The 56,009-nt window shown below is 58.6% G+C and carries 56 protein-coding genes (1 of these 56 only partly in view); 35 read left to right on the top strand and 21 right to left on the bottom strand.

From position 1 onward, the window contains the following. The first annotated feature begins 77 nt into the window (after positions 1-77). Both LWH94_RS07260 and LWH94_RS07265 read left to right on the top strand, forming a co-directional pair. A complete protein-coding gene (locus LWH94_RS07260; protein WP_232901705.1) occupies positions 78-692 on the top strand; it encodes an outer membrane beta-barrel protein in 615 nt (204 codons plus the stop codon). Between the two features lie 39 nt (positions 693-731). Then, complete coding sequence (locus tag LWH94_RS07265) at positions 732-965, top strand: DUF3565 domain-containing protein (protein ID WP_232901706.1); 234 nt, start codon at positions 732-734, stop codon at positions 963-965. Here LWH94_RS07265 and LWH94_RS07270 read toward each other — a convergent pair. Beyond that, a complete protein-coding gene (locus LWH94_RS07270; RefSeq protein WP_232901707.1) occupies positions 962-1,843 on the bottom strand; it encodes a LysR family transcriptional regulator in 882 nt (293 codons plus the stop codon). The genes LWH94_RS07265 and LWH94_RS07270 overlap by 4 nt on opposite strands. A gap of 92 nt (positions 1,844-1,935) precedes the next feature. On the opposite strand from LWH94_RS07270, the gene LWH94_RS07275 reads away from it, so the two are divergent. Further along, positions 1,936-2,709, top strand: a complete 774-nt coding sequence (locus LWH94_RS07275) for a cation diffusion facilitator family transporter (RefSeq protein ID WP_232901708.1) — start codon at positions 1,936-1,938, stop codon at positions 2,707-2,709. Positions 2,710-2,716: 7 nt separating this feature from the next. On the opposite strand, the gene LWH94_RS07280 is transcribed toward LWH94_RS07275, so the two are convergent. Beyond that, positions 2,717-4,069 carry a CHAD domain-containing protein gene (locus LWH94_RS07280; RefSeq protein WP_232901709.1) on the bottom strand — a complete coding sequence of 451 codons (1,353 nt, stop codon included), beginning with the start codon at positions 4,067-4,069 and terminating at the stop codon, positions 2,717-2,719. A gap of 161 nt (positions 4,070-4,230) precedes the next feature. Here LWH94_RS07280 and LWH94_RS07285 point away from each other — a divergent pair, with 161 nt between their 5' ends. The 11 genes from LWH94_RS07285 to LWH94_RS07335 all read left to right on the top strand — a co-directional run bounded on the left by LWH94_RS07285 (position 4,231) and on the right by LWH94_RS07335 (position 14,522). After that, the gene (locus LWH94_RS07285; protein ID WP_232901710.1) at positions 4,231-5,298 is read left to right on the top strand and encodes a TRAP transporter substrate-binding protein; all 1,068 of its coding nucleotides are present in this window, start codon (positions 4,231-4,233) and stop codon (positions 5,296-5,298) included. A gap of 118 nt (positions 5,299-5,416) precedes the next feature. Continuing rightward, positions 5,417-6,538: a spermidine/putrescine ABC transporter ATP-binding protein PotA gene (potA, locus tag LWH94_RS07290; protein ID WP_232901711.1), complete on the top strand. Its 1,122-nt coding sequence runs from the start codon at positions 5,417-5,419 to the stop codon at positions 6,536-6,538. Continuing rightward, the gene (potB, locus tag LWH94_RS07295; protein WP_022990626.1) at positions 6,531-7,388 is read left to right on the top strand and encodes a spermidine/putrescine ABC transporter permease PotB; all 858 of its coding nucleotides are present in this window, start codon (positions 6,531-6,533) and stop codon (positions 7,386-7,388) included. The genes potA and potB overlap by 8 nt, the downstream gene beginning before the upstream one ends. Then, positions 7,385-8,155, top strand: coding sequence for a spermidine/putrescine ABC transporter permease PotC (gene potC / locus LWH94_RS07300; protein WP_022990627.1), 771 nt, complete (start codon positions 7,385-7,387; stop codon positions 8,153-8,155). Before potB ends, potC begins: the two co-directional genes overlap by 4 nt. Further along, on the top strand, positions 8,152-9,192 hold the full coding sequence (locus tag LWH94_RS07305) for an extracellular solute-binding protein (RefSeq protein ID WP_232901712.1): 1,041 nt from the start codon (positions 8,152-8,154) through the stop codon (positions 9,190-9,192). Before potC ends, LWH94_RS07305 begins: the two co-directional genes overlap by 4 nt. 149 nt (positions 9,193-9,341) lie before the next feature. After that, positions 9,342-10,415 (top strand): extracellular solute-binding protein, encoded by a 1,074-nt coding sequence (locus LWH94_RS07310; protein WP_232901713.1) that lies wholly within the window; start codon positions 9,342-9,344, stop codon positions 10,413-10,415. Positions 10,416-10,420: 5 nt separating this feature from the next. Continuing rightward, on the top strand, positions 10,421-11,515 hold the full coding sequence (locus LWH94_RS07315) for an ABC transporter ATP-binding protein (RefSeq protein WP_232901714.1): 1,095 nt from the start codon (positions 10,421-10,423) through the stop codon (positions 11,513-11,515). Further along, a complete protein-coding gene (locus LWH94_RS07320) occupies positions 11,512-12,372 on the top strand; it encodes an ABC transporter permease (RefSeq protein WP_232901715.1) in 861 nt (286 codons plus the stop codon). The genes LWH94_RS07315 and LWH94_RS07320 overlap by 4 nt, the downstream gene beginning before the upstream one ends. Before the next feature lie 4 nt (positions 12,373-12,376). Beyond that, on the top strand, positions 12,377-13,231 hold the full coding sequence (locus LWH94_RS07325) for an ABC transporter permease (protein ID WP_022989608.1): 855 nt from the start codon (positions 12,377-12,379) through the stop codon (positions 13,229-13,231). Positions 13,232-13,296: 65 nt separating this feature from the next. Continuing rightward, positions 13,297-13,728, top strand: coding sequence for a hypothetical protein (locus tag LWH94_RS07330; RefSeq protein ID WP_232901716.1), 432 nt, complete (start codon positions 13,297-13,299; stop codon positions 13,726-13,728). A 74-nt stretch (positions 13,729-13,802) separates the two neighbouring features. Next, positions 13,803-14,522 carry a GGDEF domain-containing protein gene (locus LWH94_RS07335; RefSeq protein WP_232901717.1) on the top strand — a complete coding sequence of 240 codons (720 nt, stop codon included), beginning with the start codon at positions 13,803-13,805 and terminating at the stop codon, positions 14,520-14,522. A 3-nt stretch (positions 14,523-14,525) separates the two neighbouring features. On the opposite strand, the gene LWH94_RS07340 is transcribed toward LWH94_RS07335, so the two are convergent. The 9 genes from LWH94_RS07340 to LWH94_RS07380 form a co-directional block, all read right to left on the bottom strand. Beyond that, positions 14,526-15,938 (bottom strand): alanine/glycine:cation symporter family protein, encoded by a 1,413-nt coding sequence (locus LWH94_RS07340; protein WP_058342352.1) that lies wholly within the window; start codon positions 15,936-15,938, stop codon positions 14,526-14,528. Positions 15,939-16,075: 137 nt separating this feature from the next. Next, positions 16,076-16,519, bottom strand: a complete 444-nt coding sequence (locus tag LWH94_RS07345; RefSeq protein WP_022989605.1) for a universal stress protein — start codon at positions 16,517-16,519, stop codon at positions 16,076-16,078. A 32-nt stretch (positions 16,520-16,551) separates the two neighbouring features. Continuing rightward, complete coding sequence (locus LWH94_RS07350) at positions 16,552-17,838, bottom strand: TRAP transporter large permease (protein ID WP_232901718.1); 1,287 nt, start codon at positions 17,836-17,838, stop codon at positions 16,552-16,554. A 36-nt stretch (positions 17,839-17,874) separates the two neighbouring features. Continuing rightward, the gene (locus LWH94_RS07355) at positions 17,875-18,471 is read right to left on the bottom strand and encodes a TRAP transporter small permease (RefSeq protein ID WP_232901719.1); all 597 of its coding nucleotides are present in this window, start codon (positions 18,469-18,471) and stop codon (positions 17,875-17,877) included. Between the two features lie 114 nt (positions 18,472-18,585). Next, positions 18,586-19,614: a TRAP transporter substrate-binding protein gene (locus tag LWH94_RS07360; protein ID WP_232901720.1), complete on the bottom strand. Its 1,029-nt coding sequence runs from the start codon at positions 19,612-19,614 to the stop codon at positions 18,586-18,588. Positions 19,615-19,753: 139 nt separating this feature from the next. Further along, a complete protein-coding gene (locus tag LWH94_RS07365; protein ID WP_232901721.1) occupies positions 19,754-20,293 on the bottom strand; it encodes a YqiA/YcfP family alpha/beta fold hydrolase in 540 nt (179 codons plus the stop codon). Between the two features lie 29 nt (positions 20,294-20,322). Next, complete coding sequence (locus LWH94_RS07370; protein WP_232901722.1) at positions 20,323-21,312, bottom strand: LLM class flavin-dependent oxidoreductase; 990 nt, start codon at positions 21,310-21,312, stop codon at positions 20,323-20,325. Positions 21,313-21,438: 126 nt separating this feature from the next. Continuing rightward, on the bottom strand, positions 21,439-23,268 hold the full coding sequence (gene nadN, locus LWH94_RS07375; RefSeq protein WP_232901723.1) for an NAD nucleotidase: 1,830 nt from the start codon (positions 23,266-23,268) through the stop codon (positions 21,439-21,441). 125 nt (positions 23,269-23,393) lie between these two features. Then, the gene (locus LWH94_RS07380; protein WP_232901724.1) at positions 23,394-25,874 is read right to left on the bottom strand and encodes an ExeM/NucH family extracellular endonuclease; all 2,481 of its coding nucleotides are present in this window, start codon (positions 25,872-25,874) and stop codon (positions 23,394-23,396) included. 180 nt (positions 25,875-26,054) lie between these two features. Here LWH94_RS07380 and LWH94_RS07385 point away from each other — a divergent pair, with 180 nt between their 5' ends. The 3 genes from LWH94_RS07385 to LWH94_RS07395 all read left to right on the top strand — a co-directional run bounded on the left by LWH94_RS07385 (position 26,055) and on the right by LWH94_RS07395 (position 28,602). Beyond that, positions 26,055-26,603: a glutathione peroxidase gene (locus LWH94_RS07385; RefSeq protein ID WP_232901725.1), complete on the top strand. Its 549-nt coding sequence runs from the start codon at positions 26,055-26,057 to the stop codon at positions 26,601-26,603. A 68-nt stretch (positions 26,604-26,671) separates the two neighbouring features. Beyond that, positions 26,672-27,820: a mechanosensitive ion channel family protein gene (locus LWH94_RS07390; protein WP_232901726.1), complete on the top strand. Its 1,149-nt coding sequence runs from the start codon at positions 26,672-26,674 to the stop codon at positions 27,818-27,820. 23 nt (positions 27,821-27,843) lie between these two features. Next, positions 27,844-28,602, top strand: a complete 759-nt coding sequence (locus LWH94_RS07395; protein WP_094624471.1) for a putative 4-mercaptohistidine N1-methyltransferase — start codon at positions 27,844-27,846, stop codon at positions 28,600-28,602. A 139-nt stretch (positions 28,603-28,741) separates the two neighbouring features. Here LWH94_RS07395 and LWH94_RS07400 read toward each other — a convergent pair whose 3' ends face one another. Next, complete coding sequence (locus tag LWH94_RS07400; protein WP_232901727.1) at positions 28,742-29,428, bottom strand: response regulator; 687 nt, start codon at positions 29,426-29,428, stop codon at positions 28,742-28,744. After that, positions 29,425-31,038 (bottom strand): ATP-binding protein, encoded by a 1,614-nt coding sequence (locus tag LWH94_RS07405; RefSeq protein WP_232901728.1) that lies wholly within the window; start codon positions 31,036-31,038, stop codon positions 29,425-29,427. The genes LWH94_RS07400 and LWH94_RS07405 overlap by 4 nt, the downstream gene beginning before the upstream one ends. A gap of 247 nt (positions 31,039-31,285) precedes the next feature. Here LWH94_RS07405 and LWH94_RS07410 point away from each other — a divergent pair, with 247 nt between their 5' ends. From LWH94_RS07410 to LWH94_RS07420, 3 genes are read left to right on the top strand one after another with little or no spacing between them, the layout of a single operon-like run. Further along, positions 31,286-32,263 (top strand): Bug family tripartite tricarboxylate transporter substrate binding protein, encoded by a 978-nt coding sequence (locus LWH94_RS07410; protein WP_232901729.1) that lies wholly within the window; start codon positions 31,286-31,288, stop codon positions 32,261-32,263. After that, the gene (locus tag LWH94_RS07415; protein WP_022989594.1) at positions 32,260-32,706 is read left to right on the top strand and encodes a tripartite tricarboxylate transporter TctB family protein; all 447 of its coding nucleotides are present in this window, start codon (positions 32,260-32,262) and stop codon (positions 32,704-32,706) included. Before LWH94_RS07410 ends, LWH94_RS07415 begins: the two co-directional genes overlap by 4 nt. Next, entirely contained in the window at positions 32,706-34,232 is a 1,527-nt protein-coding gene (locus LWH94_RS07420) for a tripartite tricarboxylate transporter permease (RefSeq protein WP_232901730.1), read from the top strand. The genes LWH94_RS07415 and LWH94_RS07420 overlap by 1 nt, the downstream gene beginning before the upstream one ends. 69 nt (positions 34,233-34,301) lie before the next feature. On the opposite strand, the gene LWH94_RS07425 is transcribed toward LWH94_RS07420, so the two are convergent. Further along, the gene (locus LWH94_RS07425; protein WP_232901731.1) at positions 34,302-35,081 is read right to left on the bottom strand and encodes a GntR family transcriptional regulator; all 780 of its coding nucleotides are present in this window, start codon (positions 35,079-35,081) and stop codon (positions 34,302-34,304) included. A gap of 216 nt (positions 35,082-35,297) precedes the next feature. On the opposite strand from LWH94_RS07425, the gene LWH94_RS07430 reads away from it, so the two are divergent. The 4 genes from LWH94_RS07430 to LWH94_RS07445 are packed head-to-tail and all read left to right on the top strand — an operon-like array spanning position 35,298 to position 39,983. Continuing rightward, positions 35,298-36,989, top strand: a complete 1,692-nt coding sequence (locus LWH94_RS07430) for an L-lactate permease (protein ID WP_232901732.1) — start codon at positions 35,298-35,300, stop codon at positions 36,987-36,989. 56 nt (positions 36,990-37,045) lie between these two features. After that, positions 37,046-37,873, top strand: a complete 828-nt coding sequence (locus LWH94_RS07435; RefSeq protein ID WP_232901733.1) for a (Fe-S)-binding protein — start codon at positions 37,046-37,048, stop codon at positions 37,871-37,873. Then, positions 37,870-39,315, top strand: a complete 1,446-nt coding sequence (locus LWH94_RS07440) for a LutB/LldF family L-lactate oxidation iron-sulfur protein (protein WP_232901734.1) — start codon at positions 37,870-37,872, stop codon at positions 39,313-39,315. Before LWH94_RS07435 ends, LWH94_RS07440 begins: the two co-directional genes overlap by 4 nt. Next, positions 39,312-39,983, top strand: a complete 672-nt coding sequence (locus LWH94_RS07445; protein WP_232901735.1) for a LutC/YkgG family protein — start codon at positions 39,312-39,314, stop codon at positions 39,981-39,983. The genes LWH94_RS07440 and LWH94_RS07445 overlap by 4 nt, the downstream gene beginning before the upstream one ends. An 8-nt stretch (positions 39,984-39,991) precedes the next feature. Here LWH94_RS07445 and nfsA read toward each other — a convergent pair whose 3' ends face one another. After that, positions 39,992-40,729, bottom strand: a complete 738-nt coding sequence (gene nfsA, locus LWH94_RS07450) for an oxygen-insensitive NADPH nitroreductase (protein WP_232901736.1) — start codon at positions 40,727-40,729, stop codon at positions 39,992-39,994. 155 nt (positions 40,730-40,884) lie between these two features. Next, positions 40,885-41,934 carry a cytochrome-c peroxidase gene (locus LWH94_RS07455; protein WP_232901737.1) on the bottom strand — a complete coding sequence of 350 codons (1,050 nt, stop codon included), beginning with the start codon at positions 41,932-41,934 and terminating at the stop codon, positions 40,885-40,887. A gap of 243 nt (positions 41,935-42,177) precedes the next feature. Here LWH94_RS07455 and LWH94_RS07460 point away from each other — a divergent pair, with 243 nt between their 5' ends. Continuing rightward, positions 42,178-42,723 carry a rhodanese-like domain-containing protein gene (locus LWH94_RS07460; RefSeq protein ID WP_232901738.1) on the top strand — a complete coding sequence of 182 codons (546 nt, stop codon included), beginning with the start codon at positions 42,178-42,180 and terminating at the stop codon, positions 42,721-42,723. Between the two features lie 47 nt (positions 42,724-42,770). Here LWH94_RS07460 and LWH94_RS07465 read toward each other — a convergent pair whose 3' ends face one another. Then, positions 42,771-43,235, bottom strand: a complete 465-nt coding sequence (locus tag LWH94_RS07465) for a hypothetical protein (protein ID WP_232901739.1) — start codon at positions 43,233-43,235, stop codon at positions 42,771-42,773. 195 nt (positions 43,236-43,430) lie between these two features. On the opposite strand from LWH94_RS07465, the gene LWH94_RS07470 reads away from it, so the two are divergent. From LWH94_RS07470 to LWH94_RS07480, 3 genes are all read left to right on the top strand, one after another. Further along, positions 43,431-45,035, top strand: a complete 1,605-nt coding sequence (locus tag LWH94_RS07470) for a tetrathionate reductase family octaheme c-type cytochrome (protein WP_232901740.1) — start codon at positions 43,431-43,433, stop codon at positions 45,033-45,035. Further along, entirely contained in the window at positions 45,032-45,634 is a 603-nt protein-coding gene (locus LWH94_RS07475) for a cytochrome b/b6 domain-containing protein (protein WP_232901741.1), read from the top strand. Before LWH94_RS07470 ends, LWH94_RS07475 begins: the two co-directional genes overlap by 4 nt. Before the next feature lie 139 nt (positions 45,635-45,773). Further along, entirely contained in the window at positions 45,774-46,400 is a 627-nt protein-coding gene (locus LWH94_RS07480) for a peroxiredoxin (RefSeq protein WP_232901742.1), read from the top strand. Between the two features lie 92 nt (positions 46,401-46,492). Here the strand turns inward: LWH94_RS07480 and LWH94_RS07485 are convergent, their stop codons facing one another. Continuing rightward, positions 46,493-47,596, bottom strand: coding sequence for a PilT/PilU family type 4a pilus ATPase (locus LWH94_RS07485; RefSeq protein WP_022989579.1), 1,104 nt, complete (start codon positions 47,594-47,596; stop codon positions 46,493-46,495). 309 nt (positions 47,597-47,905) lie between these two features. On the opposite strand from LWH94_RS07485, the gene LWH94_RS07490 reads away from it, so the two are divergent. The 6 genes from LWH94_RS07490 to LWH94_RS07515 all read left to right on the top strand — a co-directional run bounded on the left by LWH94_RS07490 (position 47,906) and on the right by LWH94_RS07515 (position 52,320). Then, entirely contained in the window at positions 47,906-49,051 is a 1,146-nt protein-coding gene (locus tag LWH94_RS07490; RefSeq protein ID WP_232901743.1) for an amine dehydrogenase large subunit, read from the top strand. 2 nt (positions 49,052-49,053) lie between these two features. After that, on the top strand, positions 49,054-49,590 hold the full coding sequence (locus tag LWH94_RS07495) for a MauE/DoxX family redox-associated membrane protein (protein WP_232901744.1): 537 nt from the start codon (positions 49,054-49,056) through the stop codon (positions 49,588-49,590). 18 nt (positions 49,591-49,608) lie between these two features. After that, positions 49,609-50,199: a methylamine dehydrogenase accessory protein MauD gene (mauD, locus tag LWH94_RS07500; protein WP_232901745.1), complete on the top strand. Its 591-nt coding sequence runs from the start codon at positions 49,609-49,611 to the stop codon at positions 50,197-50,199. A gap of 18 nt (positions 50,200-50,217) precedes the next feature. Beyond that, positions 50,218-50,754, top strand: a complete 537-nt coding sequence (locus LWH94_RS07505; RefSeq protein ID WP_232901746.1) for a methylamine dehydrogenase light chain — start codon at positions 50,218-50,220, stop codon at positions 50,752-50,754. A 61-nt stretch (positions 50,755-50,815) separates the two neighbouring features. Next, the gene (locus LWH94_RS07510) at positions 50,816-51,271 is read left to right on the top strand and encodes a c-type cytochrome (RefSeq protein WP_232901747.1); all 456 of its coding nucleotides are present in this window, start codon (positions 50,816-50,818) and stop codon (positions 51,269-51,271) included. A gap of 104 nt (positions 51,272-51,375) precedes the next feature. Continuing rightward, entirely contained in the window at positions 51,376-52,320 is a 945-nt protein-coding gene (locus LWH94_RS07515) for a ketopantoate reductase family protein (protein ID WP_232901748.1), read from the top strand. Positions 52,321-52,521: 201 nt separating this feature from the next. Here LWH94_RS07515 and LWH94_RS07520 read toward each other — a convergent pair whose 3' ends face one another. From LWH94_RS07520 to dctP, 3 genes are all read right to left on the bottom strand, one after another. Continuing rightward, positions 52,522-53,832, bottom strand: a complete 1,311-nt coding sequence (locus tag LWH94_RS07520) for a TRAP transporter large permease (RefSeq protein WP_232901749.1) — start codon at positions 53,830-53,832, stop codon at positions 52,522-52,524. Then, a complete protein-coding gene (locus tag LWH94_RS07525; protein WP_023008944.1) occupies positions 53,832-54,383 on the bottom strand; it encodes a TRAP transporter small permease subunit in 552 nt (183 codons plus the stop codon). Before LWH94_RS07525 ends, LWH94_RS07520 begins: the two co-directional genes overlap by 1 nt. Before the next feature lie 81 nt (positions 54,384-54,464). Beyond that, complete coding sequence (dctP, locus tag LWH94_RS07530; RefSeq protein WP_232901750.1) at positions 54,465-55,511, bottom strand: TRAP transporter substrate-binding protein DctP; 1,047 nt, start codon at positions 55,509-55,511, stop codon at positions 54,465-54,467. A gap of 167 nt (positions 55,512-55,678) precedes the next feature. Between dctP and LWH94_RS07535 the strand changes: the two genes are divergently transcribed. Continuing rightward, a protein-coding gene (locus tag LWH94_RS07535) for an enoyl-CoA hydratase/isomerase family protein (protein WP_232901751.1) crosses the window boundary here: on the top strand, positions 55,679-56,009 show its 5' end (the start). 410 nt of this gene lie beyond the right edge of the window; only the first 331 of its 741 coding nucleotides appear in the window; the start codon lies at positions 55,679-55,681; the stop codon falls past the right edge of the window.

Here is a 56,009-nt window from a genome sequence, read left to right on the forward strand (position 1 = left end):
TAAAGGCAGGTTTATGTCGGCTCCGCAGGTACCATCCTTATCATTCGTTGGTTAAACCTTTCTTTGGTAAGGATGAAATGATGAAAACAGGTAAGTTGATGGCTTCTCTGGTAGCCGTTGTTGCGTTGTCTGGTTCTGCCTCCATGGCGCTGGCACAGCAAGGCTATGCGGGTATCAGTCTGGGGCAGGTTGAGGTTAAGGATTTTTGTGACGGCTGGTCTGGTGTTGATTGTGATGACACTGCGTTGAGCGGTCGGCTTTACGCCGGCGGTTTCTTCGATAAGTATCTGGCATTTGAAGCAGGCTATCGCTATATCGATGAAACGTCCGCAGAAGGCGCAATTCCTGACTTAGTTTCCGCTGGTATTGATGCCTCCTATCATATGTTTGATAGTTCTTTGCTTGTCTTTACACCTGAGTTTGGGCCGGTTCGATTATTTGCCAAAGCTGGTTTGCAGTTCTGGCGTCAGGATGTGGACGCGAAGCTGACCGTTCTATCTGAGAGCTTTAACGGTTCGGAACATGAATCTGGCCTGGCTTTCCGCACTGGCGCCGGCGCGACCATCGACTTTACCGAGTCCTTCGGCCTCCGGCTGGAGTGGGACTACCTGCAGAATGTGGGTGATGATGTCCTTGATAACCTGGAGTCGGATATCCACATCTTCTCCGTCGGGCCTGAATTCCGTTTCTGAGGCCGGCATAGCGTTTGATAGCCGGTGTAAGGTTTTGACATGAAACAGCCCATCACTGGCTATCACAAAGACGATGAAAACCACTGGGTGGCGCAACTGGCCTGCGGGCATAATCAGCATGTGCGCCATGATCCGCCCTGGGTGAACCGGCCGTGGGTTGTCACGGTAGAGGGACGGCAGTCCATGTTGGGGTGCGAGCTGGACTGTGTGAAATGCGACAACGGCGCGCCGGCGGATGAGCGCCCGGAGCTGCCGCAAGGCCCTCAGGCCTAGGCCAGCGTTTCCAGATAGGCTTCAAGTTCGTTGGCCAGCCAGCCCACCACGGCGCCCCCTTGCGCCTGTTCCGATTCCAGTGAACTGAATACCTTCCACCAGCGGGCGCTGCGGTGGTGGATGGTTTTCAGTTGTTCCTTTCTTAACGCCTCTGCAATCAACGGTAACGGCAAGTCGGCCCAGCCGGCTCCGTCCATCACCGCGTCCCGGATCAGTTCGTACTGGGTGAAGGCCAGGTAATTGGCGGTTTCCGGGGATTCCGCCACCAGCAGCGAATCCTGCATGTAGGCCAGGGTGATTTCCGTATGGCTGATCAGGTCATCCTGGGTAACGCGTTTTAGCTGGCTGAGGGGATGGTCGGGCGCGGCCACGGTGAGCATGCGCACATCTGCCAGTTCCCGGAACCATTGATAACCTTCATTGAGCAGCTCCGGCATCAGGCCGTAGGCCACATCTACTGACTGGTTGCGCACCAGGGGTGGCAGCTCCCGGGGAGACGCCAGGTACACCGAGAGGCTGGTCTGGGGGAAGCGTTGTTTCAGCCGGCGCAGGATATCCCGCCAGATGTCCTCCGGAATGGAGTCGTCCCGGGCAATGCGCAGTACCGATTCCGCCCCGCTCAGGTGATGCTGGCAGCGGGCCAGTATCTGGCCGGCCACCTGGTCGAATCGCCGGCAGTCGGTCAGGATGGACTGGCCGATGGCCGTCAGGTGCAGTTGATTGCCGCTGCGTTCAAACAGCTCCACCCCCAGTTCATCCTCCAGGGACGCCAGCACGGTACTGACGGTGGTGCGGCTGCGGTTCAGCTCCCGGGCTGCCGCGGCCACGCTGCCATTGCGCACAACCGAGAGGAAGGTCTTGATCTGTGACGTTTTCATGGTTTGCTCTTTGCGACGGATTTTCCGTCGCTCAGCGACTCACACCTGTTGAATGATGCCGCTAATATGGCAGCAATTCTCAGGAGGTCAAAATGTTTACTTCTCTGGCGCGGGAAAACCTGGCGCTGACATTATCAGCAGTGGGCGCGGGCCTGTTTGCGCTCGCCGGTATTACCTGGGGTCTTTGGGTCGATTCCCTGGTTATTCTCTTCGATGGTGCCTATTCCCTGATCAGCCTCGGGTTGTCGCTCCTGTCACTCTATGCCGCCCGCCTGGTTCGCCGGCCGGCCAATGACGATTACCCATTCGGGATGGGGGCCGTGGAGCCGCTAGTGATCGCTGTGAAAGGTCTGGTGATTGCAGTGGTGTGTATCTTGTCGCTGGTATCGGCGGTGGTGTCGCTGCTTCAGGGTGGTCGTGCCGTGGCGGCGGACATGGCAATGATCTTTGGTGCGGTGAACGTGGTGGGGTGCCTGGCAGTTTGGGTTTACCTGCGCTGGTCGAGTTTCCGCAACGATTCCGGGCTGGTGAAAGCCGAGCAGCGCCAGTGGCTGATGGACAGTGCCCTGAGTGCAGCCGTCATGATTGGCTTTGCCGCGGCCTGGATGCTTGAGCGCAGCCAGTGGTCAGAACTGGCGGTGTATGCCGACCCGGTGATGATGCTGGTGATCTCGGTTTACTTTATGACCGTGCCGGTGAAGATGGTCCTGGAATCGGTTCGGGAACTGCTGCTGGCGGCACCCCGGAACGAAGCCCTGGACGACATCCACGAGACCCTGGAAGACCTGGGCCTGAACCCGGAGCAGGTCAAGGTGGCCAAGCTGGGCCCCAACCTGTTGCTTGAAGCCCGCATGGTGCGTATCTGATTCCAGCTCAGCCCAGACCGAGCCCGCCCATAGCCAGAATCTGGCGGCGGGTGTCGGCTTTTTCCTGCCCGATCAAGTCAATGATCCCGGCAACCGCCTCCGGCAGGGTTTCCGGGGCCTCTTTCCGGAACTGTTCCAGCAGTTCCAGCTGTATGTGCAGGTCCTGGAAACGGCCGTAAAGGTCTTGCCGCTTTCTGAGGGTTTTCAGGTCCTGCTTTCTCGCCCCCGGGTCCAGCTCCATTAAATAGCGTATACGTTTGAGTTGCTTGCGCAGCTTGTGGAAATCTTCATCCGGAGCGGTGTGCAGTAGTTCTGCCGTCCCCCGGTTGAAACTGCGCAGCCGTTTCAGAACGGCCTTGCGGATGTCTCCGCCACTGAGGCCAGATACCAGTTTACGGAACTTGCCGGAGTCTATTTCGCTTTCCCAGCTGTGCAGGCTGTTGCGGTAGCGGACGCTGCCGAGGCGTTTGGCCAGGCGTTTCTGGCGGCTGGCGGCCTTGCCTCCGGCCCAGGTTTCCAGTGCCGCACGTAACTCCGGGGTATCCGGACACAGCGCAGGCAAGTCCGCCAGGAATACGTGCAGGTCCCGCAGCCGGCCGGTTGCCCGGGCATGCCGCTTGAGTTGGGCAACGGCCGGGCGCAGTCGGGTGGTGCCGCTTACTTCAGCAATGGCTTCGGCCAGGGCCCGGCTGCGGCGCAGGGCAATGCGGTACTGGTGCAGGAATTCGTCATCCAGCCCGAGTATCACGCCCGGCTCCAGTTGTTTCAGGCGCTCAGCCTGAAGCTGCAGGGTAGCCGGAAGGTCGGTAATGGCGCCTGGCGCTGGTCGCTTTATCGGGTTCCGGTGTTTGCGTTCGAATTCCCGGTAACTGTAGTTTCTGGGTATGAGAAAGTGTTCCAGTGTGCCGGAGTTTTTATCGAGCTTGCGCCAGTGCTTACCGGGCAGGCGAATGTGCAGGAAGCTGGCGGTAGGCAGGGCCATCGGCGCGTGCTTCGCCAGCCAGTCGGCCAGCTCCTGTAACGCGGGGTTATGACCGATGACAACAACGCGTTCAGTGCTGTCGTCCAGCTTTTTCAGCCACTCCAGAAGACGTTTGAAGTCGAAAGTATAGAGGCCCGGGTCTATATGAAACCGGTCTTCGGGCAGGTCTGCGGGCAGAATGCCCCGGGCGGTTTGCCGGGCCCTGGTTGCATCACTGGCAAAGACGTCGCTCGACTGGAACACCTCCAGCCGCTGAAGGGCCTTGCCCAGAGGCTGCAGCTGCTGCTCGCCCCGGTTGTTCAGGGGGCGGTCCCGGTCGGCCAGGCTTTCATCGGCCCAGCTGGATTTTGCGTGGCGGATAAGAAACAGGTGCTTCATGGTGCTCGTCCTGATTGTGCACTCGGTCAGCGGTCAGTGTGGCACAGCTGCAAGTCGTTTACATGACGGCGCCGGATTGGCGTAGGGGGCTGCCGCAGGTATCATGTTTTACCGTTCCCTGAACAGTTCAGACCAATAACACAATAACGGAAGCCAACACCATGCACATCCGTAAAACACTCCTGGCGGCGGCAGCGGTTGCTGTGGCGGCCTTTAGTTCGTCGGCCCTGGCCGAGAAATATACCCTGCGCCTGGCCGAAACCTGGGGCCCGAATTCCCCCATTCTGGGCGAGACCACCAAGCACTTTGAAGACATGGTGGAGAAGATGTCTGCCGGCCGGATTGATGTTCGCATTGATTCTGCCAACAAGCACAAGGCGCCTTTCGGCATTTTCGACATGGTGCGTAACGGCCAGTACGACATGGGCCACACCGCCTCTTATTACTACAAGGGCTCCATCCCCAACGCCATGTACTTCACCACCGTGCCGTTCGGTATGCTGGCTCCCGAGCAGTATGCCTGGTTCTACTACGGTGGCGGCATGGAGCTGATGCAGAAAGTGTATGAGCCCTTCGGCCTGCTGTCGTTCCCGGGCGGCAACACCGGTAACCAGATGGGTGGCTGGTTCAACAAGGAAATCAATTCCCTGGAAGACCTCAAGGGCCTGAAAATGCGTACCCCGGGCTTTGCCGGCGAGGTGATGGAAGAGCTGGGTGTGTCGGTGACCAACCTGCCGCCGGGTGAGCTCTACACGGCACTGGATCGTGGCACCATTGATGCGCTGGAATGGGTAGCACCGGCCCTGGACTTCCCCATGGGCTTCCACCAGATTGCCAAGTACTACTACTCAGGCTGGCAGGAGCCGGGCGCGGAAGTGCAGTTCCTGGTTAACCAGAAAACCTGGAACAAACTGCCGGAAGACCTGCAGGAAATCCTGCGGGTAGCCATGCGTACCGCTGCCTATGACATGTATGCCAAGAGCACCAACGACAGCGCCGATGCCTGGAACCGCATGCAGAAAGACTATCCGGAGGTAACCCACAAGGTGTTCCCGCCGGAAGTGATTGAAGCCCTGCGCGAGACCACTCACCGGTTGCTCGAAGAGGAAGCCGAGAAGGATCCGCTGGCCCGGGAAATCATCACGTCTATCCGTGAATACCTGGCGGGCGTGCGCAAGTGGACTAACATTTCCGACAAGGCTTACCTGAACAGCGTGGCTGATCAGTAAGTATCCGTTTCAGCAGGCTGGAACAAAAAAGGCGTGAGGGTAATCCGAAACCCTCGCGCCTCTTTCTGTTCGGGGCTGTTTCTGGAAAAATACGCCGCTCAAACTTTGGGCAGGGCCGATGAAACAGACACTGCTATCTCTGAGCAATCTCACCAAGCAATTTGACGGCAAGAAAGTACTGGATTCGCTGGATCTCGAGATCTTCGATGGCGAGTTCATTACCTTGTTAGGGCCGTCCGGTTGCGGAAAAACCACCCTGCTGCGGATGATGGCGGGTTTCGAGCACCCGGATGAAGGGTCCATCACCCTTGGCGGGCAGGATCTGACCCATACGCCGCCGGAGCACCGTCCGCTGAATACGGTGTTCCAGAACTACGCGCTGTTCCCCCATATGTCGGTGTTCGACAACGTGGCCTATGGCCTGAAAATGGAGAAGCGGCCAAAAGAGGAAATCCAGCAGCGGGTAGAAGAAGCCCTGGCCATGGTGCAGCTGGAAGACTTTGCCCGGCGTAAACCGCATCAGCTTTCGGGCGGCCAGCAGCAGCGGGTTGCGATTGCCCGGGCGGTGGTAAAGCGGCCGAAAATGTTGCTGCTGGACGAACCCCTGTCTGCCCTGGACTTCAAGCTGCGTCGCACCATGCAGGTGGAGCTCAAGCGGCTGCAGCGGGAGCTGGGCATTACCTTTGTGTTCGTCACCCACGACCAGGAAGAAGCGCTGTCGATGTCTGACCGGGTGGTGGTGCTCAAAGACGGCCATATCCAGCAACTGGGCACCCCGCGCGAGGTCTATGAACGCCCTGCCAACCTGTTTACCGCCCGATTTGTGGGCGAAACCAACTTCTTCCCGGGCCGGGTGGATGCCGCCAACGGCGATGACACCATCACCGTGGACGTGTTCGGCCTGAAGCGCACCTTCCGCAAACCCGACTTCCCGGTTACAGAAGGGCAGGGCCTGCACGTGCTGCTGCGCCCCGAAGATATCCGGGTGCTGGCGCCGGAGGATGAAGACGGCGTGGCCGGCAAGGTGGTGGAGCGTAACTACAAGGGCAGCACCCTGGATTCGGTCATCCACCTGAGCGATGGCACCGAAGTGCTGGCATCGGAATTCTTCGATGAAGACGACCCCACCTTTGATTACCGGCTGGGCGAGCCGGTGAAGGTCAGCTGGGTAGACGGCTGGGAATGGCTGTTGCCGGAAGAACACACCGATATTACTGAAGAAGAGCCGATTGATGGGTAGCGTCAGGCAGCAGCCGTTCCGTGCGGCGGTGCTGGTGCTGGTGTGGGGCTGGTTGCTGTTCCTGGTGTTCACCCCCAACCTGCTGGTGGTGGGTGCCAGTGTGATGACCCGGGACCCGGGCTCGTTCATATCGCTGCCCCTGAACCTGGATGCCTACCGGCAGTTGCTGAATCCCCTGTACCTGGACGTGTTCCTGCATTCCCTGTACATGGCCGCCATGACCACGCTGATCTGCCTGTTGATTGGTTATCCCTTTGCCTGGGCGTTGTCGAAGGTGCCCAAACAGCGCCAGGTGTTGCTGATCTTCCTGCTGATTGTGCCCTTCTGGACCAATTCGCTGGTGCGTACCTACGCCCTGAAATTGCTGCTGGCCACCAACGGCTTGCTCAACAACGCCCTGATGTCCCTGGGCCTGATTGAAGAGCCCCTGAAGATGCTCTACACCGAGGGTGCGGTAATTGTCGGGCTGGTGTACCTGCTGCTGCCGTTCATGATCCTGCCGCTGTACGCGGTGTTTGATGACCTGCGGGAAGACTATTTGCGGGCCTCCCACGATCTGGGGGCCGGCCGGTTGTCCACCTTCATCCATGTGATTGTGCCACTGACCCTGCCCGGCGTGCTGGCGGGTGTGATGCTGGTATTGTTGCCGGCCATGGGGCTGTTCTTTGTGCCGGACATCCTGGGGGGCTCCCGCAACCTATTGGTAGGTAACGTGATCAAGAACCAGTTCCTGGACGCCCGCAACTGGCCCTTCGGTGCGGCCGCCAGCATTGTGCTGACCCTGGCGATGGCGTTCCTGATGTTCGCCCACCGGCTGAGTAAACGGCGGATCGGGGAGGACGGCGTATGAACCGCTGGTTGCCCCGCACCTACCTGACCCTGGTGTACCTGCTGCTGTACGTGCCCATTGTGGTGCTGGTGGTGTTCTCCTTCAACGAATCCCGCACCGGTTACGAATGGGGCGGCTTGAGCCTGCGCTGGTATGAAGCCCTGTTCAACAACCGGGCCATGGTGCAGGCCATGTGGAATTCCCTGTGGCTGGCGCTGTCTGCGGCTACCGTGTCTACCCTGATTGGTGCGCTCACCGCCCTGGCCCTGCACCGTTACCGGTTCCGGGGCAAGAAGGTGCTTAACGGCATGTTGTTTATCGTGATGATGTCGCCGGAGATTGTGCTGGCCATCTCCCTGCTGGCCCTGTTCCTGCTGGTGGGGCTGCAGCTGGGTTACGTGTCCCTGCTGCTGGCCCACGTAACCTTCTGCCTGCCGTTTGTGGTGATTACCGTGATGGCGCGCCTGAGCGGCTTTGACGAGCGCCTGCCGGAAGCAGCGCGGGACCTGGGTGCCTCCGATTTCACCATGACCCGCACCGTACTGATCCCGGTGATCATGCCGGCATTACTGGCAGGCTGGCTGCTGGGGTTTACACTGTCACTGGATGATGTGGTGGTCAGCACCTTCGTTAGTGGCCCGAGTTATGAAATTCTGCCTTTGCGCATCTATTCCATGGTGCGGGTAGGCCTGAAACCCGAGGTAAATGCCCTGGGCACACTGTTGCTGGTGTTTTCACTGGTCATGTTGATCTTGTCTCAATGGATACTGTTAAGGAGCAAACGATGAAGAAACTGGCACTGGCCGGCGCGCTGGCACTGGGCCTGGCGGGCTGCAGTGGTTCCGAGGAGCCGCAGGTACTGAACCTGTACAACTGGTCTGAGTACATGCCCCAGGAAGTTCTGGACCGCTTCACCGAGGAAACCGGTATCCAGGTGGTGTACACCACCTACGACAGCAACGAAGCCATGTACGCCCGGCTGAAGTTGCTGGACGAGAGCGCCGCCTATGACCTGGCCGTGCCGTCTACCTACTACGTGAGCAAGATGCGCCAGGAAGGCCTGCTGATGCCTGTCGACCACAGCAAGATCGAAGGCTTCGACAACCTGGACCCGGAACTGGTGAACCTGGATGTCGATCCGGACAACCAGTACAGCGTGCCGTTCCTGTGGGGCACCACCGGCCTTGGCGTGGACACGGCTGATGTGGACGGCGAAGTGACCGCCTGGGCAGACCTGTGGGATGAGCGCTTTGAAGGCCGGGTGATGCTGACTAACGACATGCGTGAAGTCTTCCACGTAGGCCTGCGGGTTCTGGGTTACTCCGGTAACAGCACGGATCCCAAGGAAATCGAGGAAGCCTACGAGAAGCTGACCGAGCTGATGCCGTCTGTACGGGCCTTCAACTCGGATGCCCCGCGCATGCCGTACCTGGAAGGTGAAACCGACGTGGGCATGATCTGGAACGGTGAAGCCGTGATGGGTCGTGACACCCTGGAGTCCCTGGAATACGTGTATCCGGAAGAAGGCATCATCGCCTGGCTGGACAGCTTCGTGATTCCGAAGAACGCCAAGAACCCGGAAGCGGCCCACAAGTTCATCAGCTTTGTGCTGAAGCCGGAAATCTCTGCCCTGATCAGTGAAGAGATCGGCTACGCCACCCCGAACCTGGATGCCCGGGAACTGCTGGATGACTCTGTGGCGAATGACCGCGCCAGCTACCCGAACGCCACTGACATGATCAATGCCGAGTTCCAGACCGACATTGGTGACGAGGCGCTTCAGGTGTACGCCAAGTACTGGGAAATGCTGAAGTCCGGTCAGTAACCGGTAAGGCATTCCGAACCCGGAAAACGGAGGCCCTGGCCTCCGTTTTTGTATCCGGGTTTCACAAAACTGAAATACATGGTCTATAACTTCCTGATAACAAAACGTTAGCGAAACCGCATAACACTGTTTCAGGGGAATGAACGACCATGGCACTGCGCAAGACACGGATATCAGCACTGGCCACCCTGCTGGCCGCCACGACCGCCTCCGGTAACCTTCTGGCTGAAGAACTTCGACTGATCACCTGGGGTGGCTACGCCCCGGATGAGGTGGTGGCCCAGTTCGAAGAAGAGACCGGCATTGATGTGCAAATTACCCTGTCCAACAACGAAGACATGATCTCCAAGCTGCGGGCCACCGGCGGTGCCGGCTTCGACCTGGCCCAGCCGAGCCAGGACCGCATCGTGGGCGTGCAGCGCCAGTTCAACATCTACAAGCCTATCGACTACAGCCGGGTTAATACCGATCAGCTGCAGCCGTCGATGGTCAAAGCCACCCGGGAATCGACAGCCCTGAACGGCCAGTCCTTCGGGGTGCCGTCTGTCTGGGGTACCAGTGGATTGATCGTACACAGCTCGGTGGCAGACACCGTTACTGACTACACCGACCTGTGTGACCCGGCCGTGGCCGGCAAGGTCAGTTACCGACTCAAGCGCCCGACGCTCATGGGCTTTGCCTTCGCCATGGGCATGGACCCGTTTGCTGCCTATAACGATCGCGACGAGTACCAGTCCATCATGGCGAAAGTGGAAGACAAGCTGATCGACTGTAAGGCTAACGTGAAAACCTACTGGACCGGCGGCGACCAGTTGCTGTCGTTGCTGCGTACCGGTGAAGTGACCGCCGCCATGGCCTGGGATGCCGGTGGCTGGAAGCTGAACGCAGAAAACCCCGAGATCCGCTTTGTGGCCCCGGAATCCGGTGCCCTGGGCTGGATTGACACCTTTGCCATTCCCCGCCGCAGCGAGAACGAAGAGGCCGCCTACAAGTGGATCAACTTCGTGATGCAGCCGGAGATTGCGGCGAAAATTACCAATGCGTCCGGAAACTTCACCGCCTCCAAAGGCGCCGACGAGTTTGTGAAGGCCGAGCTGCGGGATGCCTACCGGCTGAGCTTCAACGACGAAGCCATCGACAATATCAAGTGGTATCCGCCGGTACCGCCGGGGCTGGAAGCCATGGAAGGGCAGGTGCTGGATCGCGTCCAGGCAGCCAACTGATCCTTATGGCAACCGAGTCTGACCTGTCCTGTAACGGGCTGATCCGCCGCTTTGGCAAAACCGCAGCGGTGGATCACATCTCGCTGGATGTGCCGGCCGGCACCTTCTTCTCCATTCTGGGGCCTTCCGGCTGCGGCAAGACCACCCTGCTGCGGTTGCTGGCGGGCTTCGACAAGCCGGATGAGGGCGATATCTTCATCCGCGGCCAGCGCATGAATGACGTGCCGCCTAACAAGCGCCCGGTGAACATGGTGTTCCAGCACCTGGCGCTGTTCCCCACCATGACCGTCGGCGATAACATCGGCTATGGCCTGAAACGCCGAAAGGTGCCCGTGGCCGAGCGCCGCAAGCGCATTGCCTGGGTGCTGGAGCAGGTGGGCCTGCCCGGGCTGGAGCACCGTAATCCGCAGGAACTCTCCGGCGGCCAGCGGCAGCGGGTGGCCCTGGCCCGTTGCCTGGTGCTGGAGCCCACCCTGCTGTTGCTGGATGAGCCGCTTGGTGCGCTGGACCTGAAGTTGCGGGAACAGATGAAGGTGGAGCTGAAACACCTGCAGAAGCAGTTCGGCACCACCTTTGTGTACATCACCCACGACCAGTCCGAGGCCATGGTGATGTCGGACCAGGTGGCGGTAATGAAAAGCGGCCGCTTTGAACAGGTGGCGCCGCCAGAGGAGCTGTACCGGGAACCCGCCACACCCTTCGTGGCGGGGTTTGTGGGGGATAACAACCGGCTCTCCGGAGAGGTCGTCACCCTGGCGGACAACATGGCCGATATCCGGCTGGATAACGGCGACGTGGTTCGGGGCCGGCTTGCCGCCAACGGGCTGTCTAACGGTGACCGGGCCGAGCTTTATGTGCGCCCGGAATCCCTGATGTTCACCGGTGAGGACCTGAAAGACGGCTTCTGTGCCATGCAGGCGAAGGTACTGACCACCCTGTTTGACGGTGCCAACAGCCGGGTTGAGGCAGAAAACGGCGGCCAGCCGGTGTTTGCCCGCCTGCCGCAGGATGGCACCGCACCGCGGCTGACCACCGGCGAGCCGATCCGCCTGGCCTGGGACCCGAAACTGGCGCGGGTATACGGAGCGGGCCAGTCGTGAATACCTCCGCCGGCCGTTTGTCTCTCTGGTTGCTGTTAACGCCGTTTCTGCTCTGGATTGTACTGCTGGTACTGGTGCCGCACCTGCAGATGTTGCGGGTGTCGTTCCAGGTGCGGGAAAGCTGGGATACCCTGGCCTGGGGGCTGGAGCAGTATCAGAATTTCTTCAGCGAGTCCTATTACTGGCGAACCTTCGTGCGTACCGGGGTGATGTCGCTGTTCACCACCTTCCTGACCCTGCTGATTGCCTTCCCCATTGCCTGGTACATTGCCCGCCTGGCCCGGGGCCGGAGCAAGGGCATCCTGTTCCTGGCTTGCCTGATCCCGTTCTGGGCCAGTGAGTTAGTACGTACTTACGGCTGGATGATCCTGCTGCGGGAAAGCGGCCTGTTCAGCTCCTGGCTGCAGGCGCTGGGCTGGGTCGACGGCCCGGTGGAGATGCTCTACAACGATGTGGCGGTGATTATCGGCCTGGTCTACAACGGCCTGCTGTTTATGGTGGTGCCGCTGGTCACCACACTGGATGGCATGGACGAGAACCTGGTGGAGGCCGGCTACGACCTCGGCGGTGGCCACGCCACTGTGCTGCGGGAAGTGGTCATTCCCTGGGCCATGCCGGGCATTGTTTCCGGCTGTATTGTGGTGTTCATGCTCACCCTCGGCAGTTATCTGACACCGATACTGATGGGTGGCAAGGATAGCGCCTGGTTTACCGAGCAGATCTTCACCCAGTTTATTACCCGTTTTAACTGGGAGCAGGGTGCCGCACTGGGGGTCTTGCTGCTGGTGTTGTCATCACTGATGGTGTGGCTTGGCCTGAAACTGACCGGCCAGTCGCTGCGCAAGGTGATGGGGTGATGCCATGATCCGTTCCGTGCCCCGGTCCCGGTTGTTTGACGCCCTCTACCTGGGCTACCTGGTGGCGTTCTTTGTATACCTGGCCCTGCCGCTGCTGGTAACGGCCGTATTTGCCTTCAACGACTCACCCTTTCCATCATTACCCTGGCAGGGCTTTACCCTGGACTGGTACCTGGCCGATGGCAGTGAGGGGCGTACCGGGCTGTTTCACGATGACAGTTTGCTCGGCGCTCTCTGGGTCAGCACCAAGATCGCCTTCTGGGTCACCCTGGCCAGTGTGGCGCTGGGTTGCGTGAATGCTGTGCTGTTCGAGCGCTTGCAGTTCCGGGGTAAGGAATTCCTGTATCTGTTAATGCTGTTGCCGCTAGTGATTCCCGGGGTCATTCTGGGCGTGTCCATCCTGGTGTTCTACAGCGGCACCGCCAATGAAGTGTCGCGGCTGTGGGGTATCGAACTGGATGTGTTCCGGCCCGGTATGCCCCTGGTGGTGATGGGCCAGGTGACCTTTATCACCACACTGGCTACCCTGGTGATCGGCGCCCGGTTGCGCAAGTTTGACCGGCAACTGGAGGAAGCCGCCCTGAACCTGGGGGCAACGCCGCTGGTGGCCTGGTTTACCGTTACCTTGCCCTGGTTGCTGCCGTCCATTCTGGGCGCGGCCGCCATGGCGTTCCTGATGTCCTTCGAAAACTTCAACACTACCGTGATGCTCACGGGCAGCGATACGCCGCTCACCGTGGCGCTGTTCAATCGCCTGCGGGAAGGTTCGACACCGGTTCTCAATGCGGTGGCGCTGTTCCTGATGGTGGTGTCGGCCCTGCTGGCCCTGTTTACCCTGCGACAAAAAGGCTCAGGCTAAGCGGGTTCTGTCGCGGTTGGTTACGGTCTATACTGCCTGAACAATTCATATAAGCAGGTTTAATCTTGCGTGCGGCCAATCGATTCTCGCTTCTAGCTTTCCTGGTCAGCTTTGTGCTGCTGTGTCTGCCGTTAATCGGTCAGGCTGCCATGCAGCCGGTGGATGAAGGCTGGCAATACCGCTGGGGGGATTCACCCCTGATGCCCGATGGCACTCCGCAATGGATTGTGCAAGACGAACCGGGGCAGTGGCACGACATTGGTTTTCCCTCCAATCCTCCCGACCGGGCCGGCCGCGAGCACGCGTGGTTCCGGGTAACCCTGCCGGAAGGCGAGTGGTTTTCCCCCATGCTCTACATATACAGCGTGGATATCATTGTGCAGGCCTGGTTTCAGGGCGAGCTGCTCTACCAGTATGGCACCTTTGATGAACAGGGCCGGGGCCGGTTTGAAGGCTGGCCCTGGAGAGCCGGAAAAGCCAGAAACTGGCGGATCTGATCTCCGGAATCCAGGACTGCGAGGCACTGGAGCAAGCCTTTGGGCTGCTGGTCCGGGCCCTGCCAGGGCTTTACATGCCGATGGCCGGCAGTTTCTACCGCCGCAGGCCGGATGGCGGCTATGTGCGTGAAGCACTACGGGGGCCGGCGGCCGAAACCGCCTTTCCGGCACGTCTCGACAGGGGGCTGCCTTCATTGAAGGAGACCACGCTGCCATTGCGCAGCCAGGCGTTACCCGACCCGTTATGCTTTTTGCTCAGGGTAGAACCCGGGCTGACCGGCGGCAGCCCGGAGGGCGTGCTGTTACTGGCCCATCCCAGATTGCCTGAAAGCCTCAAGGGTTATGGCACGGTGCGGGTTGTGGCCTGGGTTTACCAGTCGGTGGAGAAACTCGGGATTACCCTGTCCGGCCTGGCGCTCAGGGAAGAATTGCAGCGTTTCTCCTACGAGGACGGACTGACGGGCCTTAAAAATCGCCGGCATTTTGATGAACTGTTCCGCCATGAACAGGAAGTTTCCCGGCGCAGCGGGCGAAGCCTGAGTTTGCTGATGCTGGATATTGACCATTTCAAACGCTTTAACGATACCTACGGCCACGAAGCCGGAGACGAAGCCCTGAAAATGCTCAGCCGGGTGCTGGCACGGCATTTCCGGGGTAGCGATACCGTGTGCCGGTATGGCGGTGAGGAGTTTGCTGTGCTGCTGCCGGGAGCTACGTCTGCCGAGGCTACCGAACGGGCCCTGTACCGGGCTAAACATGCCGGCCGCAACCGGGTGGCTGCGGCCGAAGCATGAAGGTCAGTGCCAGATATTGCTGTCGATTTTCTCGTGCAGCTCCGGGTAATCCTGTGACTTGAAGTGGGGCACCAGGCCTTGCTTGCGCTGGGCCAGGTAGTCCTTGGTCAGTTTCACCACGGTACCGGACAGCAGCACGATGGCAATCAGGTTGATGGTCGCCATCAGTCCCATAGAGGCATCGGCCGCGTTGAACACGGTTACCACAGCCTCGTAACCACCCCAGACCACCATGCCCAGTGCCGCCAGGCGCAGAATAGTCAGGCCCAGTGTATTGCCGCCCTTCAGGTACACCAGCGCGTTCTCGGCATAGGTGTAGTTGGCCACAATGGAGGTAAAGGCAAAGAACAGGATGGCGATGGCAATGAAGTAACCGCCGAAATCCCCCAGATGAACTTCCATGGCCTGCTGGGTAAGCTGGGTGCCGGTTACGCCGGAACCTGGCTCCAGAACGCCGGCCAGCAGGATCATTACGGCAGTGGCGGTACACACGATAATGGTGTCGATAAACACGCCGAAGGCCTGTACCAGCCCCTGTGAAGACGGGTGGTGCGGAGCAGGTGTGGCCGTGGCGGCGATATTCGGGGCAGAACCCATGCCTGCCTCGTTGGAGAACAAGCCGCGCTTGATGCCGTTGAGCATGGCCGCGGTGATGGAACCGGCCGCGCCACCGGCGGCTTCTTCAAGGCCGAATGCGCTCTTGACGATCATCGCCAGGATGCCCGGCACTTCGGTGATGTTCATGGCCATCACAATCAGCGCCAACAGCACGTAGGCACCGGCCATGAACGGCACCACAAATTCCGCGAAGCGTACAATCTTGCGCAGGCCGCCGAAAATCACGATGCCGGCAAAGAACGCGATCGCAATACCCACGCCCAGTTTCGGTGTACCGAAGGCACCTTCCATGGCATCTGCAATGGAGTTGGCCTGTACTGCGTTGAATACCAGGCCGAAGGAAATGATCAGGCACACCGCAAAGATGGCGGCGGCCCAGGGCGCTTTCAGGCCCTTGGCAATGTAGACCGCCGGGCCGCCCCGGTACTGGCCTTTGCCGTCACGCACCTTGTACAGCTGCGCCAGGGTGCTTTCGGCATAGCCGGTGGCCATGCCTACCAGCGCCACCATCCACATCCAGAAAATGGCACCGGCGCCACCCAGGTAAAGGGCGACCGCCACGCCGGCCAGGTTACCGGTACCCACCCGCGACGCGAGGCTGGTACACAGGGCCTGGAACGGCGAAATACCGTGTACATCGCTCTCGCGGGAACCGCGGATGGCACGGACCATTTCGCCAAAGTTGATGAACTGCAGAAAGCCAAGGCGAATGGTAAAGAAAACACCCACGGCCAGCAGGCCGTATACGAGGACGTAGCCCCAGAGAATCGAATTAAGAAAATCGACAATTGCAGTCATGGAGTGACGCCTTGTGATTTGTGGATGAAAGTTAACGAAGTCGCGGGGAAGTCTAGCACGGTGAAATTACAGGCAGACTGCGGAAATCCGTGATTGCCGGGCTGCTGGGGATGTGCAGCCCGGCCTGAGTGGTGGCCTCAGACCACCAGTACCGGGCACTTGGCCTGGGAGGCCACCCGGTGGGACACACTGCCGAGGAACATGCCGTCTTTGTCGCTGTTGGTGCCCTTGGTGCCAACCACGATCAGGTCTGCTTCCTTTTCCTGGGCAAACTTCACAATCACCTTGGACGGCCTGCCCGCTTTCACGAAACCGCGCACCTTGGTAGCCCCATGCTCTTTGGCAAACTCCTTGGCATGGTTCACCACCTCCTTGGCGTAGTCCGACAGCACCTTGTCCGGGATGTCCATGTCATCCGGACGGCCAATCGAGAGCGAGGCCTCGAACAGGCTGTGGTGTTTGTAAACACAGATGATGAAAATTTCCGCATCCGGTATCAGTCGCTGCAGCTCGATGGCCTTGTCCAGGGCCTTCAATGAGGTTTTGGAACCGTCTACGGCAGCCAGAATTCGTTTGAACATACCAGTCTCCTGTCAGTGGCCGGTTGCCCGGTTCAGTCTCGGTAAGCCAGGTCCCGCAGGAACAGCGCAATATCCGGGAAGGCAATGATCAGGCCGGCAGCAGCCACCAGCATGAAAATGAAAGGCGGCGTGCCTTTGATCACTTCCAGGTAGGGCCGCTTGAAAATCGCAATGGCGGTGAAAATATCGCAACCAAACGGTGGTGTGGCAGAGCCGATGGCCACCTGCAGGGTAATCAGTACCCCCACCAGCACCGGGTCCAGCCCGGTGGCCTGGATAGCCGGGGCGAAGATTGGCGTGAGTACCAGGATCACCACAATCGGGTCTACAAACATGCAGGCAATGAAGAAGGCCACACAGATGGCAATCAACACACCGACCGGGCCGGCATCATTCACACCTACTGCTTCAAGAATGCTTTGCGGAATCTGGGCGAAGGAGATAATCCAGGAGAAGCCGTTACCCACGGCCACCAGGATAAACACCACGGCGGTGATCAGGCCGGTGGACTTGGCAATCCGGTAGACATCGGTGAGCTTGAGCGACCGGAAAATCACAAACTCCAGCAGGAAGGCGTAGAGCACGCACACAGCAGCCGCCTCTGTCGGGCTGAAGATACCGCCATAAATACCGCCGACGATGATCACCGGGAACATCAGCGGCCATAACGCGTCGCGGACCGACAGGGCTCGTTCTTTCCAGGAGGCTTTGGGCTCGGTGGGCACGTTGTTCTTGTAGGCGTAGAACAGGCAGTACAGCGAGAACATGAACAGGATCAGCAGGCCCGGGCCTATGCCGGCAATAAACAGCTCGGCAATGGAAGTCTCGGAGATAACCCCGTAGATGATCATGCCGATACTGGGCGGGATCAGGAAGGCGATATCACTGGCGTTGATGATCAGCGCCAGGGTGAAGGGATCGGAATAACCGGCTTTCAGCATCTTGGGGCGCAGGGGCGAGCCTACCGCCACGACCGTTGCCTGGGTTGAGCCGGAAACTGCACCGAACAGGGTGCAGGAGGTGGCAGTACTGATCGCCAGGCCACCTTTTACGTGGCCGATGAACGACATGACCATGTTGATCAGCCGGTCGGCCGACTGGCCCCGGGTCATGATATCGGCGGCCAGGATAAACATGGGCACCGCAATCAACGACGCCGGCCGGATGCCACCCATCATCTGCTGGACGAATGTGCCCATCTGGCCGAAGCCGTCAAACATCATTACAAAGCCGAACACCGCAGCGGTGATCAGCGGGATCATCATCGGGAAGCCCAGAAGCAGCAGCCCGATCATGATAATCATCATCATAGTTGCCATGGTGTGAATATCCTTAGTGGTTCGGGTTCATGCGCTTCAGACTTCGGTTTCTGTATCGGCGTAACCATCCACCACACCCGTCGACAGATAAACGTCTTTGCTGGTGAGGTTTTTGATGGCGGTCAGGAAATACTGGATGCCGGTGATGGCAAAACCGACCGGTGCCCAGACGTAGATCCACCAGATGGGCAGGCCCAGCGCCGGCAGGATGCGACCACGGCCGTACAGGGTTTCGATGTAGCCGTAGGAGTGATAGCACAGGAAGAACATCACCACGGAGGTGAACAGGGCAATAAAAATCATCAGAACCTTGCGGCCCTTGGCGGGAAAGGCATCGTAAACGGCAGACATCCGGATGTGGCGGCCGTGGCGGGCAGCGTAGCCGATGCCGGCAAAGGTAATCAGGATAATCAGGATCCGGTTGATCTCGCCGGAGAAAAACAGGCCTTCTCCGAACACAAACCGGGCAATCACGTTAACGCAGGTGTTGACCGCCATGAGGATAACGCCGCCGGCCAGCATGACGGCTTCAATCCTGGCAATCCATTCATCAATAGTGCCCAGAAACCCGGGCAAACCGGATGCATAGGCACCGGTATCGTCTTCCACAGCCTCCTGAGGACGCTCAGACATGGATGGGGTACTCCGAAACAGGTCGCTCCCGGCCGGCAAAGTCCCCGGCGGGGCGGGGTTGAACCAGGGCCGGACAACAAGGGGTGGCCGTGGCCACCCCCTGAATCCTGCCGGTTAGTCTTCCTGGACTGCCTTGAGGTCGGCCTTGAACTGGTTCAGCAGTTCCTGACCACTCTCACCGGTCATCTCGATGAACTTGTCTTCCACCTGCGGTGCCCGGGCACGGAAGGCTTCGATCTGTTCTTCGTTCAGACGGGTAACGGTAACCTCGTCGCTGGCAGCCTTGATCTTCTCAAGGGCTTCGTCGGCCAGGCCGTCGATGTGTACGATGATTTCCTCAAACGCGAAGTCTGCGGCATCCTGCACCAGCTTCTTGTCTTCGTCAGACAGGCCGTTGTAGAAATCCTGGTTCGCCATCATGGCGGTGGTGAACCAGCCGTGGCCGGTGAAGACCAGGTTCGGAGATACTTCGTACAGTCCGCCGGACTCGATCCAGAAGATCGGGTTTTCCTGGCCCTGGATCATATTGGTCTGCAGGGCACCGTACACTTCACCCCAGGGCAGCGGGGTGGGCGTCGCGCCGAAGGCGGAATAGGTTTCAGACAGAAGCGGGTTGGTCATAACCCGGATCTTCTTGTTCTTGAATTCCTCGGGGGAGGTGACCGGCTCGTCTACAGTCACCACGAATTCACCTTCCGGGTACATCTTCAGCAGTTCCAGGCCCTGCTCGGAGTACAGCTGGGGGAAGTCTTCGTTGATGGCCTCGGACTCACGGAAAAACTCAATCACCGTGTCCATGTCGGTGGGCATCAGGTACGGAATGAAGAAAATCTGGGCTTCGGGAATCAGTGAGCCGGTAAAACCGGGGGACTGGTTCACGAAGTTGAGGATGCCAGCCTGGGTCTGTTCCATGATGTCGTCAGACTCGCCCAGCTCACCGAAACGGAACACCTGCAGGGTGTGGTCGGAGTTCTCTTCGATGTATTCCTTGAATTTGTAGGCGTAAACGTCTTGAACATCGCCCTCGTATTCTTCGTGGGCGTAGCGCCAGTTGGCTGCATTTACCGCATTGGCTGCGGTCAGACCGGCAAACGCCAGTGCTGAAATACCCGCCAGTTTCCTGAATTTGCTTGTGCTGTTCATCGCGTTGTCTCCGCTCTTTTTTTCAGTTAATTCCTTGTTACCTTTTTTTAGACTGGCAAAACAAAGCGGTTTTCGCAAGGAAATGACCGAAATCAGGAAACACTGGCGGCAGGTTTCGCGGTATCGCAAGTCTATGAATTCAGACTTTATTCGGATTTTTGAGACAGGTTTCGAGGAATCGGTGGAACTCCCGGGCCACCCTGTCGACACTGTTCTCCAGCCGGTGCCCGTCTGGCATTACCAGGGTTTCGAGGCGCTGCTCACGGGCCAACTCCAGAACCGGCATCACAGGTACGACATCATCATCCCAGCCATGAATGATGCGGGTATAACGGGCGCCAATCACCGGGCTTGATTGCGGATATTTCGGCAATGCCAGTGCCGGCGCCAGCAGAAAACAGCCCAGTACCGGGGTGGTGGCGCTGGTTTGTGCGCACACCCAGCCACCCATGCTGGAGCCGGCCAGGATGGTCCGCTCTGGCACGGCGCCGGCACTTTCAATGGCGGCTCGCATCTGCTTTAGCCGGACTGCCGGGTCTTTGCTGCTGCGGTGATCGATGGCCTCGGCCCGCACGCCATCAAACTCTTCAGCCACCGCTTTCAGGGCCTGGATCTTGGTGCTGCCCGGGCCGCTTTCCAGGCCATGGGACAGAAACACGAAAAACGGTTGTTCGGGCATGTCAGGCTCCCTGCATTCGGTCAGTCGGTTCAGGTTCGGGTTTGGGCCAGGATGTCGAGGGCGTGGCGGCGCTGGGCCGGCTCGTAGATATCAACGGTGAACATCAGCTCCTCCACCTGGATATCCGACAGCAGTTCGTCAAGCTGTTGTTTCAGGTCATCGGCGTTACCGATGACCTGCAAGCCCAGAAAATCCTTAACCCCGGCTTCTTCAGCGGCGTTCCACAGGCCATCCATGGACTCCACCGGCGGCTTCATCCACAGCGGCTGGCCACGGAACAGCGACAGAATCCGCTGGTAGCTGGTGGTGCTCAGGAATTTGGCTTCTTCCATGGAGTCCGCCGGTACGGCCGGAACGGCCAGCATGGCGTAGGGCTGCTGCAGCTGCTCGGAAGGCTGGAAATTATCCCGGTACACCCTGAGCGCTTCGCGATACAGGCGCGGTGCGAAGTGGCCGGCAAAGGCATAGGGCAGCCCGCGCATGGCGGCCAGCTGGGCACTGTACAGGCTGGAGCCCAGCAGCCAGATCGGCACGTTGGTGCCGGCGCCGGGAATGGCTTTGACCGGCTGGCCCGGCTGCAGCGGCCCGAGCAGGGTTTGCAGGCGAGCGACGTCTTCAGGGAACTGCTCCGCGCCCAGACCCTCCCGGCGCAGTGCCCGGGCGGTAATCTGGTCGGTGCCCGGCGCCCGGCCAAGGCCCAGGTCAATGCGGCCCGGGTACAGGCATTCCAGGGTGCCGAACTGTTCGGCAATCACCAGGGGCGGGTGGTTGGGCAGCATCACGCCACCGGAACCGACGCGGATGCTCTCGGTCTTGCCGGCAATGTGGCCCACCAGTACCGAGGTGGCAGAACTGGTGATACCTTCCATGTTGTGATGCTCGGCCAGCCAGAAACGCTTGAAACCAAGCTTCTCGGCATGCTGGGCATAGGCCACGCTGTTGGCCAGGGTGGTGGAGACGGAATCGCCTTCGCGGACGGAGGCCAGTTCGAGCAGGGAAAAATCGGGTTTAATGGACATGGGGCTCCCGGATTCTGAAGAAAGTGCGGTGTGCGAAGTCACAACATGGCGCTTCGGGCCGGTTTCTTCAAGGGCGGGATGACTGGAGGCAGGAGAATCCGGACGGGCCGGACTCTCCTGCAGGCATTACTGGACAGGCCCCAGATAGGATTGAGTGGAGTACTCGTCCAGGGCGGGCTTGCTGAGAGTGCCTTTCTCTTTGACGTAGTCGACAAAGGACTGGGCATAGTCCAGGAAGGTGTCGACGGAACGGCCGTCGTCGGTGACAGTGCCAAAGGTGATGTAGCCGTCCTGGCCGCCACCGGTGAAGCTGTTGGTGACCACATTCAAGGTATCGCTGTCGGAGAGGTTTCTCCAGCTTGTTTCATTGCGGGGTTTTACCTCAATGTTGAAGAGCCGGTCACTTTGCTCGCGCGTCATGTCGACATCCCAGCGCAGTCCCGCGGCATAGGGGTAGGCGCCTGAGGAACCGCCTTCAACATGGGCAAAATCCACGGCTTCGTTCAGCACCTGCCGGATCTCCTCTCCGGTCATGGTCAGGTCCACCAGAGTGTTGGCAAACGGCAGCAGGGTATAGGCATCGCCAATGGTGATGTCACCGGCCGGAATATCGGTACGGACGCCGCCGGCGTTCTGGATAGACACATCGGCATTTTTGCTCAGAAAGAGGAACGCCTGAGCGACAAGGTTGGCAATATCGCCGCCATTCTGACTCGTGGTTTCGGCGCAGCTTGGAAGTTCGCTACGACCTTGCCCGGGAATGCGCTCCAGGCAAAGGTCTTCACTGGCCGTACCAACCACTTCATTCCGGAAAGTATCCAGCTGGCTTGTGTAATAATCCAGACGCTCGGCGGCCGTTGCGTCCTCTTCCACAACGCTCAGCTGGGGGTCCTCCTCGATGACGGCCAGGATTGCGGCAAGCTCACCGGCCTCGGGCGTGTACTCGGTGCCCGATTCATCTTCCCTGACGATCTCGTCACCCAGCAGCAGATGGGGCGTGCCGGAGCAGGATTCGATCACACCGTTGGCGTCCCAGCTCACGGCCAGTTCACCAACAACCTGGGCGTACTGCCAGGCCTGGGCCACACAAACCTGGTCGCCATCGGCGTTTGTTACCTGGGTTGGATAGAGGCCAGACGCACTCAGGCCGTAGGCATCAAAATCGCCCAGCAGGGTGTGGGAGTCACCGCCGATGATCACATCGACGCCGGACAGTTTCTCGGCCAGTGCCAGGTCGTTGTCATACTGGTAGTGAGTCAGCAGAATGATCTTGTTGATACCAGCCGCTTCCAGCTCATCAATCATTTTCTGGGCGGTTTCGGCTTCATCCAGGAAAACGGTGGTGCTTAGCGGGCTGGAACTGTTTTGTGTTTTGGTGGCAATGTCGATGCCGATAATACCGACCCGCTGGCCGTCAATGTCTTTGATGGTGTAGGGCTGGAGGTAGTCATCCTGGGCTACCGGAGCCAGCGGTGTGCCGATCTGTGGCTGAACGTTGGCCGCCAGCACCGGCGTGTTGCAGCTGCCCGCCGCCAGGTCGTCGAGGAACTGAACCAGCCCCTCGTCACCCCGATCAAACTCGTGGTTGCCCAGAGCAAAGGCATCGAAGCAGGCCAGGTTCATCAACTCGGCATCGGCTTCACCCTCAAAGGAGGTGAAGTACAGGGTGCCGGTAATGGCGTCACCGGCATGGAGCTTGAGCACGTTATCCAGTTCGGCGGCGCGTTCATTGATCTTGGCGATCACGCGAGGGAAGCCGCCGGCGCTGAACTCGGTTTCCTGACCGGCAATGGTCAGCGATTGGGAGCCGGCTTCCAGCTGGGAGTGAGTGTCATTGATGTGCAGGATGTTGACGGTAAGCCCTTCGGTTTCTGTTGCGGGTGTATCGTCGTTATCGCTGTTGCAACCGGTCAGGGCAATCAGTGAGATTGCCAGCCAGAGTCCGTGTCGTGTCATTTTCCTGTCTCCTGTTGATGAATCCGCACCATTGTTGAAAGCGCAGGTTTCAGTCTTGTGATGGTTTGATTGCGAAAAGAAGGCGGCGCCCGTACAGGACGGACGCTGCCTCAGAACGAGCTTGTTTAGTGGCCGGTCAGCACGCGAATCAGGGTGCTCAGGTCCTGGTGGTCAACGCGACCATTGCCATCGATGTCATAGGCTGGGGGCGTGGCTCTGCCGAAGATCAAGGCCAGAACCAGTCGGGGCAGGTCCCGGCCAGTGACACGGCCATCGCCATTCAGATCTGCCCGGTCTGCCGGGGTTCGGGTGTCCAGCTTGAGGGCAACGATGACGGGATCGTGGTCGGAGGCCCGGTAGGCATCAGGTGCATAGAAGCTGGCCTGTTGTTCCGGCGTCTTGAACTCGGTGTTGTAGTCCAGGGCCCTGGGCTCGTCGGCGTTGATCGGCCAGACGGTGGCATCAACCACTTTGCTGGTGAGGGTCGGGTTGGCCAGGGCATGATCTAGGTACCCTGCCTGGCCATAGAACACATAAGAGTACGCCTGTTCGCCAACATGGGTGGTCAGCAGGTCGGTGAAACCGGCGGTGGCAAGCGCCTGAATCGGATCTTCCTGGGCATAGGCATTCAGGTCACCGATGATCAGCGTATCCTGTTCGCCAGTGCCGGTGGCATCACCAGCCAGCCAGGTGGCTAACGCCTGGGCCGCCTGTGTGCGAACCGGGTTCCAGCAGCTCTGGCCATCGTTCTGGTCTGCGTTGCTGCCCTCGGCGCTGCCGCAGCCTTTGGATTTGAAGTGGTTGACGGCAATGGTGACGCCATCGTCGGAACCCTTAAGGCGGAAAGTCTGGGCCAGGGGCTGGCGGTTCAGGTCGTCAAACGGGGCTGCGCTCAGGGTGGCGGCATTGCCAACGGTCTCCACACGGTCAGAGCGGTAAAGCAGGCCAACGGCAATGTCGTCATTACCCAGTTGCGCCAGGTCAGGATCGACCCACTGCCATTCGGAACCCAGGGCCCCGGCCAGTTCGGCAATGGCACTGTTCTGGCCATAGCCGTCGTTTTCGATTTCCATCAGGCCGATGACATCGGCATCAAGCGTGGTCAGGGCACTGACCAGCTTCACGGTCTGGCGGGCCAGTTCTTCCGAATTGTCTGCTCCCCTGGCTGTCGGGAATCCGCCGCCCATGCCGTCACCATTGAAGAAGTTCAGCACGTTGAACGAGGCCACCACCAGGTTGCCGCGATCTTCAAGCCTGGGCTCGGTTGTGCGTGCATTGGCCTGGCTGAAGGACGGGCTGGCGGTGGGCTGCAGGCGCCATTCCGAGAAGCGGTAGTCGAGAATGCCGACAAGGTCCTGGACGGTATCGCCAGCGCGCACAGTCTGGCTGGCGCTCAGTTGCGGTGTCGGATAGGGCACGACGGGTGGGTTCTGGCGGTTACTGGCGTCGTCCAGAATAATCCGGTCCAGCGCATTCAGCTCAGCTACCACGGCAGCATCCGCTCCAGGCTCCGCCACATTGGTGGGGATAAAGTGGCGGCCACTGCCCAGAGTCAGGCTGCCGTAACGGCCGAGATCGTAATTGTCGTTCACCACAAGCGGTGAGCCGAATTGTACCCGCATGGATTCAAAGGCTTCCGGAGCGGTTGCATCGGCCCAGGGCAGGGAGATCTGAGCGGCCGGTGGTAGCTCCGCGGTGCCGCAGCTTTCGGTACCGCTCAAATTGGTCAATTCGGTCAGGCCATTGTATTCGGTGACTTCACCGGCAAGCCGCAGGCGCTGGCCGGGCTCGGCGTTCAGAGTTGGCGCATAGACAAACAGGCCTTCGGAGGTGGCAGGGTTGTCGTCGCGGTCTGAGGATTCTTCCTCCACAAACACGCCGCCAAGGCCATCGTCAGTGTTGAAGGCGGCCGTAACCACGGCTTCGACCACAACGTGCTGGCCGGCAACCGGGCTGGTGTCACTCTCGCCCTGAATGTCCGAAATACGAGTGGCGGGAGCGCCACAGGTCAGGTCCGGCGTGGTCGGTGGCTGGCCTGAGTTATCGTCATCCTTGCCGGCGGTGCCCAGATCGTCGAAGCTGTTCCGGGGAAAGCCATCAAAGACCGTGGCCGGGTCGTAGGCGTCATACGCATCGGTATCGGCCACGGTGCCGGCACGGCGGCGCAGGGTGCGATCCTGGGTTAGGGCGTCGCCGGAGCCCCAGTAGCTGCCTGGGTCTGTGCCGACCTGGCCGATACTGTCGGCAACCGTGCCGCCGTTCAGGAGTAGAACCGCGTCGTCGCCGTTGAACAGGCCTGCGCCGGTGGTCTGATCCGCCACGGCGAGAATCGCCGGATCCGCGGCGCTGTGGGCGAAGACGAAGTTACTGCCCGGAGCAATCGAACCTTCCAGGTTGAAGGTTTGACCGGGCGTGGTGCTGCCGTTGAACAATATCTGCAGTTCCCAAGCGGCGAGATCCACCGCAGCGTCGCCGGTATTTAGAAGTTCAATGGCCTTGTTGTTGCTGGAGCCTTCCACATACTCGCTGATCACCAGCGACGCCTGTGCTGTTGATGCCAGAAGGCCGCTAATCGCGGCTGCCAGCAGCGTTTGTTTCATGGTCATGGCACGGTCCTTGTTACGGTGATGTTGTGTGTTTTATCACCATAATTTGATCGTGTTGTGTGACGATGACATGTGAGTTTTGTGAAGGATGCTTTGCCGGTTTGTGTCATTACTGGGTATGGGGCTTGAACAGTTTGGTGTCCCGATGCGTATAGAAAGCATGCGTAAACAGGAGGGCAGATGATGCGTTGGAGAGTCGTGAAGTGTGTGAGCCTACTTTTGCTGCTGGGTTTGACGGTGCCGGCGGTTGCCGGGGAATGCCCGGACTTTCTGGACCATGAACAACGCAAGCTGCACTCGCGGGATTCGGTAAACCTGTGCGAGGTGGCTGCCGGTAAACCGATGCTGGTGGTGAATACCGCCAGCCGTTGTGGTTACACCGGTCAGTTTGAGGGCCTGGAGGCGTTGCACCAGCAATACAAGGATCGCGGCCTGGCGGTGGTCGGGTTCGCCAGTGATGATTTTCGCCAGGAGGCGGACACTGAGGAAGAAGCGGCCAAGGTTTGCTTCGTAAACTTCGGCGTGACTTTTACCATGATTGCACCCACCCCGGTGACCGGTGAGCAGGCTAACCCGGTATTCCGGGAGATTAACCGCCAGGCAGAACAGCCGCGCTGGAACTTCACCAAGTATGTGCTGGACCGGAATGGAAAGGTGGTTGAGCGTTTCCCGAGCCAGGTCAGGCCGGATGATCCCGGATTGATCGAGGCCATCGAGGCGGTTCTGTGATACCAATCCGGAATAACCGTCTACCATAACAGGCATGGGGCATTGAAACGTGTCACAAGGAATTGTCTATGGCAGAGAGTATTTTTGGTGCTGTCCGTGATCAGATGAAACAGAACCTGTCCGATACCCTGAACGCCTTTGGCGACGGGCAGGCGGACTGGGCGGAATTCTCGGTGTATGCCCTCAGCCAGTTGCTGATTTCGGCGCTTTACCTGGGCTTTTTGCTGGCGGTGTATGCGCTGGTGATCAGCCTGGCGCGCGTTGTGGTGGGCAAGCAGCGGGCCGCGCAGCCGCTCTTCGGGCATGCCCGTACCGGTTTGCGCTATCTGTTCGGGTTGGGTGCAGTGCTGGTGATCATGGCCCAGTTCGGGGCGGCGCCGGAATTGCTGAAATCCATGGCCCGGGCCGGGCTGATGGCCTTGGGGTTCTTTGTGGGCTGGCTGGTTGCCGGCCGGCTGATCCGGGAAGCCATGAGCCGCTACCGGCTGGATCCGTCCATCCGGCAGCTGGTGGAAAACCTGTTCTCTGTGCTTACCGCTACCTTTGCGGCGGTCACCGTGCTGGCACAGTTTGGCTTTGACGTGGTGTCGATTGTGGCCGGGCTCGGTATTGTCGGTATTGCGGTGGGCTTTGCGGCTCAATCGACCCTGTCCAACTTCATTGCCGGCATTACCCTGTTGATCGAACGGCCATTCCGGATTGGCGACTGGGTGACCATCAACGGCCAGGACGGAAAGGTGGTCAAGATAGCCCTACGCACCACATGGCTGCGCACCCGGGACAACATTTTCACCATGATTCCCAACGACAGCGTGGCGTCTTCCGATATCGTCAATTACAGTGCCGAGGGCGCGACCCGGCTGAATATTCCGGTGGGCATCGCCTACAAGGAGTCTGCCAAGGCGGCCCGGGAGGTGATCATGCCGGTGCTGCTGGCGCATCCGGAAGTGCTGCAAAGCGCCGGTATGGAACCCCGGGTGGTACTGAAAAACCTGGGCGATTCCTCGGTAGACCTGGAAGTGAAAATCTGGATTACGCCGGATAACCTGGATGTTCAGCCCAGAATCATGGCCGATGTGCTGGAGCAGATTAAGGAAGCACTGGATGACGCCGGCATCGAGATTCCTTTCCCGCACCTGCAGCTGTTTATTGATGAAGCCAAGGGCCTGAAACCCCTGGTGGAACCGCTTTACCCGAAACTGGCCGGCAAGTCCTGACCTGCCGGTACGAGGAGAACACAATGACGGAGCCGACCGGCTACTACGAAGACAACACCACCCTGGCCCAGTACCTGGAGTTCCACTTTGGCGAAAGCTGGCATGGCGAGGCGAACTTTCCGAAAGAGCTGGCGGATGCCGCCATGGAAGCTCTGGACGGCCGGCAAACCTGCCGGGCCCTGGATATTGGTTGCGCAGTAGGCCGGACCACGCTTGAACTGGCGCGGCATTTTGACCATGTAGACGGCGTGGATTTTTCCCAGACCTTTATCAACAAGTGCCGGGAAGTCATACGCGACGGCGCTGCCCGCTACGCCAGGCCCGAAGAAGGGGAGCTGGTGAGCTATCAGGAGCGCTCGCTGGAAGCCCTCGGGCTGTCAGACGCGGCGCGCAGGGTGGCGTTTCACCAGGGTGACGCCTGTGAGTTGGGTGACGATTACCGGGATTACGACCTGGTGCTGGCGGGCAACCTGATTGACCGGTTATACAAGCCGTCCCTGTTCCTTGAAACCATCCACGAACGCATCAACGACCTGGGTCTGCTGGTGATTGCCTCGCCCTACACCTGGCTGGAGGAGTACACACCGAAGCAGGAATGGGTGGGCGGTTTCCTGAAAGATGGCGAACCCTACAGCACCCTCGATGGCCTGAAAGATAGGCTGTCGCCCCGTTTCCGGCTGCTGACAGAGCCCCGCAGCCTGCCGTTTGTGATCCGGGAGACCCGTAACAAGTTCCAGCACAGCTTCTCGGAGCTGACCGTCTGGGAAAAGTTGCCGGCTTAACCGATATTGTCACGAAAGGGTCACATGGGGCGGTTATTCTGACCACTCATCAGGACAATGCATTGTGTTGGTGCATCGTGTGATTACTTCAGCCGGGGTTCTTCCCCGGTTTTTTTATGCCTGAAAAAGACCGGGCAGGTCAGGCCTTCGGCAGGTACTGGCGTTCGGGCCGGCCAACGGAACCGTAGGCTACCTCGGCGCTGAGTTCGCCAGTGCCGACCAGGTATTCCAGGTAACGCCTTGCGGTGGTTCGGGACGCGCCCATCTCGGCGCCCATGTCTTCCGCATTCCAGCGGCTGCGTTGTGGCAGAAGGTCACGAACCTTGTCCAGGGTCAGGCCGTCTATGCCTTTGGGTAGTCGTTGGCGGCCGGTGTTTGCAGGCGCGGGGGTGGCTCTGGGCAGCAGGGCATCGACTTCGCTCTGGCCCAGTTGCTCAAGGGCAGACAGCTTGTCGAGGTGGCTCCGGTAGCGTTCGATGGCCTCGTGCAGGCGTTCGAACACCAGGGGTTTGAGGATGTAATCGAACACGCCACCGCGTAAAGCGTCGCGCAGGGTGTCTACTTCCTTGGCGGCGGTGATCAGGATAACGTCGCTGCGGCTGTTGGCCGCCCGGAGTTCCCGCAGCAGGTCCAGCCCGTTGCCATCGGGAAAGTAGACATCGAGCAGAATCAGGTCCGGCTCCAGGATGTCAGCCTGATCCCGGGCATCGGCCAGGGTGTGGGCGATGCCGCAGAGTTCCACCATCTCCATCCGCTCGATAAAACGGCGCTGGATCTCTGCAATCTTGCGGTCGTCTTCAACGATCAGAAGCCTGACAGGCATCACAGGCTTTCTCCTTCTTCCTGATACTTTGGCAAATACAGTGTAAACCGGCTACCGCCGGCGGGCAGGTTTTCAATGGTGACCGAGCCACCCCAGCGATTCAGGAACTGTTGTACCAGGTACAGCCCGATGCCATGGTCTTCGCCCTTACCGCTGACGCCGCGCTCGAAAATGGTTTGCTGGACGGCATCGGGTACGCCGGGACCCTGGTCCTCGATCTCGAAGATCAGCTCATCGCCAAGGTCTGTCATCGACAGGCGTACCCGGCCATTCTCGCCGGTATGTTGGCGGGTTGCTTCAAGGGCATTGTCGATCAGGTTGCCGAGCACGCTGACCAGCTGTTCCCGGGGCAGGTTGGCTGGAATATCTTCCATGGCGCTGTCCGGATCTATGTCCAGGTTCAGCCCCATTTCCCTCGCCCGGTTGTACTTGCCCAGCAGGCAGCCGGCAATGACTGGGTCGGGTACGGCTTCCAGCAGCAGTTTCAGCAAGGACTGGTGGTCGCTGACTTCGCTTCCGATCAACGTGAGGGCTTCGTCGGTCGCACCGATCTGGATCAGGCCGGCAATGGTGTGCAGCTTGTTGGAGTATTCGTGGGTCTGGCTGCGCAGCGTGTCGGCGTACTGCTGGATGCGGGTAAGCTGCTGGCTGACATGGTGCAGCTCGTCACTGGGCCGGAAGCTGGTTACCACGCCGATCACTTCGTTGTTCTGGCGCACCGGCAGGCGGTTCACCACCATTTTCCGGCCCCGTAGCCAGACTTCCCGGTCAAAGTCTGGCTTCCGGGTTTCCAGCACAGACAGCAGGGTACTTTCCGGCAGAATTTCAAGGATGGGGCGGCCGGCGAGTTCGGTTTCTCCAGGTAAGTCCAGGTTGGCACAGGCGGCCCGGTTAGCCATGGTGATTACGCCGTCCCGATTGACGGCAATGATGCCTTCACGCACGGATTGGAGGGTGGCTTCCTGCTCTCGGAACCGGCGGGCAATTTCTTCCGGCTCAAGTCCGAAAATGGCCTTCTTGAACCGGTTGGAGATAACGATCGCGGAGATCACCGTCGCCAGGATCATCAGCCCGATCACCCCATAAAACACCAGGTTGTAGCGCTGGATGGTGGCGTCGACCTGCTCAAGGCTGTAACCCACCGAGACAATGCCGATAATGCGGCCGGTTTCCGGATCGATCACCGGGGCCTTGGCCCGCATGGATTCGCCCAGGCTACCCCTGGCGCGGGCCACGTAGGATTCGCCGTCTTCCAGGGCGCGCCGGCCATAGTCTCCGTCGTCATCGGCCATCGAGCGGCCGAGTCGTGTGGGGTCCGGGTGGGCCAGGCGTAACGCCTGCCTGTCTCCGATCACAACAAACAGTGCCTGGTTGGTGGCGGTCAGGCGCGAGGTGGTTCGGTTCAGGGCAGGAATGTCCCGGCGGTTGATGCCGGCGATGACCGAGGGGGCAGCGGCAACGGTTCTCGCTACCATCAGCGCACGTTGCTCGGTCTCCTCATACAGGGACTGGCTAAGGTAATAGCCGGCGATGCCGCCCACCAGCAGGGTCTGGATGATGCCAGCCAGCCCCAGAGTGAGGATCATCCTGGTTTTCAGTCGGGTTTTGCGCATGCTGGGTCTGAATCGGGTTCTTTTCGTTATGGTATCCAGAGTAATGCATCAGGGCCGGATACACCCGTGCCCTTTATGAACAAAATGTTTTTTTTACTTTTTAAAGGCTTTACGCACACAAACTTCAAGACTGCCCTGCTCAACTTTTAACCTGCCTCAAGCTGCTCCCGGTTGCCACCTGTTCCGATACCTGTCTGCACAAGTGCCTCGGGAGCCTGCACAAAAACAAACTCACGAGGCAACAACCATGTTGATCAAACGAACTCTGTCTTTTGTAGCCGCTGCGGCTGTCTCTTTCTCGGCCATGGCCTGGCAACCCTCCGGCAAAGTCGAATGCCTGGCGCCTGCCGACCCGGGCGGTGGCTGGGATTTCACCTGTCGCAGTGTAGGTAATGTGATGCAGGAACTCGACCTGGTCAGTGGCAGTGTGCAGACCGTGAACATGGCCGGTGCCGGCGGAGGTGTTGCCTATGCCCACACGGTCAGCAAGCGGGCGGAAGACAGCAAGCTGCTGGTGGCCGCATCCACCGCAACAACAACCCGCCTGGCACAGAAACAGTTCCCGGGTATGACCGCTGACATGGTGACCTGGATCGGCGCCCTGGGTGCCGATTACGGCATCATTGCTGTGGGTAAGGATTCCCGCTACCAGAACCTGAACGAGCTGCTGGCGGCGGTTAAGGAGAATCCGAAGTCGGTGAAGTTTGCCGGCGGCAGTGCCCGGGGTGGCTGGGATCACCTGAAGGTTTTGATTGCCGCCAAGGCCGCTGGTGCGCAGAAGCTGCCTTCTGTGCCCTATCTGTCATACAACAATGGCGGTGAAGCCATGAGCCAGGTTGTGGGCGGGCAGGTTGATGCCTTCACCGGTGATCTGTCCGAAGCCACCGGGTTTATGAAGTCCGGCGACTTGCGGGTGCTGGCAGTCCTGGCCGAAGAACGTCTGCCCGGCGAGTTTGCTGATCTCCCGACCGCAAAAGAGCAGGGCATTGATGCAGTGGGTCCGAACTGGCGTGGTTTTTATATGCCCAAAGGCGCCGAGGAAGGTGCCAGGGAATACTGGGTAGAGGCGCTGAACACCCTGTATGCCAGTGATCAGTGGAAGAAGGTGATGAAGAGCAACGGCCTGATTCCTTTCCACCCGCCGGCGGGTGAGTTTGAAGCCTTTGTCCAGGGCCAGGTAAAGGATATCGAAACCCTCTCACGTGAAATCGGGTTGCTGAAATGACGGGCCTTGGTGATCGTATTCTCGGCCTGGGCCTGCTGGTACTTGCCGTTGCCTATGGCTGGGTTGCCCAGCAGTGGCCCGAGCCTTTCGGTGGCGCGGAAACGGTAGGCCCCGAAACTTTTCCGACCATTCTCTCGGTGGTGCTGGTCGTTGGCAGCCTGTACCTGATGGTAAAGCCGGACCCGGATGCCCAATGGCCGGTTGGCAAGTCGGCACTGGAACTGGTGGTGTCGCTGGTGGTGTTGGTGGCCTACGCATTGTTACTGGAACCCCTGGGCTTTGTCATCGCGACTACCATGGCGGTGGGCACACTGAGCTGGCGGATGGGGGCAAATCCGAAGCCGGCGTTTATGACCGGTCTGTTGAGCGCCATCGTGGTGTTTGTTCTGTTTAACTACGGCCTGTCTCTGAGCTTGCCGGCCGGCTTGCTGGAGGTGCAGTGATGGAAACGATTGGTTATCTGATGGAGGGGTTTGCGGTTGCGCTGACCCTCAATAACCTGATGTATGCGCTGTTCGGCGCTTTTGTCGGCACCCTGATTGGTTGCTTGCCCGGACTGGGACCGGCAAACGGTGTTGCAATCCTGATTCCCCTGGCGTTTACCCTGGGGCTGCCGCCGGAAACCGCGATGATCCTGCTCACCTCGGTGTACGCCGGGGCGATGTATGGCGGGCGGATTTCCTCCATCCTGCTGAACATTCCGGGTGATGAGCCTGCCATGATGACTTGCCTGGACGGCTATCCCATGGCCCGGAACGGGCGTGCTGCAGACGCATTGGCTATCTCGGCGGTGGCGTCTTTTGCCGGTGGCCTGATCGGTACCATTGGTTTGATCATGCTGGCACCGGTGCTGGCCCGTTTTGCGCTGAGTTTCGGCCCGGCTGAATACTTCGCCCTGTTCCTGCTGGCGTTTGCCACCCTGGGCGGCATTACCGGCAAGAACCCGATGAAAACGGTGATCGCTGCTGCGCTCGGTATCATGATCTCTACCGTCGGTATCGATATCTCGACCGGCACCCAGCGTTACACCTTCGGTGTGCTGGAGCTGTATGAAGGTATTGATTTTATCCTGGCGATTGTCGGCTTGTTTGCGATTTCGGAGTTGTTGTTCTTCGTAGAGCATCGCATGGGCAGTGGGCGCGACAAGATGTCTGTGGGTAAGCTGAGCCTGAGCTTCAAGGAAATCGTCAGTACCATTCCTACCCAGATCCGGGGTGGTGTACTGGGCTTTATCTCCGGTGTTCTGCCTGGTGCCGGTGCGTCTCTGGGGAGCTTTATCAGCTATACCCTGGAAAAGCAGGTGATCGGCAAGAAGGGCAAGTTTGGCGAGGGCGATATCCGGGGTGTGGTTGCTCCGGAGGCGGGTAACAACGGGGCGTCTTCCGGCGCGCTGGTGCCCATGCTGACCCTGGGTGTGCCGGGCAGTGGCACCACTGCGGTGCTGCTGGCCATGCTGATCTCCCTCAACATTACCCCGGGGCCGTTGATGTTCACCCAGAATGCCGACATTGTCTGGGGCGTGATTGCGGCACTGCTGATTGGCAACCTGCTGTTGCTGGTGCTGAACATTCCGCTGGTGGGCTTCTTTGTGAAGCTGCTGTCGGTACCGCCCATGTACCTGTTGCCGATCGTGACCATGGTGGCTTTTGTCGGTATCTACTCGATCAGCCACAGTGCGTTTGACCTGTACTTCATGGTGGCCTTCGGTGTGGCCGGTTACTTCCTGCGCAAGCTGGAAATACCGCTGGTGCCGATCATCCTGGGCCTGTTGCTGGGGCCAGAGATGGAGAAGAACCTGGCCCACGCCATGGTGTTGTCAGACGGTGAGTGGAGCATTCTGTGGGGCAGCCCGCTGGCGATGGGGCTCTGGGTATTTGCCGGCCTTGGCCTGGCGTTGCCGTACCTGGTGGGCCCGATTCTGCGCCGCCGTATGCGTGCGGCGATCAAGGAAACGCCCGTCAGCGACTGAGTGGTTCCGCTTTCCTCCGATGTTGTCAGTCTTTGCACCGGGCTTGCCCCGGTGCTTTTTTCTTTCTGCTCACCCGGATTGTCGGGTGCTGCTCCGGCGCACGGCCCTCTCCCGCCGGCGTTCACTTTCTGAATGCGCCGAAATCGCTTGCTGCACAAAGCCGATGTGTTCCCCCGCAATGGCCCTGGCGTCTTCCGCCCGACCTTCCATAATCGCGGAGAACAGCGCCTGGTGTTGCTCAATCAGGCCCTGACGGGTGGCCGCGTCTTTTGAGTACATGCCACCGATATTGGTCACGATGTCTTTTTTCAGGAGATTAAACAGGTTGCGCATGGTGTGCAGCAGCACTACGTTGTGGCTGGCTTCGGCGATAGCCATATGGAAGCCGGCATCTGCGGCACCTTCCCGCTCGATATTTTCCTCGCTGGGTGACCGGTAGCAATTGTCCAGTTCCTGCCATGCCCGGGTGAGCAGTTCCTGGTCTACCTCGGTGGCACGTTGGGCCGCGTAATAGGCGCAGTCTGCTTCGAGTGTGCGGCGAAACTCCAGTAAATCCCGATGGGCTTCAGGGCGATTCTCCAGTAGCAGGACCAGCGGGTCACTGAAGCTGGAGCCCAGACTTTCTGTTACGAAATTCCCGCCTCCCTGCCGACTGGTCAGCAGACCTTTGGCGGCCAGCCTTTGCACGGCTTCACGCAGGGAAGGTCGGGATACCCCGAACTGTTCTGCCAACACCCGCTCCGGCGGCAGCCGCTGGCCGGGCTTTAGAGTGCCTTCCAGAATCATGGTTTCCAGTTGTTCCACGATGGTGTCGGCCAGTCGCCTGGGTGCAATGTGGTTAATCGGCATGTTGGTTCCCGCATTTAAAATTGGTCTGACCAAAAATATTTAATGCTTGTTTGTACCTGTTTTTCGGGGGTTTTTACAAGCCCTTAAGACTAAAGTCTTAAAGGGTCATTTTGACAGATAGAGGGTTGCTCAAATAATGTGTCCTACCTCTTTTTGTAAATTGGTAATACCAATTGATCAAAAGTATCAACTAACAAGAAAACGCTGGAGAACATCATGGCATCCGGATTACTCGCCCTGTTGGCATTTGCCCCCATCCTGCTGGCCGGGGTTCTGTTACTTGGATTGCGCTGGCCCGCCCGCAACGCGATGCCCGTTGTTTTCCTGGCTACGGCCGTCCTCGGCTATACAGCCTGGGACATGACCTTCAACCGGATTGTCGCCTCTACCCTGCAAGGGCTTGTTATCACCATCGGCGTGTTGTGGATTATTTTCGGCGCCATCCTGCTGCTGAACACCCTGAAGCACTCTGGTGCCATTGCTACCATCCGTTCAGGTTTCACCAATATCACACCAGACCGCCGCATTCAGGCCATCATTATCGTCTGGTTGTTTGGTAGCTTTATTGAGGGAGCCTCCGGGTTTGGTACGCCGGCAGCTATTGTGGCGCCGTTGCTGGTAGCTGTCGGCTTTCCGGCCATGGCTGCGGTTATGCTCGGTATGATGGTACAGAGCACGCCGGTTTCGTTTGGCGCGGTGGGCACGCCTATCATTGTGGGGGTTACCACCGGCCTTGACCAGGCGACCATTTCCGGCCAGCTGTCGGCCAATGGTTCCGGTTGGGACGCCTACCTGCAGCTGATAACTTCTGAAGTTGTGATGACTCACGGTGTTGTGGGTGTGGTCATGCCCGTGTTGATGGCCGTTATGATGACTCGCTTCTTCGGTCGAAACAAAAGCTGGATGGAAGGTCTGGAAGTGTTGCCGTTTGCACTTTTTGCCGGCTTTGCCTTTGTGGTGCCCTACATTCTGACCGGTATGCTGATGGGCCCGGAGTTTCCATCGCTGCTGGGCGGACTGATTGGTCTGGCCGTTGTGACGATTGCTGCGAAAAAGGGGTTCCTGATTCCGAAAGAGCCCTGGGACTTTGCCGAACGCAAGGAGTGGCCCACAGAGTGGATGGGCACCCTCGAAATGAAGCTGGAAGATATCGCCGCTCATCCCATGAGCGGGTTCCGGGCCTGGCTGCCTTACGTGCTTATGGGCATGGTGCTGGTGATCAGCCGCACGGTGGTTCCGGTTAAAGAGTTCTTTGTGGGCATCGGCGTGTCTTTCTCGAATATTCTGGGCGAGGCCGGCATCAGTGCGGGAATTCAGCCCTTGTACCTGCCCGGAGGCATTCTGGTGATGGTGGTGATTGCTACCTTCTTCATTCACCGGATGAGTAGCCGTGCGCTGGGTGAGGCGGTCAAAGAATCCGGCAGTGTGTTGCTCAGCGCGGGTTTTGTACTGCTGTTCACCATTCCGATGGTGCGGATCATGATCAACTCCGGCGTCAACCTGGCCGACCTGCCAAGCATGCCGTTGGCCATGGCCAGCTGGGTAGCCGATGCCGTAGGCGGAATCTACCCGCTGCTGGCACCGACAGTTGGTGCGCTGGGCGCATTCCTTGCGGGCTCCAATACGGTGTCTAATATGATGTTCAGCCAGTTTCAGTTTGGTGTGGCCCAGAGCCTTGGACTGTCGACCGCGCTGATGGTCGCAGTGCAGGCGGTGGGAGCAGCCGCCGGCAACATGATTGCTATTCACAACGTTGTTGCGGCCTCTGCCACAGTGGGCTTGCTGGGCCGTGAAGGGCAGACGCTTCGGAAAACCATTCGCCCGACCATCTACTATCTTGTAATGACCGGTGTGGTTGCCTTGGTGGCAGCCTATGCTTTGGGCGTTACCGACCCTTTGATGAACTGATCTGAAACAACGGGCAGGGCTGCCTCGCAGCCTGAAGAACCCGGAGGCAATAACTGATGACTGAGCTGTTCTACGACGCCGCCCCCAATGCCACCCGCGTGGCTCCTGAGCGACCCGCGCCACGAACGTATCCGGCCAAGCCGGCCGAGGTCACGCTGTTCGGCACCTGCGTGGTGGACCTTTTCTTTCCCGAGGCCGGCCTGGATGCCATCCGCCTGCTGGAGCGGGAAGGCATTCGCGTGCACTTTCCGCAGGAACAATCCTGCTGCGGCCAGCCGGCCTGGACTTCCGGCTACGTGAATGAGGCCCGGGAGGTGGCGCGTGCACAGCTCAACCTGCTAGACAACGGTATGCCGGTGGTGGTGCCCTCCGGCTCCTGTGCCGGTATGTTCCGGCAGCATTACCGGGAAGTGTTTGCGGAAGAACCCGATACCCTCAAGCGTGTGGATAACCTGGCTGAACGCACCTTCGAGCTTACTGAATTTCTGCTGCACGTATGCAAGGTCGACTGGCAGGATCTTGGCGAGCCGACACAGATTGCCCTGCACACCTCCTGTTCCGCCCGCCGGGAAATGAACACCCACCTGCACGCCCGGGAGTTGCTGGGTAAGCTGGCGAACGTCGAGCGGCTGGACCACGATCATGAAAGCGAATGTTGCGGCTTTGGCGGCACCTTCTCCGTGCGCATGCCGGAAGTGTCCGGGGCCATGGTACTGGACAAAACCCGTTCGTTGCGGGAATCCGGGGCGGCGGAAATGGTGACCGCCGATGGCGGCTGCCTGCTCAACATCAACGGCTCCCTGGAGAAACAGCAACAAGCTTTCCGGGGCCGGCATCTGGCCAGCTTTCTATGGGAGCGGGTGAGCGGAGAGGTGAAACCATGAGCCAGCGTATACCGGTAAAAGAGCTCACCGATAGCTTCCGTGGCCGCGCGGTGGGCGCCCTGGCCGACGACCAGCTGCGCACCAACTTCCGCGTCGCCATGGACTCGCTGATGAAAAAACGGGCCGATGCTTTTCCGGACGAGGAAGAGCGTGAAGGACTGCGGGAACTCGGCAACCACATCAAGGCTCGGGCGCTGTCCCGGTTGCCGGATTTGCTTGAACAACTGGAAACCAGGCTGACCGCCAACGGTGTCAAGGTCCACTGGGCGGAGACTACCGAAGAGGCCAACCGGATTGTCCACTCCATCATTGAGGCGAAGCAGGGCTCTCAGGTGGTGAAGGGCAAATCCATGGTCAGCGAAGAAATGGAGATGAACGACTACCTGGCCGAACGCAACATCGAGTGCCTGGAGTCGGACATGGGCGAGTACATCGTCCAGCTGGATGGCGAAAAGCCCTCCCACATCATCATGCCGGCGATTCACAAGAACCGTTTTCAGGTCTCCAAGCTGTTCCATGACAAGCTGGGCGTAGATGAGACCGAGGATGTGAACGAGCTGATCCAGATTGGCCGTCGCACCCTGCGCCAGAAATTCCTTGAAGCGGATGTCGGGGTCTCCGGCGTCAACTTCGCCATTGCCGAAACCGGCACCTTGCTGCTGGTGGAGAACGAAGGCAATGGCCGCATGAGCACCACGGCGCCGCCAGTGCACATTGCCGTCACCGGCATCGAAAAAGTGGTGGAGAACCTGCGGGACGTGGTGCCCCTGTTGTCCTTGCTGACCCGTTCCGCATTGGGCCAGCCCATCACCACCTACGTGAACATGATTTCCGGCCCGCGCAAGGCGGATGAGCTGGATGGTCCGGAGGAAGTTCACCTGGTGCTGCTGGACAACGGCCGCAGCGGTGCTTTCGCTGATGCCCAGCTGCGCCAGACCCTGAACTGCATTCGCTGTGGCGCCTGTATGAACCACTGCCCGGTGTATGCCCGGGTGGGTGGCCACACCTACGGTGAAGTGTATCCGGGGCCGATCGGCAAGATTATTACGCCGCACATGGTGGGCCTGCACAAGGTGCCGGATCATCCCAGCGCGTCTTCATTGTGTGGCGCCTGTGGTGAGGTGTGTCCGGTGAAGATTCCGATCCCGGAAATGCTGCAGCGCTTGCGCCAGGAAAACGTGAAAAGCCCCGGCGAACAGCCGAAAGTGAAAGACGGCGGCGCCAAGTATTCCCGCAAGGAGCGGGCGATCTGGCGCTTCTGGGCCAGGCTGAATACTTCGCCAGTGTTCTACCGGCTGTTCCTGTGGGGAGCGACCCGCTTTGGCAAACTGGCACCGAAAAACGTCGGCCCCTGGACCGAGAACCACTCGGCGCCGGTGCCGGCTCGCCGGTCTTTGCATGACCTGGCCAAAGCCCATTTGAACCAGGGGGATCAGCGATGAGCGCCCGCCGTAACATTCTGAACAAGCTCCGCGCTGGCCTGGCCGGCACTACGCCCCGGCCGGATGATTTCGATGAGGGCCTGGTGACCCGCCCCTGGCAGTATGCGCCGGAGGACCGGATTACCCGCCTGCGTTCTCTGATGGAAGCGGTGCACACCGAAATCCACCAGCTGACGACTGAGCAATGGCCCGCCAAGGTTCAGGAATTGCTGGAAAGTCGCGGTCTTAAGAATGTGCTCTATGCCCCGGGTACCGAGCACGGCAAGCAGCTGGCGGAGCACTGGCAGCGTGCGGAGCCCAGACCGGAACTGTTGGTCTATGACCGCCCCATTGAGGAATGGAAAGAGGAACTGTTCTGGCAGGTGGACGCCAGCGTGACGGGTACGGTGGGCGGGATTGCTGCCACCGGTTCACTGGTGCTGTGGCCGGATCGTCACGAGCCGCGGCTGATGAGTCTTCTGCCGCCGTTGCATATCGCGTTGCTCAAGGCGAGTGAGGTGGAAGACAACCTGTATGGGATGATGCAGAAGCACAACTGGTCCGCGGGTCTGCCCACGAACCTGTTGCTGGTCTCTGGTCCGTCCAAGACGGCGGACATCGAGCAGGTGCTCGCCTATGGGGCTCATGGCCCCAAGGAGCTGGTGGTCCTCATCCTTGAGGACGCCTGAGGGCGGGGTTATTTAACCCCAAAGCCCCGCTTGTTCAGGAAATCCTTCATGTGCGGCCGGAGCTTGCTGGTAAACAGCGGCTTCAGCTGCTCGGACCAGTTGGTGTCCTTATTGCCGCCGGTGCGTTCCTGGTAGTACTGGTGCATGGTGTCGTCAAAGCTGGCCACCAGGGCTTCATCGTCAGAATCGTCGTAGGCGTCTTGTTTCAGGATGGCGGCCAGGGGCAGCCGAGGTTTCACTTCCGGATCCTGGTCCGGGTAGCCCAGGCACAGGCCAAATACCGGGTACACATGTTCCGGCAGGTTGAGCAGTTCGCTCACTTCCTGCGGGTTGTTGCGAATACCACCGATGTAGCAGATGCCCAGCCCTTCGGATTCCGCTGCCACCACCACATTCTGGGCGATCAGTGCGGCGTCAACGCTGGCCACCAGCAGCTGCTCGGTCATGCCCCGGACCACCTCGGCACCGGCTTTCTCGGCGGATTCCGTAGCGCGTTTCATATCGGCACAGAACACCAGGAAGTCCGAACAGGTTTCGATATAGACCTGGCCGCCGGCCAGTTCAGCCAGCTTCTTCCGCTTTTCCGGATTGACCACGTGAATAAGGGTGTAGGCCTGCACGTGGTTGGAGGTGGCGGCACACTGGCCGGCGCGGATCAGCTCTTCAAACAGCTCCCGGGGAATCTGTTGATCCTTGAACTTGCGGATGGAACGGTGGGATTTCAGGAGTTCAATGGTCGGATTCATAGCCCCTCGTCTGAGTCAGGAAAAAAGAGACGATAGCTTGCTTAACAGAGCGGGCGCAACCGGACGAAGGTGGATAGTTGCCGCAGCGGGCTGGACACAGGCACAAAAAAGGCGCGCCGGGTGGCGCGCCTTGGCAGGGGGAACGAATCCGGCAATTACGGAATCATGTCCACCGGCTTGGGAGTGTCAGCAGTGCTCGGCGGCAGCACCGGATAGGTGACCTCCGGAATGTTGCCGGTCAGGGTTTTGAGGAACGCCACGATGGATTTCACTTCGCTATCGTTCAGCTCGGTACCCAGTTGGGCAGTACCCATAACCGCAACGGCTTCTTCCAGGCTCCAGACGGCGCCAGAGTGGAAATACGGCGCGGTCAGTTCGATGTTACGCAGTGGTGATGCCCGGAACACATACTCGTCAGAGGCGGTTTCGGTTACGGAGAAACGGCCCTTGTCGCCGGCGGGCAGGATTTCAGCACCGGGCTTGGCTACCAGGCCGAACGGATAGTAGTTCTGGCCGCCGACGTTCATGCCACTGTGGCAGGCGGTACAGCCGCGATCCATAAACAGGGCCAGGCCTTCTTTTTCCTTCTCGTTCAGGGCAGCAGAGTCTCCACGCAGGTATTTGTCGAAAGGCGCTTCCGGTGTGATCAGCGTTGCTTCATAGGCTTCGATGGCGACCGCCATGTTATCGAAGGTGACCGGGTTGTCCTGGCCCGGGAAGGCATCTTCGAAGCGTTCGATATACTCGGGCATGCTCTTGAGGGTGGAAACCACGCGATCCGGGGTGCTGCTCATCTCAACACCGGCCTGTACCGGCCCTTTCGCCTGTTCGGCCAGGTCTGCGGCGCGGCCATCCCAGAACTGTGCTGCGTTGAACACCGCGTTGAACACGGTCGGAGAGTTACGGGGGCCTTTCTGCCAGCCGTGGCCGATAGAGGTGGGCAATTCGTCATCGCCGCCCAGACCTACGTTGTGGCAGGTGTTACAGCTGATCAGATGGCTGGAAGACAGGCGCGGTTCAAAGAACAGCATCTTGCCCAGCTCAACCTTGGCCTGGGTCAGTTCATTGCCGTCGATAACCGGGGGATACTTCGGGATTGGCTCGAACATGCTGTTGGCACGATCCATCAGGTCGTCGGCCATTGCGGAGCCGGCCATCATACCAAGGCTTATGGCCAGGGCTTTTACCAGGGGGCGTTTGATCATCGTTCTCTCCTTATGAGACAAGTTGGTCTCTCTCTACTAAAGCTAACAAACCACCCGGTAACTGCACGAACTATTGGTAACAGTCGGCAGTGAAATTGACGGTCGTCAATTTATATTTTTTGTCATGACAACCCAGCTTCGGGTGCGACATTTCGCCGCGAGTTTGGCGTGCCTGTTGGCTGTCCAAGTCATGGTTATATCGTTAATCTCGTGGTGAAACTTGGAAAGCCTCAGGAGAGTGTGATGAAGAAGTTCATGTTAACGGCGTTACTGGCTTTCGGTATGGCGGCCGGAGCCCAGGCAGAGGAGGCGTTGTCACTGACGCCGGAAGACACCTATAAAATGGTTCAGGAACAGGGCGATGACATGCTGTTCATCGACGTTCGGGATCCGGTGGAGATCATGTTCATCGGCTTTACCGATGCGGTGGACCAGAACATTCCGTTCCAACTGGTAGACCGCACCCGCTTCAACGACGAGAAGCAGGTGTTTGCCATGGACCTGAACGAGAACTTTGTGGCTGAGGTAGATGCCGCGCTGGAAACCAAGGGCCTGGATCGTGACTCGCTGATCGTGACCATGTGCCGCTCTGGCTCTGCCCGTGGCAAGCCCAGTGCCGACTACCTGCTGGAAAAGGGTTTTACCAATGTGAAGTACGTGGACAACGGCTTCCAGGGTAGCACTGCGAAAGAAGGTGAGAAGAAGGGGATGCGCGTGGTGAACGGCTGGCAGAATTCCGGCCTGCCCTGGGCATCCAAGGCTAATCCTGAAAAGATCTACCGTCCGTGATTGTTCGGGTGCCCGCGATGGCGGGCACCCTGATCTGTCTTATTCCATCAGAAACTGAAGGTGCGGATTTTGCGATCCAGCATCTGGCCGGCCATTTGCGGCGGCATGGCGACGCCAACGCCGTCGATCAGGTCGTCCTTGTTGTATTCGCTGTTGGGCAGGTACAGGGCACATACGTTGGCGGTACCGCCGGCTTTCAGCAGGCCGCGCAGCATCTGCCCCGGTGTGACATTTTTAGGGGCCAGGGCCTCGGCTTCGTAGGATTTCAGGGCCAGATCGCCGGCTTCGTCGCACAGCAGTACGTTCACCCTGGCACCCTGCTCGGCCATGGTGTTGGCCAGTACCATGGCCATGCCCTGGGTCTGGTTGGAGTCGCTGGACAGGATTACCAGTACTTCGTCTACGTTGTTGCCCTTGTTGGCGCGGTTGTCTTTTTGCTTCTCGGCCATGGCGTGGGCGGGGGCCAGGGCTACGAGCATTGCGAGGGTAAAAACCTTGAGTACATTCGACATGGGTGTGCTCCTTTTAAGTTTGTCTTCCTGATCAATATAGACGCGTCGAATTCTGCGGTTCAGTGACATTGTCACTGTTCGTTGATGACAGGTGGCATAGATTGATCTTGCTCAAGTCTCAATCAGGTAGGCCTGCAAGCGTCAGATAGCGGGCTAAACTTACAGGCAGGTCTTCGGGATGGGCGGGTGATTGCTATGAACAAGGATGCACAAAGGATGGTTTGGCGCACATGGCATGGTTGGGCCGCCGTGCTGTGCCTGTTTCTGGCGCTACCGGCTATGGCTTTGGAGAAATCGCCCACCACGGCCGACCACAGCAAATTCAAAGCGTTACAGGGGCCTTTCGAAAAGGCCGAAGATGTAACTGCTGCCTGCCTGAAATGTCATACCGAGGCCGGGGAGCAGATTCGCGGCACTACCCACTGGACCTGGCTCTATGAGCACGAAGAAACCGGGCAGACCCTTGGCAAAAGCAAGGTGATCAACAGCTTTTGCGGCATGACGGTAACCAACGAGCCCCGCTGCACGTCCTGCCATGTGGGTTATGGATGGAAGGATATGAACCAGCCGCCACCGCAGGCAGAGAATGCCGTGGACTGCCTGGTTTGTCATGACACCACCGGCGACTACTGGAAGTTCCCTACGCTGGCAGGTTACCCGACTTCAATTCCCCGGGAATGGCCGAAGGGCAGTGGCAAGATGGTAATGCCGCCAGACCTTGAGCACATCGCCCAGAACGTGGGTGCCAGTGGCCGGGCCAATTGCGGTAGCTGTCATTTCCACGGTGGCGGTGCAGATGGCGTGAAGCATGGGGACCTCGACTCCTCACTGATCAACCCGACGAAAGAACTGGACGTGCATATGTCTCCGGACGGCCTGAACTTTGGCTGTTCGGATTGCCACACCACCATGGGCCATGCGGTATCCGGTAGCCGATACCAGGCCAATGCCCGGGATACCCTGGGTATTGATGTGCCGGGCCATACCGATTTCTCGCGGGCCAGCTGTGAGTCGTGCCATGGCCTTGCGCCCCACGATAAGCCCAAGCTGAATGATCACGTAGACAAACTTGCCTGCCAGAGCTGCCACATCCCGGCCTTTGCCCGGGGTGGCGTGGCGACCAAAACCTGGTGGGACTGGTCGACGGCGGGCCGGCTGGATGAAGATGGAAAGCCTGTAAAGGAGCTGGATGAAAACGGCCATCCCAGTTATCTGAGTGAGAAAGGCGATTTCCGCCACGGCGAGAATGTGGTGCCGGAATACGCATGGTTTGATGGCACCGTGCAGTACACCCTGGCTGGCGACCCGCTGGACATTGATAATCCGCCGGTAGCCATCAACAAGGTGGAAGGCAGCCCGGATGACGGCGAATCCCGCATCTGGCCGTTCAAGGTGATGCGGGGCAAACAGCCGTTTGATACAGAGCGGCAAACCCTGCTGGCTACGCACGTATTCGGGGCAGACGATAGCTCTCTCTGGAGCAATTTCAACTGGGAGAAAGCCCTGCAGGCCGGCAGCGACATGTCTGGCATGCCATACAGCGGCCAGTTCGACTTTATTGAAACCACCATGCACTGGCCGATCACCCATATGGTGGCGCCGGCTAACGATGCGGTGAAATGCGGTAGCTGCCACAAGGCCGAAAGCCGGCTGGCGGGGCTGGGTGGCATCTACATGCCGGGCCATCACAGCAACGTGTGGCTTGACCGGATAGGGTGGTTGCTGGTGGCGGCCACGCTGTTTGCGGTACTGGTGCATGCCATGGCGCGGATCGTGTTCAGCGGGAGGAAAGGGCAATGAGCCGGGTATTGATGTTCAAACGCTTTGAGCGCTTCTGGCACTGGAGCCAGGCGCTGCTGATCTTCGTGCTGCTGTTTACCGGGTTCGCCATTCACGGTACCTATGACGTGATGCGGTTCAGCACCGCGGTGCAGGTACATACCCTGGCGGCCTGGGCGTTGATTGTGCTTTGGGTGTTTGCCATTTTCTGGCATTTCACCACCGGTGAATGGCGCCAGTACATCCCGACCCGTGATGGTTTGTTCGCGGTCATGCACTATTACCTGATTGGCACCTTCACCGGTGCCTCCCATCCTTACAAGAAAACCTCCAAGGCCAAGCACAACCCGCTGCAGCGGCTGGCGTACCTGTTTTTCAAGGTGGTGATCTCGCCGATTATCTGGGTGTCCGGGCTGTTATACCTGTTCTACAACGACTGGCCGGCAACCCTGGCCGGCGCCCTGGAGCTGGAAACCGTGGCCCTGGTGCACACTGGCGCGGCGTTCGCCATGCTGGTGTTCATCATTGCCCATGTGTACATGACGACGATGGGCAAAACCCTGACCAGCCACATCAAGCCTATGATCACCGGCTATGAGGATCTGGACGAGCACCATTAAAGCGTGTGTCCAGTTTTCATTTTGTTAAAACTAATAGAACTATAGATATATTCTTTTTGATATAAGAGGTGTGGCCGGGTACTCTGGCCTTGTAGTCAAACAAAGCCAACTATCTGGCAAACCCGACAGGAGAAAGATTATGTCCATCCGTCTTGGCGAAACCGCTCCGGACTTCAACGTAGACACCACCAAAGGCCCGATCAGCTTCCATGAGTGGGCTGGTGACTCCTGGGTATTCTTCTTCAGCCACCCGGCTGACTTTACTCCGGTATGTACCACTGAAATGGGCCGTACTGCCCAGCTGGCCCAGGAGTTCGCCGCCCGTAACGTGAAGCCGCTCGGCCTGTCTACCGACTCTGTAGACGAGCATATGAAGTGGATTGACGACGTAAACGACACCCAGAGCTGTGACCTGCAGTTCCCGATCGTTGCCGACGAAGACCACAAAATTGCCCAGCTGTACGACATGATTCACCCGGGGGAGAGCGAAACCGCCGCCGTACGCAGCGTGTTCATCATTGATCCGGCCAAGAAAGTCCGTCTGACCCTGACGTACCCGATGGCGGTTGGTCGTAACTTTGACGAAATCCTGCGTGTTATCGACGCGCTGCAGACAGCCGATGCCAGCAAGGTTGCCCTGCCGGCGGACTGGCGCAAGGGTGGCGATGTGATTATCCCGCCGTCCATCTCCAATGAAGAGGCGAAGGACATCTTCCCGCAGGGCTGGAACGAACTGCGTCCTTACCTGCGCATGACCAAGATCTGATTTGACGCTGCACTGAACTGATCAGGTTTACAGCCTGCCCCCGGCCTGGTTGCTCACGACACCGAGCAGCCTGGTTCGGGGGCTTCTTTGTGTCAGTCTCTGTCGAAGGTCAGGCTGTCGGAGTTGCCGGCGAGGCTGCCTTTTTCCAGCCGGATTTTCACTTCCAGGTTGTGGCGTGAATCGGCGTTGGCCAGCGCGGTGTCTTCGGTGATCTTGCCCTGGTGGTAAAGGTCCATGATGGCCTGGTCGAAGGTCTTCATACCCTGCTGCTGGCTCTTCTCCATGACTTCGGTAATGCCTTCAACTTCGCCTTTATTGATGATGTCCTTGATGTAGGGGCTTGCGAGCATCACTTCGACCGCTGCGCAGCGCTTGCCATCTTTGCCTTTCAACAACCGTTGGGCCACCACGGCTTTCAGGTGCAGGCTCAGGTCCATAAACAGCTCTTTGTGGGCATGCTCCGGGAAGAAGTTCACGATCCGCCGCATGGTCTGGTCTACGTTACTGGCGTGCAGGGTGGATATGCACAGGTGCCCGGTTTCTGCATAGGTGAGGGCTTGCTTCATGGTTTCCCGGTCGCGGATTTCACCGATCATGATCACATCCGGTGCCTCGCGCATGGCCCGTCGCAGGGCTTCGCTATAGGAGTGAGTGTCTACGCCCACCTCCCGCTGGTTCACAACACTCTGCTTGTGGGTGTGGGTGTATTCGATGGGGTCTTCAATGGTGAGAATGTGGCCGGTGGTGTGATTATTTCGATAATCCAGCATCGAGGCCAGGGTGGTGGACTTACCAGAGCCGGTGGAACCCACCACCAGAATCAGCCCCCGGGGTTCCATAATCAGCTTCTCGAGAATCTTTGGCAGGCCAAGGGTATCGATGGACGGAATCTCGGTTTTCAGGTGGCGAATCACCATGCTCACTTCGCCCCGCTGCCAGAGCACGTTCACCCGGAATCGCCCGATATTGGCCAGCCCCACTGCCATATCCAGCTCCAGCGACTTCTCGAACTCCGCCCGCTGTTTGTCTTTCATGATCGAATACGCCAACTCCTTCACCGCCCCGGCTGGCAGGTGTTTTTGGGTGATGGGAGCGGTATGGCCTTCGACTTTCATCATCACTGGGGCACCGGTGGACAGGTAGAGGTCGGAGGCGCCTTTGTCGGCCATGAGTTTGAGGTAGGCGGTGAGGTCCATCGGCGTTCCTTTAGGCGTTGAAAAACGATGATATGTGCCAGTGTAGTAGGTCTTAGTCTTGAAGGGTTATCTAACGATACTAAGGGCTTATACCTCGCACTTTTTAAGAGCATTCGGCCCTGTTTTAGTGCGATTTGACTCTTTGATATACAGCTATTTCTCAGTATCAGATCGAAATTCCGACTATATGATTGTTCTTTGATCAGCTATTGCATCTGATTTCAAGAAAAAGCCAATCTGGCACACCTTGTGCTTATCTCCGAATCAGGAGCGTACCAACGCCCTGTCCCTACATTCGGAGGTTTTCATATGCTCAGTACAAGGTTTGCCCTCGCTGCGCTGGCAGGTGTTCTGATTTCAGGAGCTGTTCAGGCGGCGGATACATTTGTGCCGGAAGTGCTTACGGTTGAGGAGCGGATTCAGCCGGGGCCGAATCTGTTTGTTCTGGATCAGACCTGGCAGGGGGCGAGCCAGGCGGTAGTTCTGTCCGCGGACGACCTCAGCGTTAAAGGAAACCTGAGTTTCGGCATTGTCGGCCAGATGGCCACCAACAGCGATTTCTCCCGCCTTTACAGTTTGTCCCATTACGCCAAGCGCATCATGTATGGCCCGACCGAGTCCGTACTTCAGGAATTTGATGTGTCTACCCTGAGCCTGCTTCGGGAAGTGGTGGTGCCTGAAAAAGCAGCCCAGGTCATGCCGTCCAACGCCATCCTGAAGATCTCCCACGATGACCGCTACGCCTTCATCCAGAACGCCACACCGGCTACCTCCGTGACGGTGGTAGACCTTGAGACTGGCAGTGTTCTGCAGGAAGTGCCAACACCGGGTTGCTTCGGCGTGTTCCCGGCTGCGGATTCGGTGAAGTTCACCACGGTCTGTGGGGATGGCCGTTTCCAGAGCTTTTCCCTCGCTGCGGATGGCCGGTTCGGCTCGCCGGACAGCAGTGACAAGATCTTTGATCCGGACAAGGACCCGGTATTTATTGTCGGCAAGCGGGCCGGTGATGAGCTGCTGTTTGTCTCCTTCTTCGGCACTGTTTACCGGGTTTCGGACAGCGACAAAGCGCCTCGCCTGATCAGCAAGAAATCCTTCACGGAAGGCACTGAAGGCCAGTGGGCCCCCGGTGGTGTGGATGTGGTGGCCTACAACGAGGCCCATAAGGTGCTGTTCGTAACCATGCATTCCGAAGCCTACAACGGCAGCCACAAAAATGGCGCCGAGGAAGTGTGGGCGGTGGACCTGGCCAGCGCCAAGGTGTTGGGCCGCTCCGAGGTCAAGCACCTGGTGTCGCTCTCGGTAACCGACGGCGAGCAGCCGGTGCTGTTTGGCCTGGATGAAGAGGGCGTGCTCTACCGCTATCAGGTGAAGGCGGATGCCGGATTCGCCCTGGAGGAAACCAACACGGTTGAAGATGTTGGTGGCGGGGCCATTTTCTCCATCGCAGGGTCCTGATCATGGGCCCCGATCTCATGCAGATGTCCGTGCTGACCGCCATGGTTCTGCTGGCCCTGCTGTTTACCCACGCAGCCTGGCACAAGGCTTCGGATTACGGTCGGTTTCTCGGGTATGTCATCAACTACCAGTTGCTTCCGGAATGGCTGGCGGGGCCTTTGGCCAGAGCGTTGATAGCGGCCGAGGCGGCGTGTGTGCTGTTGCTGGTTTATCCGGACACCTCCGGGCTGGGGGCGTTGGGGATGGTGGGGCTGTTGTTGGCTTACGGCGCAGCCATGGCCGTCAGCCTGTTCCGGGGCCATGCCGAGATCGATTGCGGCTGTGGTGGCGCGGCGCACCCGGTTTCGTGGCTGCTGGTGCTGCGCAATCTGGTGCTGGCGGGCCTGGCAGCCCTGGTTGCGCAGCAAGGTGTGCAGGCACCCGGGTTAGCCGGGTTGATGGTGGCGATACCCGCCGGCACCGGGCTGTGGCTGATCTACAACCTGTTCGGAAAGCTGGCCGAGAACCAGCGGCTGCTGCTGGCTAACAGCAAATACTGACATTCAGAGGGAAATACTGTGGCAATTCTATCTTTTACCGTTGTTTTGCTGGCCTTGATGGTGGCTGGGCTCATTCTGGGCTTCTTCGTGCTCGCCCGACAGGTCGGCATCTTGCATGAGCGGGTGGCACCTGTGGGCGCCATGATCAACGACAGCGGCCCCAAAGTGGGCGAGCTGTCCCCGGTGTTCAGCCTGGACAGCCTGACCGGCGGCAAGGTGAACCTTGGCCAGCCGTCCGGCAAGCATAGCCTGGTGTTCTTTCTGTCGCCGACCTGCCCGATCTGCAAAAAGCTGCTGCCGGCGCTCAAGTCGATCCAGAAATCCGAAGCCGGCTGGCTCTCTGTGGTGCTGGCCAGTGACGGCGACCAACCCCGCCACGAGCAGCTGATTGCCACGCAGAAGCTGGAAGGTTTCCCGTACGTGTTGTCGGAACATCTTGGGGTGACTTACCGGGTGGCCCGCTTGCCATTTGCCGTGCTGCTTGACGAACAGGGTGTGGTGCGGGCCAAGGGCCTGGTGAATTCAAGAGAGCAGTTGGAAAGTTTGTTCAATGCGCTGGAAACCGGCTATGCCTCTGTGCAGGAGCTGGCCAGTAAAACCGCTAGTTAATAAGTCCGGGAGGACACTATGCCCAGAATGATAGATCGTTTGTTTAACCTGATTGATAAGACATCCGAGCAATCCACCAGGAAAGCGGCGCAGAGCTATGGTCGCCGATCCTTCCTGGCCAAGGCCGGAACCGTCATGGCCGGCGCCATGCTGGCCCCGGTTCTGCCGTTTGACCGGTCTCTGGGTGGCGCCGCGTTTGCCGGCACACTGGAAGACGAGAACGATTGTAGCTACTGGAAGCACTGCGCACTGGACGGCAACCTCTGTTCCACCTCTGGCGGCTCTCTGACCTCCTGCCCGCCGGGCACCGAGGCGTCCAAGGTGGCGTGGGTGGGCACCTGCCGTAACCCGGCCGACGATAAGGACTATCTGGTGTCTTACAACGACTGCTGCGGCCGGGCCACGGTGCCCAGTTCTACCTTCTGCCTCACCAGCGAAGGCGAACGCCCGGGTTACCGGATGGGACTGCACAACGACATCAACTGGTGCATGGCCAATACCAACAAAGGGTATCACTGCACCGTTTCCGTGGTTCTGGGCGTGGCTAATGGCTGAACCCTGGAATTAATGGCTGAACCCTGGAATGAGTACCCACTGAACTTAGGGAGTTAGGAAGATGATACGGAAACGGACAGGAAACCTGCTGCTGACAACCCTGCTGGCTGCGCAACTGCTGGTGCCGGCAACGGCTGCCGAGCGATCGGCGCAATCCAACTACATGCTGCGCTGTACCGGTTGCCACGGCATGGATGGCATGGGCGTGGAAGCCGCAGGCATTCCTCCGTTTCCGGGTTTTGTGCAGGTGTTTTTCAACGATGAGCAGAGCCGGCTTTACCTGATGCATGTGCCCGGCGTTGTCGGCGCTGGTCTGAACGATGCCGAGATTGCCGAGGTGATGAATTATGTGGTGGAGCGCTGGGGGCAGCCCGGTGTGGCAGTCGAGCACTTCACTAAAGAAGAGGTTGATCAGCTCAGGCAACGGGAGGTCCGGGACGTGGTGGCGCTGAGGCGGGAGATTACGGAACGGTTGGCCGGGGAGGGGGTGGTTTTGCCGGAGTATACCTGGCCTTGAGAGCTGGGTTTCATTTTCGATAGTTGATACGACCTTTCGGGTGTTCTACTTTTCGAGCACTTCCTTTATCGTGCCGGAAGGCTTATCTGCACCCAGAGGTTTCAGTGGCGACTCTCAGAATACTTATTGTTGGTGCCGGCGGCATCGGCGGCTATTACGCCGCAAGGTTGGCTGAAGCCGGCCATCAGGTTGTACTGACAGCCCGTGGAGATCACCTCGCGGCCCTACAAGCGAACGGCCTGACCGTTGATTATGAAGGGCAGGTTTTCCACCATTCCTTCCCGGCTTGCCACCACCAAGACCTTGTCCGTAACTATCAGGCGGATGATTTTGACCTGATCGTGATAGCCCTTAAATCTACAGCCACCAGTACAGTGATGACGGAGCTCTGTGATTGGCTGAGGGCTGGTTCGGTTCCGGTGCTGTCACTCCAGAACGGCGTAGATAACGAACCCCTCATTTCAGAAGTGGTCGGAGAGGGCCTTGTCTTGGGTGGCCTTGCGGTGCGTATTGGCGGCCATATTACCGAGCCGGGCAAAGTCTTCGCCGAAGGTGTTGCCCAGATCGTGATGGGCGCCTGGCCTCAGCAACAGCCTGATGACCCAAGGGTGGCTTTGCTGAAGAGGCTGGAGGCTGCCTTTAATGAGGCGGGTATTCCAACCACCGTAACCGATAACATCCGTTATGAGCTTTGGCGCAAACTGGTGATTAATAACGGTGTTAATCCGCTGTCTGCGCTCACTCTTCTGGATACCCGAAGCCTGACCCATCATCCGGAATTCGGCAAGATGGTCTACGGGATGATGGCTGAGACTGTAGAGGCCTCCAGAGCCGATGGTGTGAACCTCACCCAGCAGGATCTGGATGACATGTTCGAGCTGATCAGCAGCTTCAATGCCATAAAAACCTCCATGCTGGTGGATAAAGAAAAAGGCCGGCCGCTGGAGCTGGACAGCATTGCCGGTGCGGTATTGCGGCGGTGTGAGAAACTCGGCGTGGAAGCACCTTACACTTTCACCGTGAATGCAGTTTTGAAACACCAGAACTAGTCCTGGTGGTGCATATAGTGCACACCCAATCAATTTCCCGGACACCGGCCCGCTGCTGGCAGGCGCTGCGTGGCGGGGAGTCTGCTGAGCAGTGTCGGGAATTTTGTCCGAATGCAGATACCTTTGATCGGCTTTAAAGCATAGCCCGGTACTTGTTTGACCAACAAAAAGGCCTGAGAAACCTCAGGCCTTTTTGCTATCTCAGAAGAGTAATTCCGGCAACCAGGTTGCGATCTCCGGGAAGATCATGATCAGGATGATCCCAATGATTTCTACCAGTACAAACGGAATGATCGACTTGTAGATATCGTTCATTGTGACCGACGGAGGCACTACACCTTTCAGGTAGAACAGGTTGAAACCAAACGGTGGTGTCTTGTAACCGATCTCCATGTTGATCACGAACAGAATGCCGAACCAGATTGGGTCAAAGCCTAAGGCCGTAATAATCGGGATAAACACCGGCAGAGTAATCATCATGATGCCGACGGGGTCCAGAACCATACCCAGGAAGAAGATGATGATCATCATGGCAATGACGGTTCCCCAGGCTCCGCCTGGAATCATGGCCATAATACTTTCTATCAGAGCCTGGGCGCCCATGCTCTGATAGGCGGAGCTGAATGCGTGGGCCGAAAACAGGATCCACATCGTCAGGCCGGTCAGCTTGAGTGTACGGATCGCGGCTTCATTCAGTACCGACCATTTGAACTCGCCATAGACAGCTGCGGAAATCAGAGCACCGAGGACGCCCATGGCTGCGGCTTCTGTGGGTGTGGTGAGTCCGCCCATGATGGAACCCAGCACCATCCCGACAACACTGATCGGCAGGAGAACCGAACGCAGGGCGCGCAGTTTTTCAGGCCATGATGCCCGGTCTTCTTTAGGAAGCGCCGGTGCCAGGTCTGGCTGCAGGGCGCAGCGGACAACAATATAGAGGGTGGTGAGTACCATCAGCATAATGCCGGGCATAACACCTGCAGCAAACATCTTGCCTACGGATACACCCGTAATCAGGGCATACAGAATCATCAGGATACTTGGCGGAATCAGAACGCCCCAGCCGCCACCGGTATTGATAACCCCGAGTGCCATCTGCTTGTCGTAACCCCGGGAGAGCATGGAGGGGAGTGCGATCGCACCCATAGCGACCACTGCCGCACCGCTGATGCCCACCATGGCTGCAAATACCGCACAAATACCCAGAGTACCGATGGCCAGGCCGCCCCGGAGGCCGCCGAACCAGAGATACATCATGCGGTACAAGTCTCGCGCAACACCTGTGCGTTCGAGAATCATCGCCATGAATACAAACAGTGGTATGGCCACCAATGTAAAGCTTTCCATGGTGCCCCAGATCTGGGAAACCACCATGTAGAAGGAGTCAAAGCCCCAGGTGAAATAAAGAAAAACAACAGACACACCACCCAGCACGAATGCCAGTGGCAGGCCAAGCAGCAGGAAAAACAGCAGCGAACCAAAGAAAAGAAGCGTCATGACTTCAATGCTCATTATGCTTCTCCTTCTTCAGAATGGCTTTTCCGCTCGGCGGGGTCGTAGTAGCTCAGGTTAAATGCGATGGCGATATCCTCCAGCAACCTCACAATGCCTTGCAGCAGCATCAAAACAGAGGCAACAAAGATGGCTCCCTTGGCTGGCCAGATAGGCGGGTTCCAGGCAGAAAAGGAGGTTTCCCGGCTTTCGAATGACTCAGATGCCATGTCAAAGCTGAACCAGACCAGCGCCAGCATGAAAATGAAAAACAGAATGGAGGTGAAAATGTCGACAAAGCCTTGGGCCCTCAGCTTAAGCGTCGAGTGCAGCAGATCGACATTCACGTGCCCGCGGTGGGCCATGATGTATCCGCCAGACATTACTGCGTATACACCGAACAGCAGCTGTGTCAGTTCATTTGTCCACACCGAAGGTGAATTGAAAAAATAGCGCAGAGCTACTTCAAGTATCAGAAAGACAAACATGGGAAAGACGATCAGGGCTATACATCGGCCAACGTACTCGTTGAGCCTGGTGACGCCTTTCATGAATGCGCTGACTACGCTCATGGCACTCTCCGGGGGACTTTGATGTGAACTGAGAAAACAGGCCCCGGGGGTTAATCGGGGCCTGTGGTGTTGCGTTTAAGATCAGAGGTAGCCAAGTTCGCCAAGGAACTGCTTGAGCAGGCTCAGAGCCTTCTTGGCCTCATCGCTGCGCTTGGCTTCTTCATCCCACATGCCCTGGGCGGTCTGGGCAAGCTTCTGCTGAACATCATCAGGCATCACGTTTACTTCAACACCTTGATCAGCAACGGCCTTGGCCAGGGCGATACGCTCTTTGTACAGATACTGGTTGGTACGAATCCAGAATTGCTCATCCAGAGCCTGCTTCACTACCTGTTGGAGGTCTTCAGGAAGTTTGTCCAAGGCCTTCTGGCTGACGATGATGACATCAGTGCCGGCGATGTTCAGCGCAGGCTGAACGTGGTATTTGGCAACATCATACAGGCCCATGCTCGCAGCACCCTGGGCAGCACCCCAGTGGGCGCCGTCTACAATGCCGGAATCCAGTGCGGTGTACAGTTCACTGCCCGGGATATAGGAAGCGGAAGCACCGGCCTCGGTCAGGAACTTCTGAAGCGCACCGGAGGAACGGATTTTCAGCCCCTTGAAGTCTTCCCAGCTGTTGATGGGTTTGCTGGTAACCATTTCGGTCGGGTAAACCTTGTCGGTTGCCCAGTAAACGCCAGACTTGGCGGCTTCATCCCGCAGCATTTGTTCGAAGCCCATGTTCTGGTGGAAGTAGGCGGCTTCCCAAACGTTCCGGAATGCGAAGGGCAGGCCAGAAGCAATGCCGGCCAGAGTCATCTTGTCCTGGGCATAACCGGGAGAAATCGTACCCATTTCCAGAATGCCACGACTCACGGCATTGAAGGTTTCTGTGGCCTTGAACATAGCGCCTGCTTCAAACAGCTGGAGCTTGATGCGGCCTTCAGAGCGTTCTTCGATCACATCCTTCAGTCGACCAAGGCTGTCCTGGTAGGAGCTGCTGGAGCCTGGCCAGTGGGACTGAACCTTCCAGGTGTAGGTTTTTTCAGCGTATACAGGTGCGCTGGCGATAACAGCGGATACACCCAGTGTTAACGCGGATGCATAGGTAGTAAGGTTTTTTCTGAATGTGGCAAGGAAGCTCATAGGTTTGCTCCAGTACTTGTTATAGTTGCATTGCTCTTGTTTCGCAGTGCAGAATATAAGACTGCACCGTGAACTGTTGTTGTTCGACTTTATCACAAGATTTGCCATTTGCAATAGGACGTTTTTCTCCTGTTTCAGAGGGGGAGGGCGACACCCAGGAGATGTACATGATTAAGAAATATAGCCAAGAAAAAACGATCCATCTTGTCATAGATCGTCCGGATAAAAAGAACGCCCTGAACCGAAGCATGTATGAGCAGCTGGCAGGTTATGTGCTGGAGGCAAGTTCTGACCAGAACGTGCATGCCGTCGTCATCTCGGGTGCTGAAGGTGTGTTTACCGCCGGTAACGATCTTGATGATTTCCGGGCGCGGGCTACGGACGAAAACCCGAAACCCTCTGCCGGCCTTGCTTTCATTGAAGAATTGATGGCTTGTGATACTCCGGTGATAGCGGCGGTGGAAGGGTTGGCGATTGGTATTGGCACCACTATGTTGC

Source organism: Marinobacter sp. G11, from assembly GCF_021282325.1.
In the GTDB taxonomy this organism is placed as follows: domain Bacteria; phylum Pseudomonadota; class Gammaproteobacteria; order Pseudomonadales; family Oleiphilaceae; genus Marinobacter; species Marinobacter vinifirmus.

Excerpts from the sequence above, each read along its gene's own strand:
- LWH94_RS07260 (WP_232901705.1), top strand. The coding sequence starts at position 78 with ATGATGAAAACAGGTAAGTTGATGGCTTCTCTGGTAGCCGTTGTTGCG.
- LWH94_RS07265 (WP_232901706.1), top strand. The coding sequence starts at position 732 with ATGAAACAGCCCATCACTGGCTATCACAAAGACGATGAAAACCACTGG.
- LWH94_RS07270 (WP_232901707.1), bottom strand. The coding sequence starts at position 1,843 with ATGAAAACGTCACAGATCAAGACCTTCCTCTCGGTTGTGCGCAATGGC.
- LWH94_RS07275 (WP_232901708.1), top strand. The coding sequence starts at position 1,936 with ATGTTTACTTCTCTGGCGCGGGAAAACCTGGCGCTGACATTATCAGCA.
- LWH94_RS07280 (WP_232901709.1), bottom strand. The coding sequence starts at position 4,069 with ATGAAGCACCTGTTTCTTATCCGCCACGCAAAATCCAGCTGGGCCGAT.
- LWH94_RS07285 (WP_232901710.1), top strand. The coding sequence starts at position 4,231 with ATGCACATCCGTAAAACACTCCTGGCGGCGGCAGCGGTTGCTGTGGCG.
- potA (WP_232901711.1), top strand. The coding sequence starts at position 5,417 with ATGAAACAGACACTGCTATCTCTGAGCAATCTCACCAAGCAATTTGAC.
- potB (WP_022990626.1), top strand. The coding sequence starts at position 6,531 with ATGGGTAGCGTCAGGCAGCAGCCGTTCCGTGCGGCGGTGCTGGTGCTG.
- potC (WP_022990627.1), top strand. The coding sequence starts at position 7,385 with ATGAACCGCTGGTTGCCCCGCACCTACCTGACCCTGGTGTACCTGCTG.
- LWH94_RS07305 (WP_232901712.1), top strand. The coding sequence starts at position 8,152 with ATGAAGAAACTGGCACTGGCCGGCGCGCTGGCACTGGGCCTGGCGGGC.
- LWH94_RS07310 (WP_232901713.1), top strand. The coding sequence starts at position 9,342 with ATGGCACTGCGCAAGACACGGATATCAGCACTGGCCACCCTGCTGGCC.
- LWH94_RS07315 (WP_232901714.1), top strand. The coding sequence starts at position 10,421 with ATGGCAACCGAGTCTGACCTGTCCTGTAACGGGCTGATCCGCCGCTTT.
- LWH94_RS07325 (WP_022989608.1), top strand. The coding sequence starts at position 12,377 with ATGATCCGTTCCGTGCCCCGGTCCCGGTTGTTTGACGCCCTCTACCTG.
- LWH94_RS07335 (WP_232901717.1), top strand. The coding sequence starts at position 13,803 with ATGCCGATGGCCGGCAGTTTCTACCGCCGCAGGCCGGATGGCGGCTAT.
- LWH94_RS07340 (WP_058342352.1), bottom strand. The coding sequence starts at position 15,938 with ATGACTGCAATTGTCGATTTTCTTAATTCGATTCTCTGGGGCTACGTC.
- LWH94_RS07345 (WP_022989605.1), bottom strand. The coding sequence starts at position 16,519 with ATGTTCAAACGAATTCTGGCTGCCGTAGACGGTTCCAAAACCTCATTG.
- LWH94_RS07350 (WP_232901718.1), bottom strand. The coding sequence starts at position 17,838 with ATGGCAACTATGATGATGATTATCATGATCGGGCTGCTGCTTCTGGGC.
- LWH94_RS07355 (WP_232901719.1), bottom strand. The coding sequence starts at position 18,471 with ATGTCTGAGCGTCCTCAGGAGGCTGTGGAAGACGATACCGGTGCCTAT.
- LWH94_RS07360 (WP_232901720.1), bottom strand. The coding sequence starts at position 19,614 with ATGAACAGCACAAGCAAATTCAGGAAACTGGCGGGTATTTCAGCACTG.
- LWH94_RS07365 (WP_232901721.1), bottom strand. The coding sequence starts at position 20,293 with ATGCCCGAACAACCGTTTTTCGTGTTTCTGTCCCATGGCCTGGAAAGC.
- LWH94_RS07370 (WP_232901722.1), bottom strand. The coding sequence starts at position 21,312 with ATGTCCATTAAACCCGATTTTTCCCTGCTCGAACTGGCCTCCGTCCGC.
- nadN (WP_232901723.1), bottom strand. The coding sequence starts at position 23,268 with ATGACACGACACGGACTCTGGCTGGCAATCTCACTGATTGCCCTGACC.
- LWH94_RS07380 (WP_232901724.1), bottom strand. The coding sequence starts at position 25,874 with ATGACCATGAAACAAACGCTGCTGGCAGCCGCGATTAGCGGCCTTCTG.
- LWH94_RS07385 (WP_232901725.1), top strand. The coding sequence starts at position 26,055 with ATGATGCGTTGGAGAGTCGTGAAGTGTGTGAGCCTACTTTTGCTGCTG.
- LWH94_RS07390 (WP_232901726.1), top strand. The coding sequence starts at position 26,672 with ATGGCAGAGAGTATTTTTGGTGCTGTCCGTGATCAGATGAAACAGAAC.
- LWH94_RS07395 (WP_094624471.1), top strand. The coding sequence starts at position 27,844 with ATGACGGAGCCGACCGGCTACTACGAAGACAACACCACCCTGGCCCAG.
- LWH94_RS07405 (WP_232901728.1), bottom strand. The coding sequence starts at position 31,038 with ATGCGCAAAACCCGACTGAAAACCAGGATGATCCTCACTCTGGGGCTG.
- LWH94_RS07410 (WP_232901729.1), top strand. The coding sequence starts at position 31,286 with ATGTTGATCAAACGAACTCTGTCTTTTGTAGCCGCTGCGGCTGTCTCT.
- LWH94_RS07415 (WP_022989594.1), top strand. The coding sequence starts at position 32,260 with ATGACGGGCCTTGGTGATCGTATTCTCGGCCTGGGCCTGCTGGTACTT.
- LWH94_RS07420 (WP_232901730.1), top strand. The coding sequence starts at position 32,706 with ATGGAAACGATTGGTTATCTGATGGAGGGGTTTGCGGTTGCGCTGACC.
- LWH94_RS07425 (WP_232901731.1), bottom strand. The coding sequence starts at position 35,081 with ATGCCGATTAACCACATTGCACCCAGGCGACTGGCCGACACCATCGTG.
- LWH94_RS07430 (WP_232901732.1), top strand. The coding sequence starts at position 35,298 with ATGGCATCCGGATTACTCGCCCTGTTGGCATTTGCCCCCATCCTGCTG.
- LWH94_RS07435 (WP_232901733.1), top strand. The coding sequence starts at position 37,046 with ATGACTGAGCTGTTCTACGACGCCGCCCCCAATGCCACCCGCGTGGCT.
- LWH94_RS07440 (WP_232901734.1), top strand. The coding sequence starts at position 37,870 with ATGAGCCAGCGTATACCGGTAAAAGAGCTCACCGATAGCTTCCGTGGC.
- LWH94_RS07445 (WP_232901735.1), top strand. The coding sequence starts at position 39,312 with ATGAGCGCCCGCCGTAACATTCTGAACAAGCTCCGCGCTGGCCTGGCC.
- nfsA (WP_232901736.1), bottom strand. The coding sequence starts at position 40,729 with ATGAATCCGACCATTGAACTCCTGAAATCCCACCGTTCCATCCGCAAG.
- LWH94_RS07455 (WP_232901737.1), bottom strand. The coding sequence starts at position 41,934 with ATGATCAAACGCCCCCTGGTAAAAGCCCTGGCCATAAGCCTTGGTATG.
- LWH94_RS07460 (WP_232901738.1), top strand. The coding sequence starts at position 42,178 with ATGAAGAAGTTCATGTTAACGGCGTTACTGGCTTTCGGTATGGCGGCC.
- LWH94_RS07465 (WP_232901739.1), bottom strand. The coding sequence starts at position 43,235 with ATGTCGAATGTACTCAAGGTTTTTACCCTCGCAATGCTCGTAGCCCTG.
- LWH94_RS07470 (WP_232901740.1), top strand. The coding sequence starts at position 43,431 with ATGAACAAGGATGCACAAAGGATGGTTTGGCGCACATGGCATGGTTGG.
- LWH94_RS07475 (WP_232901741.1), top strand. The coding sequence starts at position 45,032 with ATGAGCCGGGTATTGATGTTCAAACGCTTTGAGCGCTTCTGGCACTGG.
- LWH94_RS07480 (WP_232901742.1), top strand. The coding sequence starts at position 45,774 with ATGTCCATCCGTCTTGGCGAAACCGCTCCGGACTTCAACGTAGACACC.
- LWH94_RS07485 (WP_022989579.1), bottom strand. The coding sequence starts at position 47,596 with ATGGACCTCACCGCCTACCTCAAACTCATGGCCGACAAAGGCGCCTCC.
- LWH94_RS07490 (WP_232901743.1), top strand. The coding sequence starts at position 47,906 with ATGCTCAGTACAAGGTTTGCCCTCGCTGCGCTGGCAGGTGTTCTGATT.
- LWH94_RS07495 (WP_232901744.1), top strand. The coding sequence starts at position 49,054 with ATGGGCCCCGATCTCATGCAGATGTCCGTGCTGACCGCCATGGTTCTG.
- LWH94_RS07505 (WP_232901746.1), top strand. The coding sequence starts at position 50,218 with ATGCCCAGAATGATAGATCGTTTGTTTAACCTGATTGATAAGACATCC.
- LWH94_RS07510 (WP_232901747.1), top strand. The coding sequence starts at position 50,816 with ATGATACGGAAACGGACAGGAAACCTGCTGCTGACAACCCTGCTGGCT.
- LWH94_RS07520 (WP_232901749.1), bottom strand. The coding sequence starts at position 53,832 with ATGAGCATTGAAGTCATGACGCTTCTTTTCTTTGGTTCGCTGCTGTTT.
- LWH94_RS07525 (WP_023008944.1), bottom strand. The coding sequence starts at position 54,383 with ATGAGCGTAGTCAGCGCATTCATGAAAGGCGTCACCAGGCTCAACGAG.
- dctP (WP_232901750.1), bottom strand. The coding sequence starts at position 55,511 with ATGAGCTTCCTTGCCACATTCAGAAAAAACCTTACTACCTATGCATCC.